Source organism: Dryocola sp. LX212, assembly GCA_041504365.1.
Lineage (GTDB): Bacteria > Pseudomonadota > Gammaproteobacteria > Enterobacterales > Enterobacteriaceae > Dryocola.
Genome location: CP167917.1, coordinates 56291 through 113961, shown reverse-complemented (window position 1 = coordinate 113961; position 57671 = coordinate 56291). Strand labels below are relative to the sequence as shown.

The 57671-nt window shown below is 57.1% G+C and carries 52 protein-coding genes and 2 pseudogenes (2 of these 54 running past the window's edge); 33 read left to right on the top strand and 21 right to left on the bottom strand.

The window, feature by feature from the left end:
* A protein-coding gene (gene hypA / locus ACA108_00580; protein XEX96076.1) for a hydrogenase maturation nickel metallochaperone HypA crosses the window boundary here: on the bottom strand, positions 1–331 show its 5' portion. 29 nt of this gene lie to the left of the window's left edge; only the first 331 of its 360 coding nucleotides appear in the window; it begins with the start codon at positions 329–331; its stop codon lies off the left edge, out of view.
* A 284-nt stretch (positions 332–615) separates the two neighbouring features.
* Here hypA and hycA point away from each other — a divergent pair, with 284 nt between their 5' ends.
* From hycA to ACA108_00515, 13 genes and pseudogenes are all read left to right on the top strand, one after another.
* Positions 616–1071: a formate hydrogenlyase regulator HycA gene (gene hycA / locus ACA108_00575; GenBank protein ID XEX96075.1), complete on the top strand. Its 456-nt coding sequence runs from the start codon at positions 616–618 to the stop codon at positions 1069–1071.
* Positions 1072–1147: 76 nt separating this feature from the next.
* Complete coding sequence (locus ACA108_00570) at positions 1148–1753, top strand: 4Fe-4S dicluster domain-containing protein (GenBank protein XEX96074.1); 606 nt, start codon at positions 1148–1150, stop codon at positions 1751–1753.
* Positions 1750–3558: a formate hydrogenlyase subunit 3 gene (gene hycC, locus ACA108_00565; protein XEX96073.1), complete on the top strand. Its 1809-nt coding sequence runs from the start codon at positions 1750–1752 to the stop codon at positions 3556–3558. Before ACA108_00570 ends, hycC begins: the two co-directional genes overlap by 4 nt.
* Positions 3559–3567: 9 nt before the next feature.
* Positions 3568–4494 carry a respiratory chain complex I subunit 1 family protein gene (locus tag ACA108_00560; GenBank protein XEX96072.1) on the top strand — a complete coding sequence of 309 codons (927 nt, stop codon included), beginning with the start codon at positions 3568–3570 and terminating at the stop codon, positions 4492–4494.
* 15 nt (positions 4495–4509) lie between these two features.
* Positions 4510–6219: an NADH-quinone oxidoreductase subunit C gene (locus tag ACA108_00555; GenBank protein XEX96071.1), complete on the top strand. Its 1710-nt coding sequence runs from the start codon at positions 4510–4512 to the stop codon at positions 6217–6219.
* A 135-nt stretch (positions 6220–6354) separates the two neighbouring features.
* Complete coding sequence (locus ACA108_00550; GenBank protein ID XEX96070.1) at positions 6355–6897, top strand: formate hydrogenlyase complex iron-sulfur subunit; 543 nt, start codon at positions 6355–6357, stop codon at positions 6895–6897.
* A complete protein-coding gene (locus tag ACA108_00545) occupies positions 6897–7661 on the top strand; it encodes an NADH-quinone oxidoreductase subunit B family protein (GenBank protein ID XEX96069.1) in 765 nt (254 codons plus the stop codon). The genes ACA108_00550 and ACA108_00545 overlap by 1 nt, the downstream gene beginning before the upstream one ends.
* Positions 7661–8071 (top strand): formate hydrogenlyase maturation HycH family protein, encoded by a 411-nt coding sequence (locus ACA108_00540; GenBank protein XEX98191.1) that lies wholly within the window; start codon positions 7661–7663, stop codon positions 8069–8071. Before ACA108_00545 ends, ACA108_00540 begins: the two co-directional genes overlap by 1 nt.
* Complete coding sequence (gene hycI / locus ACA108_00535; GenBank protein XEX96068.1) at positions 8064–8537, top strand: hydrogenase maturation peptidase HycI; 474 nt, start codon at positions 8064–8066, stop codon at positions 8535–8537. The genes ACA108_00540 and hycI overlap by 8 nt, the downstream gene beginning before the upstream one ends.
* A gap of 252 nt (positions 8538–8789) precedes the next feature.
* Complete coding sequence (gene hydN, locus ACA108_00530; protein ID XEX96067.1) at positions 8790–9335, top strand: electron transport protein HydN; 546 nt, start codon at positions 8790–8792, stop codon at positions 9333–9335.
* A gap of 101 nt (positions 9336–9436) precedes the next feature.
* Positions 9437–10466, top strand: a pseudogene (locus ACA108_00525) (molybdopterin oxidoreductase family protein).
* 172 nt (positions 10467–10638) lie between these two features.
* Positions 10639–12876: a carbamoyltransferase HypF gene (gene hypF / locus ACA108_00520; GenBank protein XEX96066.1), complete on the top strand. Its 2238-nt coding sequence runs from the start codon at positions 10639–10641 to the stop codon at positions 12874–12876.
* 4 nt (positions 12877–12880) lie between these two features.
* Positions 12881–13903 (top strand): HoxN/HupN/NixA family nickel/cobalt transporter, encoded by a 1023-nt coding sequence (locus ACA108_00515; protein XEX96065.1) that lies wholly within the window; start codon positions 12881–12883, stop codon positions 13901–13903.
* Positions 13904–14006: 103 nt separating this feature from the next.
* Here ACA108_00515 and avtA read toward each other — a convergent pair whose 3' ends face one another.
* Together avtA and ACA108_00505 are read right to left on the bottom strand one after the other, a co-directional pair.
* Positions 14007–15260, bottom strand: a complete 1254-nt coding sequence (gene avtA, locus ACA108_00510; protein XEX96064.1) for a valine--pyruvate transaminase — start codon at positions 15258–15260, stop codon at positions 14007–14009.
* Between the two features lie 234 nt (positions 15261–15494).
* Entirely contained in the window at positions 15495–17513 is a 2019-nt protein-coding gene (locus ACA108_00505) for an alpha-amylase (GenBank protein ID XEX96063.1), read from the bottom strand.
* Positions 17514–17829: 316 nt separating this feature from the next.
* On the opposite strand from ACA108_00505, the gene ACA108_00500 reads away from it, so the two are divergent.
* Positions 17830–18672, top strand: coding sequence for a protein bax (locus ACA108_00500; GenBank protein ID XEX96062.1), 843 nt, complete (start codon positions 17830–17832; stop codon positions 18670–18672).
* A gap of 74 nt (positions 18673–18746) precedes the next feature.
* On the opposite strand, the gene xylR is transcribed toward ACA108_00500, so the two are convergent.
* The 4 genes from xylR to xylF all read right to left on the bottom strand — a co-directional run bounded on the left by xylR (position 18747) and on the right by xylF (position 23769).
* Positions 18747–19925 carry a D-xylose utilization transcriptional activator XylR gene (gene xylR / locus ACA108_00495; protein ID XEX96061.1) on the bottom strand — a complete coding sequence of 393 codons (1179 nt, stop codon included), beginning with the start codon at positions 19923–19925 and terminating at the stop codon, positions 18747–18749.
* Positions 19926–20019: 94 nt separating this feature from the next.
* Positions 20020–21201 carry a xylose ABC transporter permease XylH gene (gene xylH, locus ACA108_00490; GenBank protein XEX96060.1) on the bottom strand — a complete coding sequence of 394 codons (1182 nt, stop codon included), beginning with the start codon at positions 21199–21201 and terminating at the stop codon, positions 20020–20022.
* The gene (locus ACA108_00485) at positions 21179–22720 is read right to left on the bottom strand and encodes a xylose ABC transporter ATP-binding protein (protein ID XEX96059.1); all 1542 of its coding nucleotides are present in this window, start codon (positions 22718–22720) and stop codon (positions 21179–21181) included. Before ACA108_00485 ends, xylH begins: the two co-directional genes overlap by 23 nt.
* Before the next feature lie 56 nt (positions 22721–22776).
* A complete protein-coding gene (xylF, locus tag ACA108_00480; GenBank protein ID XEX96058.1) occupies positions 22777–23769 on the bottom strand; it encodes a D-xylose ABC transporter substrate-binding protein in 993 nt (330 codons plus the stop codon).
* A 374-nt stretch (positions 23770–24143) separates the two neighbouring features.
* Between xylF and xylA the strand changes: the two genes are divergently transcribed.
* The 4 genes from xylA to ACA108_00460 all read left to right on the top strand — a co-directional run bounded on the left by xylA (position 24144) and on the right by ACA108_00460 (position 28708).
* Positions 24144–25466, top strand: coding sequence for a xylose isomerase (gene xylA, locus ACA108_00475; protein XEX96057.1), 1323 nt, complete (start codon positions 24144–24146; stop codon positions 25464–25466).
* A 138-nt stretch (positions 25467–25604) separates the two neighbouring features.
* Entirely contained in the window at positions 25605–27059 is a 1455-nt protein-coding gene (gene xylB / locus ACA108_00470; protein XEX96056.1) for a xylulokinase, read from the top strand.
* 189 nt (positions 27060–27248) lie between these two features.
* Positions 27249–27791 carry an isochorismatase family protein gene (locus ACA108_00465; GenBank protein XEX96055.1) on the top strand — a complete coding sequence of 181 codons (543 nt, stop codon included), beginning with the start codon at positions 27249–27251 and terminating at the stop codon, positions 27789–27791.
* Positions 27788–28708, top strand: coding sequence for a GlxA family transcriptional regulator (locus ACA108_00460; GenBank protein ID XEX96054.1), 921 nt, complete (start codon positions 27788–27790; stop codon positions 28706–28708). Before ACA108_00465 ends, ACA108_00460 begins: the two co-directional genes overlap by 4 nt.
* Here the strand turns inward: ACA108_00460 and ACA108_00455 are convergent.
* Positions 28705–29700 (bottom strand): acyltransferase, encoded by a 996-nt coding sequence (locus tag ACA108_00455; protein ID XEX96053.1) that lies wholly within the window; start codon positions 29698–29700, stop codon positions 28705–28707. The two genes, ACA108_00460 and ACA108_00455, sit on opposite strands and share 4 nt — an antisense overlap.
* 137 nt (positions 29701–29837) lie before the next feature.
* On the opposite strand from ACA108_00455, the gene ACA108_00450 reads away from it, so the two are divergent.
* From ACA108_00450 to glyS, 3 genes are all read left to right on the top strand, one after another.
* Positions 29838–30152 carry a YsaB family lipoprotein gene (locus tag ACA108_00450; GenBank protein ID XEX96052.1) on the top strand — a complete coding sequence of 105 codons (315 nt, stop codon included), beginning with the start codon at positions 29838–29840 and terminating at the stop codon, positions 30150–30152.
* Positions 30153–30270: 118 nt separating this feature from the next.
* Positions 30271–31197 (top strand): glycine--tRNA ligase subunit alpha, encoded by a 927-nt coding sequence (gene glyQ / locus ACA108_00445; GenBank protein XEX96051.1) that lies wholly within the window; start codon positions 30271–30273, stop codon positions 31195–31197.
* Positions 31198–31206: 9 nt separating this feature from the next.
* On the top strand, positions 31207–33276 hold the full coding sequence (glyS, locus tag ACA108_00440) for a glycine--tRNA ligase subunit beta (GenBank protein XEX96050.1): 2070 nt from the start codon (positions 31207–31209) through the stop codon (positions 33274–33276).
* A gap of 220 nt (positions 33277–33496) precedes the next feature.
* On the opposite strand, the gene ACA108_00435 is transcribed toward glyS, so the two are convergent.
* The 9 genes and pseudogenes from ACA108_00435 to ACA108_00395 form a co-directional block, all read right to left on the bottom strand.
* Positions 33497–34270: a hypothetical protein gene (locus ACA108_00435; protein ID XEX96049.1), complete on the bottom strand. Its 774-nt coding sequence runs from the start codon at positions 34268–34270 to the stop codon at positions 33497–33499.
* Positions 34254–36056, bottom strand: a complete 1803-nt coding sequence (locus tag ACA108_00430; protein ID XEX96048.1) for a lipase family protein — start codon at positions 36054–36056, stop codon at positions 34254–34256. Before ACA108_00430 ends, ACA108_00435 begins: the two co-directional genes overlap by 17 nt.
* Entirely contained in the window at positions 36029–36316 is a 288-nt protein-coding gene (locus ACA108_00425) for a hypothetical protein (protein XEX96047.1), read from the bottom strand. The genes ACA108_00430 and ACA108_00425 overlap by 28 nt, the downstream gene beginning before the upstream one ends.
* 91 nt (positions 36317–36407) lie before the next feature.
* Positions 36408–36666, bottom strand: a pseudogene (locus tag ACA108_00420) (recombinase family protein).
* 75 nt (positions 36667–36741) lie between these two features.
* Positions 36742–38016, bottom strand: a complete 1275-nt coding sequence (locus ACA108_00415) for a cytochrome c (GenBank protein XEX96046.1) — start codon at positions 38014–38016, stop codon at positions 36742–36744.
* A gap of 14 nt (positions 38017–38030) precedes the next feature.
* On the bottom strand, positions 38031–39806 hold the full coding sequence (locus ACA108_00410; protein ID XEX96045.1) for a GMC family oxidoreductase: 1776 nt from the start codon (positions 39804–39806) through the stop codon (positions 38031–38033).
* A 2-nt stretch (positions 39807–39808) separates the two neighbouring features.
* Positions 39809–40534: a gluconate 2-dehydrogenase subunit 3 family protein gene (locus tag ACA108_00405; protein ID XEX96044.1), complete on the bottom strand. Its 726-nt coding sequence runs from the start codon at positions 40532–40534 to the stop codon at positions 39809–39811.
* A 375-nt stretch (positions 40535–40909) separates the two neighbouring features.
* The gene (locus ACA108_00400; GenBank protein ID XEX96043.1) at positions 40910–41197 is read right to left on the bottom strand and encodes an HTH-type transcriptional regulator; all 288 of its coding nucleotides are present in this window, start codon (positions 41195–41197) and stop codon (positions 40910–40912) included.
* 260 nt (positions 41198–41457) lie between these two features.
* Positions 41458–42837 carry an MFS transporter gene (locus ACA108_00395; protein ID XEX96042.1) on the bottom strand — a complete coding sequence of 460 codons (1380 nt, stop codon included), beginning with the start codon at positions 42835–42837 and terminating at the stop codon, positions 41458–41460.
* A 400-nt stretch (positions 42838–43237) separates the two neighbouring features.
* Here ACA108_00395 and ACA108_00390 point away from each other — a divergent pair, with 400 nt between their 5' ends.
* From ACA108_00390 to cspA, 4 genes are all read left to right on the top strand, one after another.
* Positions 43238–43948 carry a DUF3053 domain-containing protein gene (locus tag ACA108_00390; protein ID XEX96041.1) on the top strand — a complete coding sequence of 237 codons (711 nt, stop codon included), beginning with the start codon at positions 43238–43240 and terminating at the stop codon, positions 43946–43948.
* A 148-nt stretch (positions 43949–44096) separates the two neighbouring features.
* Positions 44097–44366, top strand: a complete 270-nt coding sequence (locus tag ACA108_00385) for a hypothetical protein (protein XEX96040.1) — start codon at positions 44097–44099, stop codon at positions 44364–44366.
* 14 nt (positions 44367–44380) lie between these two features.
* Positions 44381–44719, top strand: coding sequence for a hypothetical protein (locus ACA108_00380; protein XEX96039.1), 339 nt, complete (start codon positions 44381–44383; stop codon positions 44717–44719).
* A gap of 246 nt (positions 44720–44965) precedes the next feature.
* Entirely contained in the window at positions 44966–45178 is a 213-nt protein-coding gene (gene cspA, locus ACA108_00375; GenBank protein XEX96038.1) for an RNA chaperone/antiterminator CspA, read from the top strand.
* 80 nt (positions 45179–45258) lie between these two features.
* On the opposite strand, the gene yiiM is transcribed toward cspA, so the two are convergent.
* The gene (gene yiiM, locus ACA108_00370) at positions 45259–45933 is read right to left on the bottom strand and encodes a 6-hydroxyaminopurine reductase (protein XEX96037.1); all 675 of its coding nucleotides are present in this window, start codon (positions 45931–45933) and stop codon (positions 45259–45261) included.
* 182 nt (positions 45934–46115) lie between these two features.
* Positions 46116–46736 carry a superoxide dismutase [Mn] gene (sodA, locus tag ACA108_00365; protein ID XEX96036.1) on the bottom strand — a complete coding sequence of 207 codons (621 nt, stop codon included), beginning with the start codon at positions 46734–46736 and terminating at the stop codon, positions 46116–46118.
* Positions 46737–47093: 357 nt separating this feature from the next.
* On the opposite strand from sodA, the gene rhaT reads away from it, so the two are divergent.
* Positions 47094–48128 carry an L-rhamnose/proton symporter RhaT gene (gene rhaT / locus ACA108_00360; GenBank protein XEX96035.1) on the top strand — a complete coding sequence of 345 codons (1035 nt, stop codon included), beginning with the start codon at positions 47094–47096 and terminating at the stop codon, positions 48126–48128.
* Here rhaT and rhaR read toward each other — a convergent pair whose 3' ends face one another.
* Entirely contained in the window at positions 48129–48962 is an 834-nt protein-coding gene (rhaR, locus tag ACA108_00355) for an HTH-type transcriptional activator RhaR (protein XEX96034.1), read from the bottom strand.
* A 74-nt stretch (positions 48963–49036) separates the two neighbouring features.
* Entirely contained in the window at positions 49037–49873 is an 837-nt protein-coding gene (rhaS, locus tag ACA108_00350; protein XEX96033.1) for an HTH-type transcriptional activator RhaS, read from the bottom strand.
* A gap of 303 nt (positions 49874–50176) precedes the next feature.
* Here rhaS (ACA108_00350) and rhaB point away from each other — a divergent pair, with 303 nt between their 5' ends.
* From rhaB to ACA108_00315, 7 genes are all read left to right on the top strand, one after another.
* Entirely contained in the window at positions 50177–51649 is a 1473-nt protein-coding gene (gene rhaB, locus ACA108_00345; GenBank protein ID XEX96032.1) for a rhamnulokinase, read from the top strand.
* The gene (locus tag ACA108_00340; GenBank protein XEX96031.1) at positions 51646–52905 is read left to right on the top strand and encodes an L-rhamnose isomerase; all 1260 of its coding nucleotides are present in this window, start codon (positions 51646–51648) and stop codon (positions 52903–52905) included. The genes rhaB and ACA108_00340 overlap by 4 nt, the downstream gene beginning before the upstream one ends.
* 98 nt (positions 52906–53003) lie before the next feature.
* Positions 53004–53828 (top strand): rhamnulose-1-phosphate aldolase, encoded by an 825-nt coding sequence (gene rhaD, locus ACA108_00335; GenBank protein XEX96030.1) that lies wholly within the window; start codon positions 53004–53006, stop codon positions 53826–53828.
* A 143-nt stretch (positions 53829–53971) separates the two neighbouring features.
* A complete protein-coding gene (rhaS, locus tag ACA108_00330; GenBank protein ID XEX96029.1) occupies positions 53972–54964 on the top strand; it encodes a rhamnose ABC transporter substrate-binding protein in 993 nt (330 codons plus the stop codon).
* Between the two features lie 109 nt (positions 54965–55073).
* Positions 55074–56606, top strand: coding sequence for a sugar ABC transporter ATP-binding protein (locus ACA108_00325; protein XEX96028.1), 1533 nt, complete (start codon positions 55074–55076; stop codon positions 56604–56606).
* Positions 56587–57591, top strand: coding sequence for an ABC transporter permease (locus tag ACA108_00320; protein ID XEX96027.1), 1005 nt, complete (start codon positions 56587–56589; stop codon positions 57589–57591). Before ACA108_00325 ends, ACA108_00320 begins: the two co-directional genes overlap by 20 nt.
* Positions 57588–57671: the beginning of an ABC transporter permease gene (locus ACA108_00315; GenBank protein ID XEX96026.1), read on the top strand. The gene runs 942 nt beyond the window's last position; only the first 84 of its 1026 coding nucleotides appear in the window; its start codon is at positions 57588–57590; its stop codon lies beyond the right edge, outside the window. The genes ACA108_00320 and ACA108_00315 overlap by 4 nt, the downstream gene beginning before the upstream one ends.

Here is a 57671-nt window from a genome sequence, read left to right as displayed (position 1 = left end):
GACGCTTGATCTGCACGCCGTCATCCGCCACTACGCGTAGGTTGCTGCCAGCGCATATCGGGCAGCGCCGCACCAGCGAGGACAAAAGCTGAACGTGCTGCCAGCAGTCATGGCACCAGCATTCGGCTTCCTGCTGGTGAATATGCAGCTCGCAGCCTTCGGCGACCGTTTCGCGGGCCACCAGCTCAAAGCAGAACTCCAGCGCGCTTTGCTCCACGCAGGAGAAAGCACCCACTTCCAGCCAGACGCCGGTGACGCGGGTAACGCCGTGCTGCCGAGCCTGGGCTTCAATGAGTTCTATTGCGCGCTGGCAGAGGGTGATTTCGTGCATGTTGCCTCCGGGGTATCTGGCGGAGGTAATGCAAGGAGGATGCCAACACGAGTAGCCGGTTAGTCGTAGGACGGATAAGCAAAGCGCCATCCGCCGCATTTCACGGGTTGATGGCGCTTTGCTTATCTGTGCCGGGTTCGCTGACGGCGCAGATGGCAAAGATGACGAAATGACATGTCACCGTCGCTTGCATCAACACGATTACACTTTAAAAACATATAGTTATAAAGATGGCATGAAATATGCTCTGTAAGGGGAACAGTAAAAACAGAGTGACTTAAAAAATGAACATTTGGGAACTGAGCGAGAAAGCCGAATACATCGCCGACAGGCACCAGCGCCTGCTTGCGCAGTGGCAGCACTACGGAAACACCCTGATTCAGGGCATCACCCTCTCTAAAGCTAAGCTGCATCACGCCGTGGGCTGCAACCCGGACGACGACGTACGCTTCTTCCTGTTTGACCACTTCGTCATTCACATCCGGCTTGCCGAAGGCTTCAACAGCCACACCATTGAGTACAACATCGAGAAGCGTGACGGCAGCGACAAGATCCTGATTGCAGAGGCCATTCTCGACGACGATGGCCGCGTGGACGGCAGCATCAGCAACCGCAACCGTGAGCTGGTGCTGGAGCATTATCTGGAAAAAATCCGTCCGGTTTACGACAGCCTGTACCGCGCCGTGCATGACGACGCGCCGCTGTCGCTGCTGCCGCTCCAGCAAAAGTCGCTGGCGTGATCTCTGTTGAGTGTCGAAATACTGTCGAAATGGCAGTCGTCGGCACAGTTTCGTCAAAAATGATGAGGAAGAGTGGGTGAATCGTTTTGTCATCGCTGACTCAAAGCTCTGCATCGGCTGCCACACCTGTGAAGCCGCCTGTGCAGAGACGCACCGCCTGCATGGCTTACAGTCCATGCCGCGCCTGAAGGTCATGCGCAACGCTGCCGAATCGGCGCCGCAGATGTGTCATCAGTGCGAAGACGCGCCCTGCGCCGGGGTTTGTCCGGCCAATGCCATTACCCGCGTGGAGGGCGCAGTCCAGCTCAATGAGAGCCTGTGCGTCAGCTGCAAGCTCTGCGGCATCGCCTGTCCGTTTGGCGCCATCGAATTTTCCGGCAGCCGCCCGATTCATATCCCGGCCAACGCCAACAGCCCGAAGGCCCCGCCTGCACCGCCCGCTCCGGCTCGCGTCAGCACGCTGCTCGACTGGGTACCGGGCATCCGCGCCATCGCAGTGAAGTGCGATCTGTGCAGCTTCGACGCCGACGGCCCGGCCTGTGTGCGCACCTGCCCGACCAAAGCCCTGCGCGTGGTGGATAACAACGACATCGCCGCGTCCAGCAAGCGTAAACGCGAGCAGGCATTAGGGGCGTCGCTGGGCGATCTAACTCTGTTAACTCAACCCGGGGCGGAAAAATGAGTGCATTTCTGTTGATTCACTGGGCGCTGCTGGGCTTTGCGGTGAGTGCCATACTGGCCGCTGTGACCAGCTTCCATAAGCCCTTGAGCGGGTTTATCGCCGGGTCCGGCGGCGCGATTAGTTCGGCGCTGACGCTGGCAGCAGGTTGCCAGGCGCTGACCGGCTTTAGCGGCGAGGCGCAAATCTGGCACTGGCAGCTTCAGCTCAACGCCTTTAACGGCATCTGGCTGCTCACCGTTGGCCTGTCCGGCCTGTTTATCTCGCTGTTTAATATCGACTGGCACCGCCACCGGACCGTGCGCGCCAACGGCTTTCTTCTCAACCTGGTGATGGCCGCCGCGGTCGCCGCGCTGGTTGCGGATAACTTCCTAATGCTGGTGGCGATGGCGGAAATCGTCGCCCTGGCCGGCTACTTCCTGACCGGCTGCCGGCAGGCCGGGCAGCTGTGGTTTGCGCTGGGCCGCCTCGGCACCGTGCTGCTGGCCGTTGCCTGCTGGCTGATGTGGAAACAGTACGGCACGCTGGATTTTGGCGAGCTGCGCGATTTGCTGAACGGCACGCAAATCAGCTCCGTCGTCTGGGTGCTCGCCCTGCTGGGCTTTGGCCTGCTGGCGGGCATTATCCCGCTGCACGGCTGGGTGCCGCAGGCGCACGCCAACGCTTCTGCACCTGCCGCCGCACTGTTCTCCGCCGTGGTGCTGAAAATCGGCCTTTACGGCATCATGAGCTTCTCGCTTATCAGCAACACCCTGCCGCTGTGGTGGGGCGTGCTGGTGGTCGTGCTCGGCATGATCACCGCGTTCATTGGCGGCTTGTACGCGCTGATGGAGCACAACATCAACCGCCTGCTGGCTTACCACACGCTGGAAAATATCGGCATTATTCTTCTCGGCCTCGGCTGCGGCCTGATGGGGCTGGCACTGCATAATCCGACGATAGCCGCGCTCGGCTTCATCGGCGGGCTGTACCACCTCATCAACCACAGCCTGTTCAAAACGACGCTGTTCTTGGGCGCGGGCGCGGTCTGGTTCCGCACCGGGCATCTGGATATCGAAAAGCTCGGCGGGATTGGCAGGCGCATGCCGCTGATTTCCATCGCCATGCTGGTTGGCCTGATGGCGATGGCCGCCCTGCCGCCGCTGAACGGCTTTGCCGGTGAGTGGCTGATTTACCAGTCATTCTTCAGGCTGGGCACCCTGCCGCTGTTCATCACCCGCTTTATCGGGCCGCTGCTGGCCGTAGGGCTGGCGATTACCGGCGCGCTGGCGGTGATGTGCATGGCGAAGGTCTATGGCGTCACTTTCCTGGGCGCGCCGCGTACCCCGGAAGCGGAAAAAGCCACCTCCGCGCCGTGGCTGATGAATCTCAGCGTTGCCGCGCTGGCGCTCTGCTGTTTAGCCGGAGGTGTGGCCGCACCGTGGTTTATCCCGCTGCTGCAGCATGCTATTCCGCTGCCTCTGCAAACGGCGAATACCACCGTTTCACAGCCGATAATCACGCTGCTGCTGATTGCCAGCCCGCTGCTGCCGTTCATTCTGATGATGGTGTTCCGTGGTGACCGCCTGCCAAAGCGTTCTCGCGGCACGGCCTGGGTCTGCGGCTACGACCACGAACAGGCAATGGTCATCACCGCCGGCGGTTTTGCACAGCCGGTAAAAGCCGCTTTTGCCCCGCTTATCGGGCTGCGCAAAACGCTGAACCCGGTGAAATGGCTGCCCGGCTGGCAGTGCGACCGCCTCGCCAGAACGTTCCGCAACCTGGCCTTTATCGAGCTGGCCGTGCTGCTGGTTGCGGTTGTCGCTTAAGGAGCTGAGATGAATACCCTTTACTTTCCGTTAATTCAGACGCTGGTGCTGTTTACCATTGCGCCGCTGCTGTCCGGTATCACCCGCGTCGCTCGCGCCCGCATGCATAACCGCCGCGGGCCTGGCGTGCTTCAGGAATACCGCGATCTGTTCAAGCTGTTTGGCCGCCAAAGCGTCGCCCCCTCCGCCTCCGGTTGGGTGTTCCGCCTGATGCCGTTTGTGATGGTGGGCGTGATGCTGACCATCGCCACCGCGCTGCCGGTGGTGACCGTCTGGTCGCCGCTGCCCGCGCTGGGCGATCTCATTACGCTTATCTACCTGTTCACCATCGCCCGCTTCTTCTTCGCCATTGCCGGGCTGGATACCGGCAGCCCGTTCACCGCCATCGGCGCGAGCCGTGAGGCAATGCTGGGCGTGCTGGTCGAGCCGATTCTGTTGCTCAGCCTATGGGTCGCGGCACAGGTGGCTGGCAGCACCCACATCAGCAATATTGCCTCGACGATTTACCACTGGCCCGTCGCGCAAAGCCTGACGCTGGTGCTGGCCTTTGCCGCCTGCGCCTTCGCCACCTTTATCGAAATGGGCAAGCTGCCGTTCGACCTGGCCGAAGCGGAGCAGGAGCTGCAGGAAGGCCCGCTGACCGAATACAGCGGCGCCGGTTTTGCGGTGCTGAAGTGGGGCATCGCCCTCAAGCAGCTCGTGGTGCTGCAAATGTTTGTCGGCGTGTTCCTGCCGTGGGGTCAGATGATCACCTTTAGCTGGACCGGCCTGATTATTGCCCTGCTGCTGGCGGCGCTGAAGCTGTGCGTGGGCGTAATTATTATCGCGCTGTTCGAAAACAGCATGGCGCGCCTGCGCATGCTGGAAACCTCACGCATTACCTGGGCCGGTTTTGGCTTTGCCTTTTTAGCCTTCGTCTCCTTGCTGGCGGCGTGATTAAGAGAATTTCACATGTCTGAAGAAAAGATAGGCCAACATTATCTCGCCGCGCTGCACAAGCAGTTCCCCCATGCGGTTATCGACGAGGCGTGGCAGACCAAAGATCAAATCACCGTTAACGTGAAGCTGAATATGCTGCCGGAAGTGGTGGAATGGCTCTATTACAACCAGGGCGGCTGGCTCTCCGTGCTATTCGGCAACGACGAACGTCAGCTGTGCGGCAGCTACGCGGTTTACTACGTGCTGTCGATGGAATCCGGCGTGAAATGCTGGATCACCGTGCGCGTGGAAGTGGATGCCGATAAGCCGGAGTTCCCGTCCGTAACGCCGCGCGTGCCTGCCGCCGTATGGGGCGAGCGCGAGGTGCGTGATATGTACGGCCTGCAGCCTGTGGGCCTGCCGGACGAGCGCCGTCTGGTGCTGCCGGACGACTGGCCGGACGATCTCTATCCGCTGCGCAAAGACAGCATGGACTACCGCCAGCGCCCGGCCCCGACTACGGACCAGGAAACCTACGAGTTCATCAACGAGCTGGGCAGCAAAAAGAACAACGTGGTGCCGATTGGCCCGCTGCACGTCACTTCTGACGAACCGGGCCACTTCCGCCTGTTCGTCGACGGTGAGAACATTATCGACGCCGACTACCGCCTGTTCTACGTCCACCGCGGCATGGAAAAACTGGCGGAAACCCGCATGGGCTACAACGAAGTCACCTTCCTGTCGGACCGCGTGTGCGGCATCTGCGGCTTCGCCCACAGCACGGCTTACACCACGTCGGTAGAAAACGCGATGGGTATCGTGGTGCCGGAGCGCGCCCAGATGATCCGCGCCATTCTCCTGGAAGTGGAGCGTCTGCACAGCCACCTGCTGAACCTCGGCCTCGCCTGCCACTTCGTCGGTTTTGACTCTGGCTTTATGCAGTTCTTCCGCGTGCGCGAGATGTCGATGAAGATGGCGGAGATCCTCACCGGCGCGCGTAAAACCTACGGCCTGAACCTGATCGGCGGGATTCGCCGCGATCTGCTCAAGGACGACATGATCCAGACCCGCCAGCTCGCCCAGCAGATGCGCCGGGAAGTAAAAGACCTGGTGGATATTCTACTCAGCACGCCAAACATCGAGCAGCGTACCGTAGGCATTGGCCGCCTTGACCCGCAGATTGCCAGAGACTTCAGCAACGTAGGTCCGATGGTGCGCGCCAGCGACCACGCCCGCGACACCCGTGCCGACCACCCGTTTGTGGGCTACGGTCTGCTGCCGATGGAAGTGCACAGCCTGGACGGCTGCGACGTGCTGTCCCGCCTGAAGGTACGCATCAACGAGGTGTACACCGCGCTGAACATGATCGACTTCGGGCTGGATAACCTGCCGGGCGGCCCGCTTGCCGTAGATGGCTTCACGTATATTCCAAATCGCTTTGCGCTGGGCTTCTCCGAGGCGCCGCGCGGCGACGATATCCACTGGAGCATGACCGGCGACAACCAGAAGCTCTACCGCTGGCGCTGCCGTGCGGCAACCTACGCCAACTGGCCGACCCTGCGCTACATGCTGCGCGGCAATACGGTTTCCGATGCGCCGCTGATCATCGGCAGCCTCGACCCTTGCTACTCCTGCACCGACCGCATGACGGTGGTGGACGTGCGCAAGCGCAAAACCCAGGTGGTGCCGTACAAAGAGCTGGAGCGCTACAGCATTGAACGCACCAATTCGCCGCTGAAATGATTTTGCTGCCTTCTTACCCCTTTTTGTCGGGTGACGCGGTGCTTACCCGACCTACAAAACAGCCGGAGCGTAGGTCGAATAAGCGTAGCGCCATCCGAAACGACAAAAGGTGGAAGGCACAACCAAGGAACGTCCATGTTTAAGTTCATCAAAAAAGCCATTAAGGGCGGCGTGGCCACCGAGTCTTACCCGCTGCAGCCGATAGCCGTGGATGCGAATTTTCGCGGCAAGCCGGAGCACAACCCGCAGCAGTGCATCGGCTGCGCGGCGTGCGTTAACGCCTGCCCGTCTAACGCCCTGAGCGTGGAAACCGATCTGGTTAACGGACAGCTGGCCTGGCGCTTCAACCTCGGGCGCTGCATCTTCTGCGCACGCTGCGAAGAGGTCTGCCCTACCGCCGCCATCACCCTTTCCCAGCAGTACGAGCTGGCGGTGTGGAACAAAGCCGATTTCCTGCAGCAGGCGCGCTTCGACATCTGCAACTGCCGGGAATGCGGCAGGCCGTACGCGGTGCAAAAAGAGATCGATTACGCCATCGCGCTGCTTAAGCACAACGGTGACGAACGTGCTGAAGCGCACCGCGCCTCGTTCGAAACCTGTCCGGAGTGCAAGCGCCAGCAAAGCCTGGTGTCGGCAGACCAGATTAACTTTAGCCGCCAGATGAGAGAGGCCAGCTAATGAGCAATTTATTAGGCCCACGCGACCACAATGGCATGCCGGTGCCGATGACGGTGGACGAATCCATCGCCAGCATGAAGGCGTCGCTGCTGAAAAAAATCAAACGCTCTGCGTATGTTTATCGCGTGGACTGCGGCGGCTGCAACGGCTGTGAAATCGAGATTTTCGCCACGCTGATGCCACTTTTCGATGCAGAACGCTTCGGAATCAAAGTCGTTCCGTCACCTCGCCACGCGGATATTCTGCTGTTCACCGGCGCCGTGACCCGCGCCATGCGCTCCCCTGCGCTGCGCGCCTGGGAATCCGCCCCTGACCCGAAAATCTGCATCTCCTACGGGGCCTGCGGCAACAGCGGCGGCATCTTCCACGACCTGTACTGCGTCTGGGGCGGCACCGATAAAATCGTGCCGGTGGACGTTTATATTCCGGGCTGCCCGCCAACGCCTGCCGCAACGCTGTACGGCTTTGCGATGGCGCTTGGCCTGCTGGAGCAGAAAATCCACGCCCGCGACGCCAGCGAGCTCGACGCGCAGCCCGCGCAGATCCTGCATCCGGATATGGTGCAGCCGCTGCGCGTGCGCATCGACCGCGAAGCGCGCCGCCTGGCGGGCTACCGCTATGGTCGCCAGATTGCCGACAGCTACATGAACAACCTCACCGCAGGCGGCGACGCCGTGCAACAGTGGCTGGCAAAAGAGGCCGACCCTCGGCTCAACGAAATTGTCGCTAATCTGGAAAGCCTGGTGCAGCAGGAGCGCGCGTGATGAGCGAATCGGTGGTGTTCTGCCAGCTTAGCCGCAAGTTTGTCGACGAGAACGACAACACCCCGGCCGACGCGCAGCAGGTGGTCTATTACAGCCTGGCCATTGGCCACCATCTGGGCGTAATCGACTGCCTGAAAGAGAACCTGGTCTGCCCTTTTGACGACTACCGGGCGTGGATTGCCACGCTCGAAGAGGGCGGCGAAGCGCGGCGGAAAATGGAAGGCGTGCCGCGCTACGGCGAAATCGTTATCGATCAAAGCCACGTCGTTTTACTTGCCAGAGCTTTAGACGCGGCGAAGCCCACCCAGACCCCGGCGCAGCAGCGCTGGAGCCAGGCGCTGCTCGATATGCTGCAGGCCATTCAACTTGAACCCGCCATCTACCTGATGGTCCGGAGGTGTTATGACTAATGTTTTACTTTGTGTCGGCAACAGCATGATGGGCGACGACGGCGCGGGCCCGCTGCTGGCGGAGCTGTGCAAGGCTACGCCGCAGGGCGACTGGGTGGTTATCGACGGCGGCACCGCGCCGGAAAATGACGTGGTGGCTATTCGAGAACGGCGCCCGGAGCGCCTGCTGATCGTGGACGCCACGGACATGGGGCTGAATCCCGGAGAAATCCGCCTCGTCAACCCGGACGATATCGCCGAGATGTTCATGATGACCACCCATAACATGCCGCTCAACTACCTGGTCGATCAGCTGAAGGATGACATCGGAGAGGTGATTTTTCTGGGCATTCAGCCGGATATCGTCGGCTTCTACTACCCAATGACCGACGCGGTAAAAGAGGCCGTGAACAAGGTCTATCAGCGCCTGGCAAACTGGCAGGGCGAAGGCGGATTCGAAAGACTGGAAGTCACCGTATTCGTTTGATTTTTTGTGGCTAATCGGTGGATGACGCTTCGCTTATCGACCCTATGATTCGCACGAGTTGTGCGTCGGATAAACGAAGCGTCATCCGGCAACCACTCCCTGTCATTTCCGCAAAATGACATCGTCATAAGTGTCGATGTCACTGCCTCCCCACCCCTTCGCAAATAAATAACCTTGCATAACAGCAAATTAAAACCTGGCACGCTTTATGTATAGCAAAGCCCACGATAACTCACCCACCCGGAGGCTTTGATGAACCGCTTCATCATTACGGATTCGAGCAAATGTATTGGCTGCCGCACCTGCGAAGTGGCCTGCGTCGTTTCCCACCAGCAGGATCAGGATTGCGCGACTATAGCGCCACAGGCCTTCCTGCCGCGCATTCACGTCATTAAGGGCGTGAACGTTTCTACCGCCATGATGTGCCGCCAGTGTGAAGACGCGCCCTGCGCCAACGTCTGTCCGAACGGGGCCATCAGCCGCGAGCACGGTTTTGTGAACGTGATGCAGGAACGCTGCATCGGCTGCAAAACCTGCGTGGTCGCCTGCCCCTATGGCGCGATGGAGGTCGTCGTTCGTCCGGTTGTCCGCAACAGCGGCGCGGGCGTGAACGTGATGGCCGAAAAAGCCGAGGCCAACAAGTGCGACCTTTGCCACCACCAGGAAACCGGCCCGGCCTGTATTGCGGCCTGTCCGACCAACGCCATTATCTGCGTTGACCGCAACAAGCTTGAGCAGATGAGCGCTGAAAAGCGTCGTCGCGCCGCGCTTGATGCCAGCACATCCCTGCTTTTCTAAACTCGTGAATTTCAACTTTTAACAGGTCTGTTACTGATGAAAAAAATTACCAACGTCTGCCCGTACTGCGGCGCGGGCGGCAAGCTTCAGCCGGTGAGCGGGGGGGAGGCGCGATGAGCAACGCCATCGGCGATATCGAAAAGTCAAAGTGCTTGCTGGTTTTTGGCTACAACTGCGCCGATTCACACCCGATCGTGGCGCGAAGAGTCATTAAAGCGAAAGAAAACGGCGCTAAAATCATCGTCTGCGATCCGCGTTGTATCGAAACCGCCCGCATCGCCGATCAGCACCTCCAGCTGAAAAACGGCTGCAATATGGCGCTGGTTAACGCCTTTGCCCACGTGCTGCTGGAAGAGAATCTCTACGATAAAGAGTACGTGGCGAAGCATACCGAAGGGCTGGAAGCCTACCGGGAAATCGTTAAAGGCTACGCGCCTGAAGACGTCGAGCATCTGACCGGCGTGCCCGCGCAGCAGGTGCGTCAGGCAATGCGCACCTTCGCCGCCGCGCCTTCCGCCACCATCATGTGGGGCATGGGCGTTACGCAGTTTAGCCAGGCGGTGGACGTGGTAAAAAGGCTGTCCAGCCTCGCGCTGCTGACCGGCAACCTGGGCCGTGAAAACGTCGGCGTTTTTACCTGCGCCGACCGCGGCTTCCAGCGCTTCGAAAAGGCCATCGAGCCGAAGTACAACGTTAAGCGCGACTGGGAAATCATCAGCCTGATCGCCAGCGAAATGGGCTACCCGATACATTACGACAGCAACCAGCAGATCTGGGACGAGATGCGCGAGCTGTGCCCGCTGTTCTACGGCGTCACCTACGAAAAAATGGGCGACATGGGCCACGTGCAGTGGCCGTGCCCGACGCTCGACCATCCCGGCACGCCTTATCTCTACAAAGACAGCAGGCTCGACACCCCAACCAGCAAAGGCCAGCTGTTTGCCGCGTCGCGGCAGGGTAATCAGCCGGGCGGACGTCAGCGAGCGCATTAACAGAGGCTCGGTGTATATGACCTACCAGTGGTGGATCGGCACCTGCAACGAGCTGACGCAGGACAACCTGGATCCGGTATCCAAAACACCGGAAACCAAATACTGCGCGGTAAACGTCAGCGGCATTGCCGACCAGCAGTGGGCCGAAACCTACGCGCAGACGACCTACAGCGAGATGAAGGCGCGGCTGCGGCAGGCGGTGGAAGCCAACGTTTGAAACTGTGGATGACGCTTCGCTTATCCCCCCAACAACCCGTAGGTCGGATAAGCGTCAGCGCCATCCGGCAATTTTTTAATTTGTGAGATAGATTTTGGAATTTAACGGCGTAATCCTGCGTATTCGCGGCAAAGTACAGGGCGTTGGCTTCCGGCCTTTCGTCTGGCAGCTTGCCCAGCGGCTTAGCCTCTGCGGCGACGTCTGTAATGACGGTGCCGGGGTAGTCGTGCGCCTGGCCACGGGTGTTGACGAGTTTATTGCCAGGCTGCACGCCTACTGCCCGCCGCTGGCCCGCATCGACGCCGTCGAACAAAGCGCAATGGTCTGGGATATGCTGCCTGCCGGTTTCACCATCCGCCAGAGCGGCGGCTGCGTGATGGACACGCAGATTGTGCCGGACGCGGCGACCTGCCCGCAATGCCTGCGCGAGCTTAACGATCCGGCGGAGCGCCGCTACCGCTATCCGTTTATCAACTGCACCCACTGCGGCCCGCGCTTCACCATTACCCACGGCATGCCTTATGACCGCCCGAAAACGGTGATGGCAGGCTTCCCGCTCTGTCCCGGGTGCGAAAAAGAGTACCGGGATCCGGCGGACCGCCGCTTCCACGCCCAGCCCGTCGCCTGCCCCGACTGCGGGCCGCAGATTAGCTGGCAGGCCGGTAAGCTGCATCTGGAGCACGAGCCTGCGCTGCTCGCCGCCGTTGTCGCGTTGAAGACCGGGAAAATTGTCGCTATCAAGGGCCTCGGCGGCTTTCATCTGGCGGTAGACGCCCGCAACGATGCCGCCGTGGCACGCCTGCGCGAGCGCAAACGCCGTCCGGGTAAACCGCTGGCGGTGATGGTGCCGCTGGCAACGCCGTTGCCTGACGAAGTCCGCTCGCAGCTCGACACGCCCGTGGCCCCGATTGTCCTGATGGACAAAACCCTGCTGCGCGGCCTGAGCGACGGCATTGCCCCGCACCTCACGGAAACCGGCGTGATGCTGCCGTCCAGTCCGCTACAACACCTGCTGATGCAGGACTTCGGCGCGCCGCTGGTGATGACCTCCGGCAACCTGAACGGCAAGCCTCCTGCTCTGACCAATGAACAGGCGCTCTGCGATCTCGCCGGGATAGCCGACGGCTGGCTGCTGCACAATCGCGATATCGTGCAGCGCATGGATGATTCCGTTATCCGGGCCAATGGGGAGATGCTGCGCCGCGCCCGTGGCTTCGTGCCGGATGCCCTGCCGCTGCCGCCTGGCTTTATTAACCTGCCGCCGATACTGGCGACGGGCACGGACATGAAAAATACCTTCTGCCTGCTGCGCGGGAATCAGGCGGTGCTAAGCCAACATTTGGGAGATTTGTCGGAGGAAGGCGTTGAGGAGCAGTGGCTGCGGGCGCGTAAGCTAATGTGCGAGGCCTACGACTTTACGCCGCAGCATATCGCAACCGACGCCCACCCCGGCTACCGCAGCGCCCTGCTGGGACGAGAAATGGGGCTGCCCGTCAGTGAAGTCCTGCATCATCACGCCCATGCCGCGGCCTGCCTTGCGGAGCACGCATGGCCGCTGGACGGCGGCGAAGTCATTGCCCTGACGCTCGACGGCATCGGCCTTGGTGAGCATAGCGAGCTGTGGGGCGGCGAATGCCTGCGGGTCAGCTATCAGCGCTGTGAACGCCTGGGCGGGCTGCCAGCGGTGGCGCTTCCGGGCGGCGATCTTGCCGCGCATCAGCCGTGGCGTAACCTCCTCGCCCATTGTCTGGCCTATGTGCCGGACTGGCGGCTGCGTTCCGAAACCGCCGCCGTTCGTCAGCAGGCGTGGCAGCCGCTCTCGAGAGCGATTGGACGCAGAATCAACTCGCCGCTGGCCTCTTCGGCGGGACGGCTGTTCGACGCCGCCGCCTGCGCCCTGAACTGTGCGCCGGAGGTGCAAAGTTACGAAGGGGAAGCGGCCTGCCGTTTTGAAGCCCTTGCGGCTCAAAGCCCCTCATGCGCGCATCCGGTCACCCTGCCACTGAAAGACGGCCAACCCGACCTCCGGATTTTCTGGCGGCAGTGGCTGGCCTGGCATGAACCTGCCCCGGCCCGCGCCTGGGCATTCCACGATGCGCTCGCTAAAGGCTTTGCCGATCTGGCGAGGCTGCACGCGGAGCGGCTGCGTATCACGACGATTGTTTTCAGCGGTGGCGTCCTGCATAACAGCCTGATGCGCGAGCGGTTTGCGCACCATCTCGCAGATTTCACTCTGCTTTTCCCGACACGGTTGCCCGCGGGCGACGGTGCCCTTTCTCTGGGGCAGGCTGTTGTTGTGGCCTCCCGTCTGTTGACTGCATCAAAAGGATAAAAAGATGTTTGTACGAGTTTTGCGAGACAATCCACGAGCCGCCGTCCTGCTGGCGGGGCTGGTCGTCGCTAACCTTGCGGCCTGGGCCTGGGCGCTGGTTTCGTTTCATCACAGCACGGCGCTGATGGCGGCAAGCCTGCTTGCCTGGTCCTACGGCCTGCGCCATGCCGTGGACGCCGACCATATAGCGGCGATCGATAACGTAACGCGCAAAATGATGCAGCAGGGAAAACGCCCGTTTGGCATCGGTGCCTGGTTCTCGCTGGGCCACTCGAGCATCGTGATTCTGGCCTCCATCACCATAGCCGCTACCGCTGCGGCGTTCCAGAGCAGGATGGGCTGGTTCCATGACGTGGGCCGCGTGATTGGCACGGCGGTCTCCGCCTGCTTCCTGCTGGCGATGGCGCTGGTGAACCTGGTTATTTTACGCGGCGTCTGGCGCAGCTTCCGCCAGCTGAAAAACGGCGAGCCGCAGGCTGTGGACACGGCGGATTTTAGCGGCGGCGGCGTCATGAGCTGGCTGTTTCGCTCCATTTTCCGCCTGATTGGCAAAAGCTGGCATGTGTATTTTGTCGGCTTCCTGTTTGGCTTAGGCTTTGATACCGCCACGGAAATTGGCGTGCTTGGCATTTCCGCAGCCAGCGCGTCGAGCGGCATGTCCATCTGGTCGATTCTGATCTTCCCGGCGCTGTTTGCCAGCGGCATGGCGCTGGTCGATACGCTCGATAACGTGATTATGGTTGGCGCCTACGGCTGGGCGTTTAACAAACCGCAGCGCAAGCTCTACTACAACATGACCATCACCGGCACTTCGGTGGTCGTCGCGCTGTTTATCGGCACCATGGAGGCGCTGGGGCTGCTGGCGGATAAGTTCGATCTGCATTCAGGTGTCTGGCAATGGGTCATCGCCCTTAACGAAAACCTGGGCAACGCGGGCTTTGTAGTCGTCGGGCTGTTTATGGCCTGCTGGGGAATTTCGATGCTCAACTACCGCTGGAAGGGGTACGACTCTTTGGTGGTTCGCTAAAAGTTTGGTGGATGACGCTATCGCTTATCCACCCTACAAGCCAGACGCGGAGTTTGTAGGTCGGATGAGCGATAGCGTCATCGGGCACCGCTTCGTTTAACTTTTACTTTGCCTCGGCCCAGGCGCGCTCTATCTCTTCGGCCAGAATCTTCACGCCCGCTTCGATTTTCTCCGGCTCCGGCACGTAGTTCATGCGCATACACTGATGCGTGTGCGGCCACGGCTTGTCCAGGCCTGGGAAGAAGTAGTCTCCCGGCACCATCAGTACGCCGCGCTTTTTCAGGCGCTGATACAGGAGTTCGGTAGTGATCGGCAGGTCTTTGAACCATAGCCAGAGAAAAATTGCGCCCTCTGGTTTGTGGATCAGGCAGCGATCTTCTGACAAGTAGCGGCGAATAACCCCGATTGTCTGCTGAACGCGCTCGTAATAGAACGGTTTGATTACCGTTTCAGATAAATGCAGCAGGTCGTTACGCTTGATCATCTCTGCGGCCATGGCTGGCCCAATCCCGCCCGGAGCGAGGCTGATAATGCCGTTCATGTTTTTTATGGCGGAGATGATTTTCTCGTTGGCGATGATAATCCCGCAGCGGCTGCCCGGCAGGCCCAGCTTCGACAGGCTCATGCACAGCACGATGTTGGGATTCCACAGCGGGCGCGCTTCACTAAAGATTATGCCCGGGAACGGCACGCCGTAGGCGTTATCGATAACCAGCGGAATACCGTGCTGGTGCGCCAGAACGTCGAGTTTCATCAGCTCTTCGTCAGTAATGACGTTACCCGTAGGGTTTGTAGGCCGTGAAACGCAAATCATGCCGGTATCTTCGCCGATTTGCAGATGTTCGAAGTCGACATGGTACTTAAACTGGCCGTTCGGCAGCAGCTCAATGTTTGGGCGAGTTGAAACGAACAGATCTTCTTCAAGGCCCGCATCGGCGTAGCCAATGTATTCAGGAGCCAGCGGGAAAAGCACTTTTTTAGTACTGCCATCCGCGTGGCGGCCAGCAAACAGGTTAAACAAGTAGAAAAACGCGCTCTGACTGCCATTTGTCAGTGCAATATTCTGCGGCTCGATATCCCAGCCTAATTCGTTACGCAGCATACCGGCCAGCGCGTTCAGCAGCTCACTTTTCCCCTGCGGACCGTCGTAATTACAGAGCGCATCGGTCATTTTCCCGCTCGCCAGCATTTCTGCCAGCAGATTCTGAAAATAATCGTTCATCGCGGGGATCTGCGCCGGGTTACCGCCGCCGAGCATGATCGCACCGGGCGTCCGTAAACCGTCGTTGAGGTCCTCCATCAGGCGCGTAATGCCTGAATGGCGGGTAAATTTGTCGCCGAAAAGTGAAAACGTCATAACGTGGGTCTGTCGCTTGCTATCAGAAAGAGGCTAACCATAACGCCGCAGATGCCATGGTGCAAACGCATTAAGGATAGCCCGTCCCTGGCAATATGCTGCTCTGATGAGGATGGATAGCATTAAATGCTGAGGTGAAGATCACGCCGGATGACGCTTTGCTTATCCGGCCTACGGTTCTGGTTTGCCGGATGGCGCTTCGCTTATCCGGCCTATAGGTGTGTTTACCGCTGGTTATGGGTTACCTGCCCAGACCACCATTACCCTGTCATCTGCCGTCCGGCGGCTGAATCCGTAACCTTCCTTCATGCTCAGCGTCGTCTGCGTGCCCGCACCTACCGCCGGGTGGCGCGCGCGGAACTGGCTGATTTTCTGCCAGTGCGCCAGGGTGGCGGCGTTTTTACCCCAGTTCATCCCGGAGCGCGTTCCCTGCAGCGGGTCGGAGCCGGTCGGGCCGAACGGGCGCTCCGTCTCATCACCGTAGAAGATCTGCACAGCGCCCGGGGCCAGCAAGAGTAGTTCAGCGGCGCGCTGGCCGCTTTCGCGAAACAGGCGGGTGTCGTGCGAGGACAGGTAGCTCATCACGTTAAAGCTCTGCAACTTCTCCGCCATCTGCTGCCAGGTCAGATCCATGTTCGCCAGGCAGTCCGTCGCTTTCGCTGCCTGCTCCTGGTAGTCAAAATTGATCATCGCGTCGAAGCCGCTGCTGTAATAGTCGCTCTTCATGACGCCGTGGCCCCAGGCCTCCCCCGTCATCCAGAATGGCGTATCGTCCATTTTCTTGTCAGGGTTAGCCTTCTTCCACGCCGCCAGCGCTTCCACGGACTGTGCTTTCAGCTGCTTCCATGCCGCCTTCTCCACATGCTTAGCCGTATCGACACGGAAACCATCGATACCGTAATCCCGCACCCACTGGCTTAACCAGTAGGTCATATAATCGCGCACCGTATACCCGGCTATCTCTTTCGCGTTGGTATCCGGCTTGTGGCGGTAAAATACCGGCAGCCCGGCTACCCCGGTAGATTCAGTTTTTAGGTCGGGCAGGAACGCCAGCGACAGGGTGAGATCGTCAAAGCCGGGATTGTCGTAGTCGCCGATATCGGTGCGGATCCAGTTTTTGCCCCACCAGCTATCCCACGCGGCTTTGTCGCTGAAGTTGATGTAATCGTTAAAAGTGTGCCAGCTCTGCCCCGGGCCGGGCTTCCAGTCTGTCCACCGCTTGCCGAGCGCTTTGGTCACCTCGTCGCCATTCAGGTACAGCGCGCCAAATTGATATTCCTGCATATCCGCGAGCGTCGCGTAGCCGGTATGGTTCATGACGATATCGAAAATGATGCGAATGCCGCGCTTGTGCGCCTCGTCCACCAGCCTGCGCAGATCGTCCTCGCTGCCCATGTTGGCGTCGAGCTTTGTCCAGTCCATGGTGTAGTAGCCGTGATAGGCGTAGTGGGGGAAGTCCCCTTTGGTGCCGCCGCCCACCCAGCCATGGATCTGCTCCAGCGGCGAGCTTATCCACAGCGCGTTAACACCGAGGTTTTGCAGATAGTCCAGTTTGCTGGTCAGGCCCATAAGGTCGCCTCCGTGGAAGGTGGCAATCTCTTGCATACCGTCTTTATGTCTGCCATAGCTGTTGTCGTTGGCGGGATCGCCATTCTCGAAGCGATCGGTCAGCACAAAATAGACCGTTGCATTATGCCAGCTGAATGCGGCAGTTTTCTGCGTGATGGCGTTTTCCAGCAGCAGCAGGCCGTTGCTGTTAGCCGCAGGCATCAGCGTAATTTGCCCATCTTTGACCGTTGCGGTCTGCCCGCTGTAGAAATCCCGCACTTCGCTGGCTTCCGGGAAGGTTTTGCTCACGTCCACCGTTAGCGGTTTGCCGTCCCATTTCGGGCACTGGCGGATGATATCAGCTGGCGTGACGCTGGCTGCGCTTTTGACGCTAAGCATCAGCGTAGGCGTGCCGCTGCGGGTGTCGATTTGCACCTGATACTCACCGTCGCGGAACAATTTCCACTCCGGCGGCGCACCTACGCAAGGCTTCAGCGACAGCATCTGGTTGAGTTTGATTGTTTCGGCAGGCTGCCAGCACGTCTGGTCAAGTTTCAGATTTAAAGGCAGCGTACCCTTCTCAAGCTTTGACTGACTGACAAACAGACCGGGGCTTTGTTCATCAAACGCCGAAAGGCCCGTTGCCGACCAGTTTGCCAGCGCCAGACCAGGGAACAGTAAAAGTAACAGAGGAGTTTTGTTCATTATTTTTTTTACCCTTGAGCGTCTTTTAAACAGTCTGACATTGTTTTTAAAAAGGATATTCATCCTTTAGCCGGGATGAGAGGGAGGAGAACGCCGGTTGAGTGATGGCGATAGCATTCCGCTAAAATATGCGATAACTCATGCAAATAACGCTACTTTACGCCGTCATAAGGAGTTCGTACGTGACATCGTTTCGGATTCGTACTATTTCTTTTGATGCCCTGGCAGGTTATTTTTGCTAACATTCGCGTTTAATTTGTTCGAATCCTTTGACAATTAAGGCACCAGACACGCAGCGATCCGCCCAGGAGATCTAATGATATCAACCCCAATCCGACGATTTGGGGCTGCGATACTCATGCTACTCACCTTCAGTTTTTCAACTGGGGTTATAGCAAGTAGCCATGAGCCAAAATCGCATAAAGCCCATTTAGCAAAGAGTAGCAAAGCAGTAAGCAGCAAGACTGAAAGTAATAAGTTGGCAAGTAGTAAGAAAGAGTATTCTCGCAATAGTGAACTGGCATCTCTCCCTGATTTGCGAAAATACCCTTCCGGAACACCCAGGAAAAAGGCGTTTCTCCGGACGATCATGCCATACATTACCAGTCAAAATGCAGCGATCGCTGCTGACCGTAATTGGCTGGTTTCCAAGCAGTACGAGCAGCGCTGGTCGCCATCTGAGCGCACACGCCTGAAAGGCATCACCAAACGCTATAAAATCGCGTGGAACGGCAACACCAACCGTGTGCCGTGGAATACGCTGATGGAAAAAGTCGACATCATTCCTACCAAGATGGTGGCGACTATGGCGGCGGCAGAAAGCGGCTGGGGTACCTCTAAGCTTGCCCGTAACAACAACAACCTTTTCGGCATGAAGTGCAGCAAACACCACTGCAACAGCGGTTCTGGCAAGGTGAAAGGCTATCAGCACTTCGACTCGTTGAAAGAAGGTGTTAATGCCTACGCGGTCAACCTGAACACGCACCCAGCCTACAAGTCATTCCGTAAATCGCGCGCGCAGTTGCGCAAAGCGGATCAGGAAGTAACGGCCAGCAATATGATCCATAAGCTGAAAGGGTATTCCACACGCGGCAGCAGCTATAATAATTTCCTGTTTGCGATGTATCAGAGCAACCAGCGTTTAATGGTCGCCAACTAAATTGTTAATTCATCGTTAACTAAGTGTATTTAATTAAACGCCTTCTACGGAAGGCGTTTTTTATGTTTAGAAACTCAAACTAAAATTTCGCTAAAACGTTCCCGATGCTCTTTTGGCGTCGCGTCATACTCTTTTTTAAAGACCGAATAAAAATATTGCAGCGACGGATAGCCACACATCTGTGAAATTTCGTTTATCGACAAGGAAGTAGAGATCAGTAAACTGCGCGCCTTATCTAATTTCTCTGCGTGAATCACTGCATGAATCGTTTCCCCCACCTCCTCCTTGAAGCGCTTTTCCAGATTTGATCGTGAGATACCCACCGCATCCAGCACCTGCTCAACCTTAATGCCTTTACAGGCGTGATTGCGGATGTAGTGCATCGCCTGAATGACCGCGGGGTCGTGCAGAGAGCGGTAGTCGGTCGAGCGGCGTTCCACCACGCGCACCGGCGGCACCAGCACGCGCTGAAGCTGGAGTTCTTCGTTATCCAGCAGGCGATGCAGCAGTTTGGCAGCCTGATAGCCCATCTGCCTGGTCCCCTGCGCCACGGATGACAAAGCGACCCTGGAGAGATAGCGCGTCAGCTCTTCGTTATCAATGCCAATCACGCAGAGCTTTTCCGGCACAGGGATATGCAGATGTTCACAGACCTGGAGCAGATGGCGAGCACGGGCGTCCGTCACGGCGATAATCCCCGTTTGCGGCGGCAGGGTCTGCACCCAATCTGCCAGGCGGTTCTGCGCGTGCTGCCAGTTCTCCGGCGCGGTTTCTATGCCCTGATAGACCACGCCACGGTATTTCTCTTCCGCCACCAGTTGGCGAAACGCATGCTCCCGCTCAACCGCCCAGCGCTTGTTGCTGGAGCCGGGTAGCCCGTAGAACGCAAAGCGGTTCACGCCCTTCTCTTTCAGGTGCAAAAAGGCGCTCTGCACCAGCGCGAAGTTGTCGGTAGCAATGTAGTGCACCGGAGGATAGTTTTCCGCCAGGTAATAGGAGCCGCCGACGCCCACAATCGGCACGCCCGCCCCGTGCAGTAAGCTTTCGATCTCCTCGTCGTCAAAATCCGCAATTACGCCGTCGCCTAAACACTCCCTGATGTTGTCGATACGCGCGCGGAAATCCTCTTCGATAAAGATGTCCCATTCTGATTGAGACGCCTGCAAATATTCACCCACGCCCTCTACCACCTGACGGTCGTAGGCTTTGTTGGCATTGAATAACAACGTAATGCGATGACGCTTCTCAAACATGCTAAAGATTCCTGAAATTACCCGGTATTTGAATACCATAGCAAAGGACAAAACCGGGGTTTCGTTCCCCGGCATTGTGATCGCCTGCACATTCTCACGCCCGGCGCTTGGTGGCGGAATCCATCCACACCGCCAGCAGTAAAATGGCCCCCTTAACGATGTACTGCCAGAAAGTCGGTACGTCCATCATACTCATACCGTTATCCAGCGAAGCCATAATAAAGGCGCCCATGACAGCCCCGGCGACGCTGCCGATGCCCCCTGCAAGGCTGGTGCCGCCGATGACGCAGGCGGCGATGGCATCCAGTTCGGCAATATTCCCCGCAGAAGGCGAACCGGCCCCCAGTCGCGAGCTGAGGATCAGTCCGGCAATGGCCACCATCAGGCCGTTGATAGCGAAGACCGCCAGCTTGGTGCGTTCGACGTTAATCCCGGAAAGCCGCGCCGCTTCGATGTTGCCGCCAATGGCATAGATTCGACGGCCAAAGGCGGTGCGGGTAGCCATAAACATCCCCGCCAGCAGCAGCAGGGTTAAAATGAGCACCGGCGTGGGGACGCCACGATAGTCGTTGAGCAGCCATATCGCCCCGAGCACAATCACAGCCGTGATGGCCTGCCGCCCCACGATGCCGGTGGAGGCTGGCGTGACCAGCCCCAGCGCCTGACGGCGCATGCGCAGCCGCCATTGCCAGCCGACAAAGGCCACCAGCGCCAGCACGCCTGCGCCAAAGCCGATGCCATCCGGCAGGTAGCTCTGGCCGATTTGCGACATGGCCGCGCTCGTCGGCGAAACCGTGGTGCCGTTGGTAATGCCGATTAATACGCCGCGAAACGCCAGCATGCCCGCAAGAGTGACGATAAACGACGGCACCTTGCGATAGGCAACCCACCAGCCGTTCCATGCCCCCAGCACCAGGCCGAGCGCGAGCGTGACCACAATGGTTAACGGCAGCGGCCAGCCCAGCCAGACGTCAAAGATTGCCGCCACGCCGCCCAACAGCCCCATCATCGAGCCGACGGAGAGATCGATTTCCGCCGAGATAATCACGAACACCATGCCCACCGCCAGAATCCCGGTAATGGCCGTCTGGCGCAGCAGGTTAGAGACGTTACGCGCGCTCAGATAGGCGCCGTCGGTGGTCCAGGTAAAGAACAGCACGATGGCCACAATCGCGGCAATCATCACAAACACCTGCAGGTTCATCGCCTTCAGGCCGGCAAACGGGGTCGCCAGCGGGGCCGCCAGTTTGATTTCAGACGGGTTGCTTTTCGACATGGTGGTCACTCCTCAGTGCGGCTTCCATAACCTGTTCCTGGGTCAGGTTGTTGTTGATCAAATCGGCTTTGATACGCCCCTCGTGCATCACCAGCACCCGGTCGCTCAGCCCCAGCACTTCGGGCAGCTCAGAGGAGATGACAATCACCGCTATGCCCTGCTGCACCAGCTGATTTATCAGCTTGTAGATTTCGTATTTGGCCCCGATATCAATGCCGCGTGTAGGCTCGTCGAGAATGAGAATGCGTGGATTGAGCAGCAGGCAGCGGGCGAGAATGGCCTTTTGCTGGTTGCCGCCGGAGAGGCGACCGATGGCCAGCTCCGGCGAGGAGGTTTTCACCTTTAGCCGCTGAATGGACTGCAGGATGCAGTTTTGTTCGGCGGCGTCGTCCAGGCTTGATAACACGCCGGAAAACTGCCCCAGCGAAGCCAGCGTAATGTTCTGCCCCACCGCCATCACCGGCACGATGCCGTCTCGTTTGCGGTCTTCCGGCACCATGGCGATGCCGTGTGCTATAGCCTGCTGGCAGCGGCTGATTTTTACCGGCCTGTTGTCGATATAGATCTGCCCCTCCGACCTGCCCGGCCAGACGCCGAACAGGCACTGGACCGCCTCGGTACGCCCTGCCCCTACCAGCCCGGCAATCCCCAAAATTTCTCCTTTACGCAGGGAAAAAGACACGTCGTTTACCCGCTTGATCTGCCGGTTAATCGGGTGCCAGGCGGTGAGATGCTCAACGCGGAGAATCTCCTCGCCGGTCTGGTGTGGCTCGCTGGGATAGAGCGCCGTCAGTTCGCGGCCCACCATCATGGTAATAATGTCATCCTCGCTCATTTGGGCCGCATCCCGAGTGCCGATGGGCTGCCCGTCGCGGATCACGCAAATGGTGTCGGAGATCGCTTTTACCTCGTTGAGCTTGTGGGAGATGTAGATGCAGGCGATGTCGTGATCCTGCAGATCGCGAATAATCCTCAGTAAAATGGCCGTTTCCTGTTCGGTGAGCGAGGCCGTGGGCTCATCCAGAATCAGCAGCCGCACCTGTTTATTCAGCGCCTTGGCGATTTCCACCAGCTGCTGCTGCCCGAGCCCCAGTTCGCCCACTCGCGTATCCGGAGAAATATTCAGGCTGACCTGCGCAAGCAGCTTCTGGCAGCGCAGGGTCATGCTTTCGTAGTCCAGCACGCCAAAGCGGGTGATTTCAGCGCCGAGAAAGATGTTTTCCAGGATGGTGAGATGCTTCACCAGCGCCAGCTCCTGGTGGATGATGGCGATACCCTTGCGTTCGGTATCGCGAATGTGGGCGGCCTGTAACTTTTCCCCGGCAAACCAGATTTCACCCTCGTAGCTGCCGTAGGGGTAGATGCCGCACAGCACTTTCATCAGCGTGGATTTCCCGGAGCCGTTCTCCCCGCACAGAGACATCACTTCCCCGGCGTTGAGCGACAGGCTGACGTTATCCACTGCCTTCACCACGCCAAAAGCTTTGGTGATCTGTTTCATTTCCAGCAAGTAAGGCATAACCCTTCTCCCATCTGGCTAAAGGTTGCCGCCCGCAGGTGCTGCGGGCGAAAAGGTTACAGCTCGCTCTTCTTGTGGAAACCGTCCGCCACCACGGTGCTGTCGATATTGGCCTTATCGACTTCAATTGGCGTTAACAGACGGGAAGGGACATCTTTCAGGCCGTTATTGAGTTTGGCATCCGAAGCCGGCGTTTTACCTTCGCCCAGCTCCACGGCAATTTCCGCTGCGGTATTCGCCAGTTTGGTGATCGGCTTATAAACCGTCATAGTTTGCGTACCCGCCATAATGCGCTTCACCCCCGCCAGATCCGCATCCTGACCGGAAATAGCCACTTTCCCCGCCAGCCCTTGCGCGCTAAGAGCCTGAATAGCCCCGCCTGCGGTAGCATCGTTTGAGGCGACGACGGCATCAATTTTGTTGTTGTTCGCCGTCAGGGCGTTTTCCATAATTTTCAGCGCGTTTTCCGGCAGCCAGCCGTCCGCCCACTGATCGCCCACGACTTTTATTTTCCCGCTATCAATATAGGGTTTTAAGACTTTCATCTGCCCGGCACGGAAAAGCTTGGCGTTATTATCAACCGGCGAGCCGCCCATTAAGAAATAATTACCGGAAGGCACTTTAGCAACAATGCTTTGCGCCTGAAGTTCGCCGACTTTCTCATTGTCGAACGAGATGTAATAGTCAATATCCGCATTATTAATCATGCGATCGTAAGCGAGTACTTTAATGCCTTCACGTTTCGCCTCGGCGACGACGTTACTTAAAACCTGTCCGTTGTAAGGAATAATGACCAGCACATCCACGCCGCGGTTGATCATGTTTTCAATTTGCGACATCTGGGTCTCTTCGTTGCCGTTGGCGGACTGGACAAACACCTTCGCCCCCAGCGATTCTGCTTTCTTCACAAAGATATCGCGGTCTTTCTGCCAGCGCTCAAGGCGCAGGTCATCAATGGCCATACCGATTTTGACTTCTTTGGCGATGCCGCTCACGCTGGTGAGTACCAGCGATGCACATAATGTCAGTAAGAGGTTCTTAATCTTCATATTATTGTTACCTGTAGGGTGGTGATTATTTGGAGTAGAGAAGAATGAACAGGTGCAGACGCAGGGAATTGTTGACGTTGTTTGAATAATCATCAATTACAGATTTTTATTTTCCCATTACGCTTTTTGGTTTAATTGTCAAATCATGATGGGGATCTTCTTTTAAATTAGCACACTCATTGTTTCTCATAATTTATGGAATAGGCCTCGAATGATTTTGCTGATTATTTTTCAGCGTTTTTTGCGAGGTGGCGCACGTTTGGGTATTCTCTAAAGCGCAGAGTGAAATAACGTAATTGAGCATCTGCTGCGGAAAATTCAGGATAAACGGACATTCCTTTCGCCCGCTCGTTTTCCTGATTACGGAGTTCATTATGCAAGCCTATTTCGACCAGTTAGACAAAGTTCGCTTTGAAGGCCCTAAATCCACCAATCCGCTGGCGTTCCGCCACTACAACCCTGATGAGCTGGTGCTGGGCAAACGCATGGAAGAGCATCTGCGCTTCGCCGCCTGCTACTGGCACACCTTCTGCTGGAACGGGGCAGACATGTTCGGCGTTGGCGCGTTCGAGCGCCCGTGGCAGCAGGCCGGTGACGCGCTGGCGCTGGCAAAACGTAAAGCCGACGTCGCCTTCGAATTTTTCCACAAGCTGAATGTGCCCTATTACTGCTTCCACGATGTCGACGTCTCGCCGGAAGGGGCTTCTTTAAAAGAGTATCTGAACAACTTCGCGCAGATGACTGAACTGCTGGCGCAAAAGCAGCAGGAGACAGGCGTTAAGCTGCTGTGGGGCACCGCAAACTGCTTCACCAACCCGCGCTACGGCGCAGGGGCAGCCACCAACCCGGACCCGGAAGTCTTCTCCTGGGCGGCCTCCCAGGTTGTGGCAGCCATGAACGCAACGCATCAGCTGGGCGGCGAAAACTACGTGCTCTGGGGCGGTCGTGAAGGCTACGAATCCCTGCTGAACACCGACCTGCGCCAGGAGCGTGAGCAAATCGGCCGCTTCATGCAGATGGTGGTTGAGCACAAACATAAAATTGGCTTCCGCGGCACGCTGCTCATCGAGCCAAAACCGCAGGAGCCGACCAAGCACCAGTACGACTACGACGTCGCCACGGTCTACGGCTTCCTGAAGCAGTTCGGCCTGGAAAAAGAGATTAAGGTAAACATCGAAGCTAACCACGCCACGCTTGCGGGCCACTCTTTCCACCATGAAATCGCCAGTGCCATCGCTCTGGGCATCTTCGGATCCGTGGATGCCAACCGCGGCGACCCACAGCTGGGCTGGGATACCGACCAGTTCCCGAACAGCGTGGAAGAAAATGCTTTGGTGATGTACGAAATCCTCAAAGCGGGCGGCTTTGCGACCGGCGGGCTGAACTTCGACGCCAAGGTTCGTCGTCAGAGCACCGACAAATACGATCTGTTCTACGGTCATATCGGTGCCATGGACGTGATGGCCCTGTCCCTGAAAATCGCGGCCCGCATGATTGAAGACGGCGAGCTGGATAAGCGTGTAGCGAAACGCTACGCGGGATGGAATGGTGAACTGGGCCAGCAAATTCTGAAGGGCCAGATGTCGCTGGCGCAGATTGCGCAGTACGCTGAACAGCACAACCTGGCGCCACAGCACCAGAGCGGTCATCAGGAGCTGCTGGAAAACCTGGTTAACCACTATCTGTTCGATAAGTAATTTCTGACCGCTGTTTTTACAGGGCGGAAACACCCTGCGTCATCCATTCATGCAAAAGTGATGGATGACGCTTCCACTTATTCCCCCTGCAAATTCGCCGTCGGCCTTTGCAATAAACGGTTATAAGGAACTGCCACTATGTACATTGGAATCGACCTTGGTACCTCGGGCGTAAAAGCGATTCTGCTCAGCGAGCACGGCGAAGTGCTGGCATCCCGCACGGAGCCTTTGAGCGTCTCACGGCCGCATCCTCTGTGGTCCGAACAGGATCCTGAGTCCTGGTGGCAGGCAACTGATCGGGCAATGAAAGCGCTCGGCGAACAGCATCCTTTGCAGGGCGTAAAAGCCATGGGCCTTGCCGGACAGATGCACGGCGCCACGCTGCTGGACAGCAAACAGCAGGTGTTACGCCCCGCAATTTTATGGAACGACGGCCGCAGCGGCGAAGAGTGCGCGCTGCTTGAAGCCAACGTCGAAGGCTCCCGCGAGATTACCGGCAACCTGATGATGCCTGGCTTCACCGCGCCAAAACTGCTGTGGGTGGAACGTCACGAGCCGGAGATTTTCTCGCAAATTAGTAAGGTCCTGCTGCCGAAGGATTATCTGCGCCTGCGTATGACGGGCGAGTTCGCAAGCGACCTGTCCGACGCGGCGGGCACAATGTGGCTGGACGTGGCAAAGCGTGACTGGAGTGACACGATGCTCGATGCCTGCCGCCTGAGCCGCCAGCATATGCCACAGCTTTTCGAAGGCAGCGAAATCGCCGGCGTATTAAAAGCAGACGTTGCCAGGGCCTGGAAGATGCCGGCCGTACCGGTAGTGGCGGGCGGCGGCGATAATGCGGCGGGTGCTGTCGGCGTGGGCATGGTCGATGCGGGCCAGGCCATGCTGTCGCTGGGGACTTCTGGCGTTTACTTTGCGGTCAGTGACGGCTTCCGCAGCAAACCGGAAAGCGCGGTCCACAGTTTCTGCCACGCCTTGCCAAACCGCTGGCACTTAATGTCGGTCATGCTCAGTGCGGCCTCCTGCCTGGACTGGGCTGCCAGATTAACCGGACTGGGCAGCGTACCCGCTTTGCTTGCAGCGGCGGAACAGGCCAGTGAAGATGCTGGCGTGGTGTGGTTCCTGCCTTACCTCTCCGGGGAACGCACCCCGCACAATAACCCGCAGGCGAAGGGCGTGTTCTTTGGCCTGAGCCATCAGCACGGCCCGGCGGAGTTGGCCCGCGCAGTGCTTGAGGGCGTGGGCTACGCGCTGGCAGACGGTATGGACGTGGTGCACTCCTGCGGAATTACGCCCAAAAGCGTAACGCTTATCGGCGGCGGCGCACGCAGCCCTTACTGGCGGCAAATGCTGGCGGATATCAGCGGGCAAACGCTGGATTACCGCACCGGCGGCGACGTCGGCCCGGCGCTTGGCGCGGCGCGGCTGGCACAAATAGCGATGTCACCGGGGCAGCCTCTGCAATCGTTGCTGCCTCAGCTTCCCCTTGAGCAGCAGCATCAGCCGGATATGGCGCGTCACCAGAAATATGCCGGGCGTCGCCAGGTGTTTAACCAGATTTATCAGCAACTTCTGCCGCTGATGTCCTGAGTTATTTTTTAGCGGTGGATGGCGCTTGCGCTTATCCACCCGTTTGTAACTCGGATAAGCGCAGCGTTATCCGACATGAATCCGACAAATACACGTCCCAAACCACCCTTATCCTGTCCGTTTTTGGTATTAGCAGCAGCCACCTCCCTTGCCACAATGGCGTTATACCTACCGATGAGGAGTCCGAAAATGTCCCGTTCCGCTTTGATCAACATTGATACCCAGCAGTCCTTTTTTCATCGCGACTACTGGCATGAAGAGGACGTTCCCGACTTTCAGCAGGCGATAACCCAGCTGATTGCGGGCTGCCAGGACCTGGGCGTGCCGGTGGTGGATATCTTTCACGTTGATGACCAGGGGCCTTTCTCACTGACTTCTGGCCACGTTCAGGCAATGCCCTTTTTACGCCATTCGGCAGACGTGACTTTCCACAAGCACGTGCATAACGCCTTCACCGATACCGGCCTGGACCTCTGGCTGCGCACAAGGGATATCAATCACCTGATCATCTGCGGCATTCGCACCGAGCAGTGCTGCGAAACCACCACCCGTGTTGCGTCAGATCTTGGCTATCGGGTTTCTTTTGTCAGCGAGGCGATGCTCACCTTTCCGATGCGCTGGAAAGGGGTTACGCTGGATGCCGCGACCCTGCGCCACCGCACCGAAACGGTGCTGGCGGGGCGCTTTGCCGAAGTTCAAACTGTTGCCGAGTGCCTGGAGTCTTTATCGTGAGTGTTGGGGTCTGGTTCGTGGTGCTGCCCGGTGTTTTATCGCTGGATCTGACCGGCCCGGCAGAGACGCTGGTGCTGGCGGGGGATGCGTTTCACCTGCGCTTCATTGGCCCGGACCCGCAGGTCGCCACCTCTATCGGCCTTAACTTCGGCGGCATTGAACCGCTGCCGGAGAGCCTGCCCCCCGGCAGCCTGCTGGTGTTACCGGGCGTCAGCGATTCGAATCATTTCTTCGATACTCCACAGGCGGAAACGGTGCGCCGCTGGCTCACCCGCCTGCAGCCGCAGATCCACAGCCAGCAGATCAACCTGATGTGCGTCTGCTCCGGGTCGCTGCTCGCCGCCAGGGCCGGGCTGCTCACCGGCATACAGTGCACCACCCATCATGACGTGCTGGCAAGACTGCGCGCTGCAGCGCCTGCCGCTCAGATTAAGGACAACCGGATTTTCATTGAGGACAGGGGCATCTGGACGAGCGCCGGGATCACCTCCGGCATCGACCTGTCGCTGCATCTGATTAACCGTTACTGTGGGCCAAAAGCCGCGCTCGACGTCGCCCGCGAGATGGTGGTCTGGTTCCGCCGTTCAGGCGATGACCCGCAGCTGTCACCGTGGCTGCGCTACCGTAACCATATTCATCCGGCGGTGCATCGCGCTCAGGATTTGCTGTCGGCCTCGCCGGAGACAGCCTGGGATGTGGAGGAGATTGCCGGGCGGGTTCACGTCAGTTCGCGACATTTATCGCGGCTTTTCCAGCAGCATCTGGGAATATCGGTGCGGGACTATCTGGAACAGCTGCGGCTGGCGGTTGCCGAACAGCGTTTGTTACAGGGACAGCGTCTGGAGCAGGCGGCGGTGGCGGCAGGGTTTTCTTCCCCCCGCCAGCTGCACCGTGCCCGCGCGCGCAACATCGTTTAGCTCACCAGCCTTCTCGTGTCGATACGCTGTAAGCCCATAGACAGCAGCAGGCTGCCCGCGAGCGTGGCCCCGAAGATCCACAGAATATCCAGCACCGGCCAGGCCGTAACCTGGTAGCCGTGGGTGCGCAGGAAGTGGATGATCAGCGCGTGGAAGCCGTATATCCCCAGCGAATAGCGTGATATCAGCGCGAGTCCGGGCACGGCTCCGGCATTGAGACAGTTTTTAACCACCACGAACAGGCTGACCGCCGCGATAAACACCAGCGGGCCGCAGTAGACGTAGAAGGTGTCGGCGAAATTGCCGTTTATTTCCAGCTGCTTATGTGTCCCCAGTGAAATGGACACCACGCACAGCGCGAATAATCCCGCTGCCAGCCCGCTAATCCAACTCTTCTGTGTGTCGAGCATGCCGACCGCCCGCCCCAGCAGGCCGTAGAGCACGTAATAAAACGTATCGCCGCGAATATAGAGATTAATGGGCAGCCATTTCACGTTGCCAAGCGTCTGCGGCACCGTGTTCGGGTTGGCGATAACGCCCAATAAAACCATCAGCCCCAGCACCACCATCGCGCTGGTCTTTTTCACCTGGATTAGCGGTGAAAGCAGGTAAATAACGATTATCGCGAAGAAGAACCACAGGTGGTAGAAGACCGGTTTCTGGAACAGGTAGCGTAGCGAAAGCCCGACGCTGATCGGCGTGAAGAGCTTTATGTAGATGAGCGCAATCACGCTGTAAAACAGCAGGCACAGGCCAATACGCACAAAGTGTCGCCGCTGCGCGCTGCGCTCACCGAAAAACAGGTAGCCGGAAATCATAAAGAACAGCGGCACGCTGACGCGCGAGGCGGAGTTCAGCACGTTCGATAAATCCCAACTAAATGGAGTGACCACGTTCGCATTAGTGATGTACCAGGTCGTGGTATGAATCATCACCACCATCATGCAGGCGATGCCGCGAAGATTATCAATCCAGTTAATTTTTTGCTGCATTCGTTCCTCTGTACCATCATTAAATGGTTTTTTCTGAGTTTTGTCTCGCTGCCTTGCCAACTGCTGGCCAGGTTTGCAGAATGCAAGCTGGCAATAAATAGTCAATAACAACAATAATTTTAACGTACTGATAGTGAATGATAATGCCTGAAAATAAAAATAGCTGCCGTGCAGCTGCTCTCATGGTGCTGCTGCTCAGCGCCTGTAGCACGAAAGAAAGCCATCAATATGCTCAGAAAGCCCATCAGCCCGTTGCGCAAAGCAGCGCGATGGTGGAAACCTGCAGGCAGGAAGCAGCGTACCGCTATAACACCCGCGAGCAGCGGATCAGCCTGCGGAATATCAGGCAGTATCAGGGAAGTTATGAGATAAAAGGCAGTACCGTCCGTCAGGAAGGTTTCACCTGCTCCTTTGACCAAAGTGGTCAATTCTTACACCTTTCGACGGCGTAAAGCCGCAACCGTTGGCAAACAGCCCCGATTTGCGCGCGTATTCAGGCTGTATATCTTGCGGTCAACGGGTATACTGGCCGCTTCACTTTAAACCCACTCGAACGCGTGCGAAATCAACATGCAAAAGTTTGATACCAAGACCTTTCAAGGCCTGATCCTGACCTTACAGGATTACTGGGCCCGCCAGGGCTGCACCATTGTTCAACCTTTGGACATGGAAGTCGGCGCCGGCACCTCTCACCCAATGACCTGCCTGCGGGCTTTAGGTCCGGAGCCGATGGCGACTGCTTATGTGCAGCCATCACGTCGTCCAACCGACGGCCGCTACGGTGAGAACCCGAACCGCTTACAGCACTATTATCAGTTCCAGGTGGTGATTAAGCCGTCTCCGGACAATATTCAGGAGCTGTACCTCGGTTCTCTTAAAGAGCTGGGTATGGACCCAACCATCCATGATATTCGCTTTGTTGAAGACAACTGGGAAAACCCGACGCTGGGTGCCTGGGGTCTGGGCTGGGAAGTGTGGCTCAACGGCATGGAAGTGACGCAGTTCACCTACTTCCAGCAGGTTGGCGGCCTGGAGTGTAAGCCGGTGACCGGTGAAATCACCTACGGCTTAGAGCGTCTGGCGATGTACATTCAGGGCGTAGACAGCGTGTACGATCTGGTGTGGAGCGACGGCCCGCTGGGTAAAACCACATACGGCGACGTGTTCCACCAGAACGAAGTTGAGCAATCAACCTATAACTTCGAACACGCCGACGTGGATTTCCTGTTCTCCTGCTTCGAGCAGTATGAGAAAGAAGCCCAGCACCTGCTGGCGCTGGAAAACCCGCTGCCGCTGCCTGCTTACGAACGCATTCTGAAAGCCGCTCACAGCTTTAACCTGCTGGATGCGCGTAAAGCCATCTCGGTAACCGAGCGTCAGCGCTACATTCTGCGTATTCGTACGCTGACCAAAGCCGTGGCCGAAGCCTACTACGCTTCCCGTGAAGCGCTTGGCTTCCCGATGTGCAATAAGAAGCTAAATTTAGAAAACGAATAAGAGGCTGCCATGTCTGAAAAAACTTTTCTGGTGGAGATCGGCACTGAAGAGCTGCCACCAAAAGCCTTGCGCAGCCTGGCGGAATCCTTTGCTGCGAACGTAACGGCGGAGCTGGATGCGGCTAACATCGCCCACGGCGAAGTGAAATGGTTTGCGGCTCCGCGTCGCCTGGCGCTGAAAATCGCTAACCTGGCTGCTTCCCAGCCGGATCGCGAAGTTGAAAAGCGTGGCCCGGCCATTTCCGCTGCGTTTGATGCCGAAGGCAAGCCGAGCAAGGCCGCTGAAGGCTGGGCTCGCGGCTGCGGCATCACCGTCGATCAGGCCGAGCGTCTGGCAACGGACAAAGGCGAATGGCTGATGTACCGCGCGCACGTCAAAGGTGAAAGCGCTCAGGCGCTGCTGCCGACAATGATTACCACCGCGCTGAGCAAGCTGCCCATTCCAAAACTGATGCGCTGGGGTGATAAAAACACCCAGTTCGTGCGTCCTGTTCACACCGTGACCCTGCTGCTGGGCGAAGAAGTTATCCCAACCACCATCCTCGGCATCGCATCCGATCGCGTAATTCGCGGCCACCGCTTTATGGGCGAGCCTGAATTCACCATCGATAACGCTGACCAGTATCCGCAGATCCTGCTGGAGCGCGGCAAAGTCATCGCCGACTACGAACAGCGTAAAGCGGTCATTAAACAAGGCGCTGAAGAAGCGGCACGTAAAATCGGCGGCAATGCCGATCTGAGCGAAAGCCTGCTGGAAGAAGTGACCTCGCTGGTCGAGTGGCCCGTTGTACTGACGGCAAAATTCGAAGAGAAATTCCTCGCCGTGCCTGCGGAAGCGCTGGTTCACACCATGAAGGGTGACCAGAAGTACTTCCCGGTATACGCCAACGACGGCAAGCTGCTGCCAAACTTCATCTTCGTGGCCAACATCGAGTCGAAAGACCCGGTGCAAATTATCTCTGGTAACGAGAAGGTTGTGCGACCACGTCTGGCGGATGCGGAATTCTTCTTTAACTCCGACCGTAAAAAGCGTCTGGAAGACAATCTGCCACGTCTGGAAACCGTTCTGTTCCAGAAAGAACTCGGTACGCTGCGCGACAAGACCAACCGCATCGAAGCCCTTTCTGGCTGGATTGCCGGACAGATTGGCGCAGACGTTAACCACGCAACCCGCGCGGGCCTGCTGTCCAAGTGCGACCTGATGACCAACATGGTCTTCGAGTTCACCGACACCCAGGGCGTGATGGGCATGCACTATGCGCGCCACGACGGCGAAGCCGAAGACGTAGCCGTTGCGCTGAACGAACAGTATCAGCCGCGTTTCGCGGGTGACGAGCTGCCGTCAAACCTGGTTGCCTGCGCCGTGGCTATCGCCGATAAGATGGATACCCTGGCGGGTATCTTCGGCATCGGCCAGCACCCGAAAGGCGACAAAGACCCGTTTGCTCTGCGTCGTGCCGCCCTCGGGGTGCTGCGTATCATCGTTGAGAAGAACCTGCCGCTGGATCTGCAGACCCTCACCGAAGAGGCCGTGCGCCTGTACGGCAGCAAACTGACCAACGAGAAGGTGGTGGATGAGGTTATCGACTTTATGCTGGGCCGTTTCCGCGCCTGGTATCAGGAAGAAGGCCACAGCGTAGACACCATCCAGGCCGTGCTGGCCCGTCGTCCAACCAAGCCAGCAGATTTCGATGCCCGCATGAAGGCCGTCTCCCACTTCCGTACCCTGGAAGCGGCTGCGGCCCTGGCAGCCGCCAACAAGCGTGTATCCAATATTCTCGCGAAGTCTGACGAGCAGCTTAACGACACGGTTCACGCCTCCGTGCTGAAAGAAGCCGAAGAGATCCGCCTGGCAACCAATCTGGTCGTACTGCGCGATAAGCTGCAGCCGTTCTTCACGGAAGGCCGTTACCAGGAAGCCCTGGAAGAGTTAGCTAATCTGCGCGAGCCGGTAGATGAGTTCTTCGACAAGGTCATGGTTAATGCAGAAGATAAAGACCTGCGTATCAACCGCCTGACGCTGCTTTCCAAACTGCGTGAGCTGTTCCTGCAGGTAGCCGATATTTCCCTGCTGCAATAAGCAAGCCTTAGAAAAAAAACCGGTCCAGTACCGGGTTAATGAGATGGTCACCCCACCCTGTGAGCGGTACGCTGACAGGGTGTTTTATTTTCTTCGCTCCAGCCTCAATAAAAGGGGTCTGATGCTTAGTAAAATGAAAACTCATGTTAAGGGATTTTGGTAATGCGATTACAAAAGACTACGCGCCAACAATAGGATCTCAAGAAGATGCTTTCGCTGATTATTTCAAAAACAATAATCTTTGATAATCGGGATTAACCTTCCGGACATGCTCTTCATCTCCTCCTGGATATATAATAACCATCCCGTACCCTCGTTTTTTATCAGCCTCAATTGACACGCTTTTTTGGGCATGAAACATTGGAGCTATTGTTATAAATTCCGTATTTTTGAGTTGATAACGTCGACTCCACTTTTCGGAGTCCGTATCCCCACCAAAAAGTTTCAGCGTAGTCTTGTTAAGCATGTGACTAATATATGTCATAGGGAAAAAGTCTGTCTTAAGTTCCAGTCTCTCCCCGCTGAATGCTTTAGCCTGCCCAGTTCCGTAACCGTCACTGAGGCCGTAATCCCCGAAATCGAATATATAACTGGTATCGATAACCTCTTTTCCCTTCACCAGAGGAATATCGTCCGCAACTCTGAAGCTCACCATCAGCGAGTTCAGCTGCCACTGGCACGGGCCGCCGCCATCTACTGCAACCCGTAAACGCCGGATATTGTCGCCATCTGGCACGCCAAATGGCCGCTCAGTATCGTTATACCCCGGTATATCATGCGGTTCATTGCTTGAGTTATAGCGGACAGATTTGCACTGCGCCGAACGGTACAACAGCTCGGCAGGCTGCAGTCTAATACCCTCAGGGACACGGAAAGTGACGTCCACCCACTTTGCACCCTTCGGAGGAGAAAGTGTCTTGTCAGGACGGTTATCACACCCGGAAAGCAGCGTCACAGCGAATGCAATAAAGGTGGTTTTACTGAGAGAGTTCAACTTCTTCCTCCGTTACCGCCGCAAAGCGCAGCAGGGCATTTTTCCCGGTTTCCTTTGCCTGTGTCAGCCTCAGCGCGACCGCCAGCATGTCCTGAAGGGCCAGAAACTCGCGGTTACGTTCAACCTCTTCCGGGTTACTGTTGGCCGCGCCTTTCTCAACCTCCTCCCGGAACATAACCCGCATCTCTTTCCTGTTCAGATCCCTGCCGGGATCGGCCAGCTCCAGCACCTGATTGTGAATATAGGGCAGGTACCGGTGTGCCATTGAATGGCTGCGGGGATCGGTCCCGATGCCGTTCAGCGTCGGGTTAGTATTCTGCGGAAAGGTCTTTGCCAGACTGGCCGGATTAAGACACTGGATAAACGCCGCCTGATGCTCACCGGTGGATTTCAGACACTCCTCATTCAGGGACGGCACCACGTACAGCTTGGTGGCCACAAAATGCCGGGCGTAGGCATGCCCGTCGACCAGGCTTTTCTGGTACGGGCTGACTGCCCGCATCGCGCACTGCTGCGCCCGGAAAAATACCACCGTACTGCCGTGATGCCAGTACGGATCTTTTTTCTCCGCAAGCCCTGTCGACTGGAACGTCAGATCCCTTACCGCCACACTGAGTCCGGCTGCTGTTGTCAGTGACCAGTCAAATCCCAGCTTGTCGCCCAGCGGCCCCCATTTCTCGTAGAACACATTATCGAGATCGGCAGCCGGCGGGATCTGCGTGATCGTGTCATTGTCATTGACGTGCCTGTAATGCGTGATGCTACCCAGAGACGTGATCGCCGCGCAGGTGAAGGTCCGAGGCATCCCGTAGGTATACAGCACGGGGTTAAAGGTTTTCATTTCGGCGGAATAAAGCAATGCCAGCGCCCCGCCCAAACTGTGGCCGCAGACAAATAGTTTTTTCGCGCCGCCACTTTCTTCCAAAGATTTATTAACTGCATCCAGCTTATCCCCAAATTTCCACTTTGCCAGCTGATAGGCTTCCAGAAAACCGCCGTGAACGCTTCCCGCCCCGGCCAGCTCCGGCAGGCACCGCTTCGGAGCAAAGGACAAATCAGTCAGGACATTCAGCAGACTATCTGTTCCGCACCAGGCGACCAGCACGTGAGAGGCACATTCCACCGCAAAAAGGCGGGTATCACCTTCTCCCGTGTCCCCCTCCCCGGTGTTCATGTAGACAGGTGGCCGGTAGCGGTCGCGGAACGGCACGTCCTCTGCCAGCGTGTGAAAATAATTCGGGTATTCCGCAAGTTGCGGGAGGCAGGACAGATCCTGACACTTTTGCCGGAAAAAATAATCGATGGTCGGATTATTCGCCTCGGCGGCATACACCAGATCGGCCATGATGCCGAGGTTCAGCGCGTTTGCCAGGTCATAGTCCTTCGTGTCGTGCAGGGGCAGCACCCACGCCCGGAACGGACAGATTTCTATAACGTGCCGCTGCTCCAGCGCATCCCGGGTGATTTCCGTCCCTTTCAGCGCCTTTCCCGGCGGAAAATGAAACACCGGCGGTTCAGGTGAGTCCCATTCAGGCATATCAGGCAGCCGATCGCACAGCTCCCCGATAGTCACATAGTGATGCCGGTAACCGGCGGCTTCCGCCTTCTCCTGCACGTCCGTGCGCCAGTTTTTGTCCCGCGTCTCCCGGCGAAAGGCGTTTCCGCTCACCGGCTGGCTGTTCGGGTTACGCCGTATGCCCAGCGGACGCTGCTCCATGATGTCGGCCAGCTGCTGCCCGTCCGTTTTTACGTCTACCGCTATCCAGTACAGGTCGTCGAACCGCACCAGTCCCTGGCTGTCGGTGACGCCAGCGGCGGCGTGGGGTCAAACCGGGTGTGGCCGCCCCTGGCCCACAGCGCCAGCTCCGCCGCCGTGGCCAGCGGATGGTATTCCAGCTGAACCTTCAGGTCGGATACCGGATTGTTGTCCTCGTCTACAAACTGCAGCTCCAGCCAGTGTTTCAGCTGTTTACCACAGGCGACTTCTTTGTATTTCATTTTGTGACTCAGAGAGGTCACGGTGGTGTTGTCTGCCGCGGCGGTCATGCGCTCAAATCCCTCTGTTTGCTATGGTTAATTACCTATAGTAACCAGATGGCATCATTTAACCAAAATTTAAGGGTGACTACCTGATGCTCTAAGCGGACTTCCCGTCCTCAAGAATTTTATACACGGTGGAACGGGCAATGCCGAGCTATCGCCGTGGCCCCCGTTCCACCGTGATGAAGCACCAACACGTTGTTTCTGTCGATAGTGCGCCTGCGGCCAAACTGGATGCCTTTCAGCTTCGCTTCCTGCCGACCTTCATTGGTCCGTTCCAAAATTCTACTTCGCTCAGCCTGAGCGACAGCGGACAGAATAGTGACCACCATTTTGCCCATATCTCCATCGTTCCACTGAGCGTCAGACAGCTAAAAGAGCCAACGAGTTTTCGTTGGCTCTTTAGATTGCTGACATGGTCGGCCTATTTCTTATTGCTGTTTATTCTCAACCTTCGGTAAATTTTTTCGAATGTCTTTGACCTGATCGGCGGTGACCGACGGCGCATTGTTTCCCCAGCCGCTGCGCACGAAAGTCAGCAGATTCGCCATCTGTTTGTCGTCCAGACGCCATGCGAAATCAGGCATTGCCAGACCCGTTGTCGCGTCTTTGGTGACCGGCGTAGTGCCGCCACGCAGCACTATGCTTATCAGCGAAGACGGATCGTCACTCAGCACCGCGGAGTTATGCGCCAGCGCAGGGTAGGTTTTGGCATAGCCCTGGCCGTCGATACGGTGGCAGGCGGCGCAGTTATCCATATATTCCTGCGCACCGGGCCTGCTCATATCCCCTTTCGTCAGGGTAGCTGCAGTCTCGGTGTCTGCCTTCGGCGCGACGGCTTTCGGATCCGATGACTTAAGCGACTTGAGATAAACCGCTATCGCTTTAAGATCCCCTTCGCTCAGATGCTGGGTGCTGTCCACCACCACGTCGCTCATCGACCCAAAGGCCGCGCTGTTGTCGGTATGCCCGGTTTTCAGAAACTGAACGATCTCCTGTTCGGACCACTTGCCCAACCCTTCCCGGGCGTTGCCGGTCAGATCCGGCGCGTGCCAGTCCTCCAGCGTGCCGCTCGTCAGCCAGGCGTCATCACGCTGATCGAGCGCTTTTTCCTGGAAGCCGATACCGCGAGGGGTGTGGCAGGAGCCGCAGTGCCCCAGCCCCTGCACCAGATAAGCCCCGCGGTTCCACTGTTCGCTCTGTCCCTTGTCGGGCTGGAATACGTTGTCATCGTGAAACACCCTATTCCACATCGACAGCGGCCAGCGCATGCTCAGCGGCCAGGGGATATCCGTGTCTTTATTCGCCTGGTTTACCGGCTTCACCTGATGCATGAAATAGTCATACAGCGAATGCATATCCACATCGGAAATTTTAGAGAAAGAGGTGTAAGGCATTGCCGGATAGAGATTATGGCCGTCTTTTGCCACGCCGCCGCGCACCGCTTTCACAAAATCATCGTAGCTGTATTCGCCGATGCCGGTCTGTTTGTCCGGGGTGATATTCGTCGAGTAAACGGCCCCTACCGGGGTAGACATTTTCAGTCCGCCAGCAAAAGGTTTCCCGCCGGCCGCCGTGTGGCAGGCGATACAGTCCCCGGCCGCCGCCAGCTCTTGCCCACTGGTTGTCGGTTCGCTGTGCACCGCGGCGCTGCAAAACGTGGCAAGCGCAAGCAGGGAGAGCCGTGTTTTCCATTGAAGTTTCATCTGCATCCTCCCTGTCAGGCCTGAACCAGCGGTCCAGGATTAGCTAAATACTGCGTGCGAATCGCGTTAGCGGCAAACAGCGCGGTGGCACCAACAATCCCCGTTGGGTTGTAGGCCAGGTTTTGCGGGAAGCAGCAGGCGCCCAGAACAAATACGTTCGGCACGTCCCAGCTCTGCAAATATTTGTTCACCACGCTGGTTTTTGGGTTATCGCCCATCACCGCACCGCCGGTAGTGTGCGTGGACTGATAAGGCCGGACGTCGTAGTGCGCGTCCTTGCCCATAAAGCCCATCCTGTAGTGAGGCGGATTTATTTGTTTAACTATCTCTTCCGCTTTGGTGCCGGTGAAATGGGTCATTTTCAGCTCGTTCGGCTGCCAGTCGAAGGTCATGCGCAGCAGAGGCTGACCGTGCAGGTCTTGATAAGTAGGATCGAGGTCAAGGTAGCACTGCTTGTACGGCATGACGGAGCCAGAAGCGCCCACGCTCATGGTGTGCAGGTAACTGTCCTTGATAGCTTTTTTCCATCCGGAACCCCATTGCGGCGCCTCTTTCGGGATATTCATCTGCTGAATCGGGCGTCCGCCCGTCGTGGTCGCGGAAATGGTTGAGCCGCCGATAAAGCCAGGCTGCGAATGATCGAAGTTTTCCGCGTTGAACTCGTCGATAAACATGCCAGTGGTGCCGGTGGCAGCAAACGGGTTGAAGTAGGTCTCTTTATCGAAATAGAGCGAGATACCGCCGTTCATCTGGTAGGCATAGTTGCGCCCCACCACGCCTTCACCGCTGACCGGATTGTAAGGCTTCCCGATTTTAGACAGCAGCAGCAGGCGCACGTTATGAAGCTGGAAGGCGCTCAGCACGACCAGGCCTGCAGGTTGTTCGACTTCCTGCCCGTTGGCGTCGATATAGGTCACGCCAGTGGCTTTGGTGCCCGTGGAGTCGGTGTTAACGCGCAGTACATGCGACTGCGTGCGCAACTCGAAATTATCGTGTCGCTTAAGAGCGGGAATGACACAGGACTGCGGTGACGCTTTAGAAGCGTTAAAGCAGCCAAAGCGTTCGCAGAAACCGCAGTAATTACACACCCCCAGCTGCACGCCGTAAGGGTTGGTCCAGGGTTCGCTACAGTTAGCGGCAGGCACCGGAAACGGGTGATAACCCAGCTCTTTCGCCGCCTTGCTAAACAGCATACCGGCATATTGCTGCTTCAGCGCTTTGGTGGGATAGGGATTTTGCCGCTCGGCTTCAAAGGGATTTCCCCCCTCAAGCTTTTTGCCCTGTACGTTGCCCGCCTGGCCCGCGGTACCGCAGATTTTCTCGAACTTATCGAAGTAAGGCTCCATCTCTTCGTAGCTGAACGGATAATCCTGTACCGTCATGTCCGCCGGAATAAAGTCCGCGCCGTATTTTTCGATTACCGTGCTGCGCATTTTGAGATCGGCCTCCAGCGGACGCCATAGCATGCCGTTCCAGTGCACGCCAGCACCGCCCACGCCGTTGCCGGGCAGGAACGAGCCAAAGCGACGATACGGCAGCGCGGTTTGCGACTGGGTATGACGAACGGTGACCGTCTCTTTGGAGGCGTCCTGGAACAGCTTCAGGCGGATGCCGTAGGTCAGCTCATCGGCTATACGAGGATAGGCAAAATCAGGGTAAGTATCGCGGGCTTCGCCGCGCTCCAGCGCAAGGATTTTCAGGCCGGTGTCGGCAAGCTCCATCGCCATCAGCGATCCGGTCCAGCCGAAACCAACGATCACAACATCAACGGGGTCTTTTTTAATCGCCACGGTTATACGCTCCTCTTCCCTGAAATACTGACCGGCCCAAGCGGATACGGTTTGTCAGGGTTATCCATGATCTGCTGGTAATCGGCGCGAGCGCCAGGGAAACCAATCATTTTCCACGATGCCAGCGTCTGGTTGCCGCCGTGCATTGGGTCGGCAAGATAGCCCTCTTTGGTGTTCTCCAGCATCTGGGTGAAGAACAGGCCGCCCGGCACCTCGTCAAAGCTGAGCTTGTCGCCGTCGAGCTGATGCAGGATGTCGTCCTGCTGCTGATGGCTAAGTTCGGCGAAGCTTTTCTGGAACGTTTTTTGGCACCAGGCGTTGACCGCCCTGATGCCGCGCCGCCACGTTTCCCGTGGGACCAGGCTCGACTGATAGCCAAGCTCAGGTTCAGCGCTGGCAAACGGCCCGTGCATGTACCACAGGTGACCGTAGCCATAGGGGAGTTCCATCTGTTTATCGATATAGACCGGCACGCCTTCGCTCACCGCGCCGGGACCGTTTTCATCTTCCGGAATCAGACGGTCGGTCGCGGCGAGGACGAAGGCCCACTCTTCGTTATTAAAGAAAGTGGGAACGTAGTGAACGCTCACGCCTTCGCTCTTCGCGGCAGCGGCAACGCTGCTCGGCGATACCAGACTGCTACCGACCGCCGCCAGCGGGATTAGGGAGAGGGTTTGTTGTAAAAAACGACGTCTGGAGGGGAGTTCCTCGTTGTCATGCTTGCTCATAAAACTTTCCTGTCGGCTGGTACCAAATGGGCAACGCTGATTAATTACCCGGCTAATAATTATCTTGTTATACAAGAGAAATTAGCCTTTTTTGAGATGAAAGCAATGCAGATAAAGTGCGGGTTTAAAAGGGGGGGGCGAAAGTTATCGGTAACACTCAGGCAACAAAACGAGGCTAACAATATGATTCGTATATGATATATTGCAAAGGCAAAGTGTAAATATATGTTGTTATTTTGTAAATTAAATGCAGCTAAAATTGATCTGGATCAGGGCAGGAAGGGGCTTACGGGGAGCAAAAACGACAAACCCCGCATCTCTTAGCGGGGTTTCGGGTAAGGCAAGCCGGGTAAAAATCAGGTACAAAATACAAACTTATTCCATCAATTGCTTGCTGAGCGTTGGGTTTGCCTGAATAAGGCGCATCAACTTCAGTTCGGTACTGGAGGGTCTGATTCGTTTTGATTCCCACTCCTGCACCATCGTCACGCTGACACCCATCACGCGAGCAAAATCGTCTATTTTAAGACCGGTACTCTTTCGCAGCTGCTCGAATTCAGAAAAAGCGCTGGGCTTCTGTCTGGCGGAAATCATTGGATCGTTTTTAAAGACTATCTGCTCAAGGCTGCTGAGCAGTTCATACATTGGATCTTTATATTCCATTGACAACTCCTCATAAATCACACATTGACCTCGTGAAGGGTAAGAAGCCTTTTAAGAGTAGCCTGAAAAAAAGCGTGCTGATGATACAGGAGGAAACTATTTTTACGCGAGGCGCTGCTTATGCGTTTCAGCTGCAAGATTAAGCGGCGTAAGAGATTGAAAAGCAGGCCCACTCCGGGCCTAAGTATAAATTTGTAAATGGTTATGCATTTCGCGTTCCGCGTCGGACTTAAGCCAGACGCGGAACGCGGTATCAGCCGTTATGCTTTTTGCGTGATGTCATTCAATTCGCGACCGTCGTCCTCTCGCACGCTCGGGATACGCGAACCAGCCCATGATTTTACCAGCAGCGCGGCGGCTGACAGCACTGCCGGGATAGCCAGCAGCATAAAGATGGCCTTAAACGACAGCTCTGCCTGCATCAAAAAAGCCCCGCTGAAGGCACCGAGAATCCCGCCGAAGCGTCCAAGTCCCAGCATCCAGGCTACGCCCGTTGCGCGCCCCTGCGTTGGATAAAAGCCGGCCGCCAGCGCAGGCATCGAAGATTGCGCGCCGTTCATGATGGTCCCGGCGATAAACACCATCACGCCCATCAGCATCAGGCTGGATGTCGAGAAGCCCACCAGGCAGACAAATAGCCCTGTAAGCAGATAGCCCACCGCCACAACCTTGTTCGGATTCAGCCTATCCATCAGCGCGCCGATAATCAGTACCCCAATCCCACCGCCCAGCGGGAACAACGCGGTAATGATCGACGCCTGGCTAAGGGTCGCGCCCGTTTCGCGGATCAGCAGTGGCAGCCAGCTGGTCAGGAGATAGAAAATCAGCAGGCCCATGAAGTAGGTCAGGCACAGCATCAGCGTCCCCACCAGATAACGCGGCGAGAAAATGACCCCCAACGCGGTTTTATCTTTAATATGCCCCCCCACTTCGTTAAGCACAAAATGGGTACTGTCACCCGCCGGAAGGGGCGCAATGCGTTTGAGAATAGCGGCGATGTCATGCTGCGGTTTCTTTTTCACTACCATGTATCGCGCGGACTCTGGCAGCCAGAAAATCAGCACCACGGAGAGGATAAGCGGCATCACGCCGCCCAGGATCAGCACGCTTTGCCAGCCCAGGTGCGGGATCATCCATGCGGAGATAAAGCCTCCCATGGAAGAGCCAATCGGGAAGCCGACAAACATCAGGTTAACGAGCAGCGCCCGCTTACGCTCAGGAGCATATTCGGACATTAACGTTGCCGCGTTGGGCATTGCCGCCCCCAGGCCCAGGCCGGTGAGAAAACGCAGCAGCGCAAGCATCGTCAGATTAGTGGCGAAAGCGGTCAGCAGGCTGAAGCCGCCGAAAACCACGATCGACAGCACCAGTACCTTTTTACGTCCGATGCGGTCGGCCATCGGCCCGGCTGTCAGCGCCCCAACGGCCAGCCCGACCAGCGCAGCGCTCATTACCGGACCAAGATCGGACTTTTGCACCCCCCACTCCTGGACCAGATCGGAGGCAATAAAGCCAATAATCGCGGTATCGAAGCCGTCCAGCGCCACGGTAATAAAGCACAGTACAAGAATCAGCCACTGGTATTTAGAGAAGCGGCTTTGGTTGATAAACGTCTGAATATCAGTATTTGAATTTGTCATAAGTCATGCCCTGGCGGATAACAGAGATGTTCGATTATCGAACAATAATTCGTTAATCGTTCGTTAAATCAAACCATCAAGCTGGCCTGCCGACAACCGGCCCCCGGGTCTTAGTGTGCGATTATCGTCCGGCATACCTACCCGCTAAGTCACTGATTAAAATTAACTCTTAAATATTAATAGGCTGTGATGAATCGTCCGATGACGGGCGTGCGTGGAATTTGTGAGGCGGTTAACAACTGAGCAACATATATATTAGGAATTTCTCATTGTAAGCAGAGATTATGTCTGAAGAGATTGTTGTGAAAGGGTATCTTGCGGACACGGCATGGACTATCCTTAGCACCATTATCGGGTACGCAATTGCGCATTTGTATTGTTTGGGTGAAGGAGTAGAAATATGGCGACAGGTAAATCCTGCTCTCGCTGGATTGCGTCGTTCGCGGCGTTAGTGATGGTGTTCAGCCTCAGCGGTTGCTTTGATAAAGGAGGCGATCAGCGTAAGGCATTTATTGATTTTCTGCAGAATACGGCCATGCGCAGCGGTGAACGCCTGCCGACGCTGACTGCCGATCAGAAAAAACAGTTTGGTCCACTGGTCTCTGACTACGCCATTCTGTACGGCTTCTCACAGCAGATTAGCCAGGCAATGGACGAGGGCATGAAGCCGGTCGTTGACAGCGTGAACAGCATTCGCGTGCCGCAGGACTACATGACCCAGCGTGACGCACTGCGCCAGGCTAACGGTTCCCTGAACGTGCTCGGTCAGCAGGTGCAGAACGCGAAAATGCAGGCGGATGGTGCTCACTCGGCGCTGAAACAACCTGATGAACTGAAAAGCGTTTATGACCAGCTTTATCAAAAGATTGTCACCACACCGGCAAACGCCATGGCTCCGCTGATCCCGGCAGCCCAGACCTTTACCCAGCAGCTGGTTCAGGTCGGTGATTTCATTCAGCAGCAGGGCACTCAGGTTGGCTTCACCTCCGGTGGCATCCAGTTCCCAACCTCCCAGCAGGCTAGCCAGTACAACTCGCTGATCGGCCCGTTGGCGTCTCAGCATCAGGCATTTATGCAGGCTTATTCAAGCGCGCAAAACAGCATGCAGTGATGTAATTTCCCCGCCTTCGGGCGGGGTGTTATCTTTCTCGACATTAGAACCCCCTCATCTTTCTACGTGTATAAATTTGCCCTAAATTTGACACCCCCTCCTGCTGTTCATAAACTCTCCAGTACCACGCATTAATGAGACGGCCATCATGTCAAACACCATGTCGCAAAAAGCGGCTCGGGAAGGATTAGGCAACCCTGAACTTTTTGAGGGCGGCGTTTATGTCACCAAAAATGGTGTCGCGGAGCTGTTCGTTCAGACAGCCCGGGAGCGCCAGGTTGAGGAAGCCGAGCGGTCGCGTGAACGCCAGAATAACGCTTTGCTGAAACTCATTATGAAAGCTAAGCAGGAAGCGGAAGAAGGCAAGACTATGTCCCCTGAAGAGGCTTTACAGCGGCTTCGCGCTGCCAGAAAGTGAAAGGAGAAAATGACGTGAAGGATCATGCCATTACGCTAACGGACACGGCGTTCAAAAGCCTGCAGGACATCGAATTCTTTAAATCACAGTTTATTGGCCCTGACGCCGCTGCGATTTTTATCGATTCCCTTCTCAGTCGTTCAATCTCTGCAATTTCGGACGATCCACAGCGGTACAGATTTAACGGTTTTCTGGCAGATAAAGGCATTCGAATTCGCGAATGGCTGGACGTAGATAAAGAATACCGATGCTTTTATCATCACAGCAAACCCAATAAAATCAGTATATTACTTTATGCGAGTATGAAAGAAGATTTCGAATCTGCTTTGTATCGCCATAACGTGATTTACTAAGGCAAAATCAACCCCGCTTAGCCCTTCCGCCCTTCAGCCCTGTGGATGGCTAAAATAGTACTTGTCAGTGACTGGTTAAATGTGCGTTAATGCCTTCATCGGTTTGACGTACAGACCTTTCAAGCAAAGCAGTCCTCCAGAAGTTATCGTAGATACCTTTCAAAGTGAGTTTCTCCTTACCGCTTCAAAAATCTGTAAAGCATACCAATACGCCGTAAGGCAAACTCTATTTAAAAGGTAATATCAATGTCTGCTAAAATGACTGGTCTGGTTAAGTGGTTCAACTCTGACAAAGGCTTCGGCTTCATCACTCCTGACGATGGCTCTAAAGATGTGTTCGTACACTTCTCTGCTATCCAGAACGATGGCTACAAGTCCCTGGACGAAGGCCAGAAAGTATCTTTCACCATCGAAAGTGGTGCTAAAGGTCCAGCAGCTGGTAACGTAACCAGCCTGTAATTGCTACTTAAGCAATAAAAATTCTAAAACCCGCCTTCTGGCGGGTTTTTTCGTTTCTGTCGTCTGGATTTGCAAATCCGTTATTTGCCCACCAACCGCCGCGAGTTATCCTCAATCTTGCCTGAAATACGCCGCTTCTGCATGGTGCGCGTCCAGCTTGTGGAAAGCCCGGCCGCCGACAGCAGACGATGAAACTGTTCGTCATCAAAAGGCATGTGCCAGGCGATAGCAATGGCCTCGGCAACGCTCACTTCGCTTACGCGGGAAACCAACTCAAGCGGAGAGTCAGTGGATGTCCCGCCTGCCATCACCACCCGATACAGCCAGCCGCAATGACCTGAAGCCTGCATCCGCGATGCCATATCGCCGACGCCAAAATGATAATTCAGCTTAAAGCAGGGCGAGCGTGGCTGCGTCACCTGAATCAGCGCGTCTCCCCAGCGGTAAATATCCCCGATAAAAACGTCCTGCTCCGTCATTCCAAGGGTTGAGAAGTTTTCGCCAAATGCCGGTGCCGTAAACAGCTCGGCCTGCTCGGGGAACGCCTGCGCCCAGTGGGTATAATGCTCGCGGGGATAATGGCACAGCGCGCGGTCAGGGCCGCCGTGAATGACTTTTTCAGCCTGCTGATCGCCCTCCAGCCCCATTTCGGTCAGTTTTAACTCGCCATCGACCTGATATTTGCCAATAGCGCTCGGTCTGCTGCCTTCATATTCACGAATTTTGCCGATATAAACTTGTAGCGGATAGTGCATCTGCTCCTCCTTGATTGCCGATAGCGGTCATAGCAGCTCGTTGATCAGATAAGCCGCAGCGTCATCCGTCACAACAAGTGTTAACGGTGGATGATGCTGACGCTTACCCACCCTTCAAAACTACCACAGACATAAAAAAAGCGAGCCTTCAGGCTCGCTTTTTTGTGCAGGTTTACTGCCGCCTATTTTTTAGCTGCGAAACGCGCTGCTGCTTCGTCCCAGTTCACCACGTTCCAGAACGCTTTGATGTAGTCAGGACGTTTGTTCTGATACTTCAGGTAGTAAGCGTGTTCCCACACATCCAGGCCCACGATTGGGAAGCCGGATGCGCCGGAAACAGCTTCGCCCATCAGCGGGCTATCCTGGTTTGCGGTAGACACCACGGCCAGCTTGTCACCTTTCAGTACCAGCCACGCCCAGCCGGAACCGAAACGGGTTGCAGCCGCTTTTTCAAACTCTTCTTTGAATTTGTCTACGCTGCCGAAATCGCGCTCGATTGCCGCTTTCAGGTCGCCCTGCAGGGTGGTACCGGTTTTCAGGCCTTTCCAGAAGAAGCTGTGGTTAGCGTGGCCACCCGCGTTGTTGCGCAGCGGGGTTTTCTTGTCGGCAGGCAGCTGGTCCAGCTTAGCGATCAGCTCTTCAACCGGCAGGCTTGCGAATTCTGGCAGGGACTCCAGCGCTGCGTTAGCGTTGTTCACGTACGCCTGGTGGTGTTTGCTGTGATGGATTTCCATCGTTTCTTTGTCGAAGTGTGGTTCCAGGGCGTCGTAAGCGTAAGGCAGGGATGGCAGTGTATAACTCATGTTCATCTTCTCCACTAGTGTTTGGCGGCGCAGATGCTGTTAACGCCGCGTAATCAGTTGGTTCATTATAGTTAATTAAATGATATTGAAAATGTTTATCAATGCCGTAGTTTTAATAAGGTTATAACTTATCATTATGATGGGAAAAACAGAGGGTTGTCAGGGTGATAGCTTTCATCGCTTCCTCTGTCCCTAAAAACTGTGATCCTCATTCCCCTCACCCCCTGAATTTTGCCAGGTTTGCTCCCTGTACGGCAGCCTTTAGAAGGTTAGCCTGGCGCTCACTCTTTAGACTGAATGCCACTGGGGTAGCAAGCGGTAGCCCCTGCGTTTTCCAGTTAAAACAGAGGGATAATAATGAGTAACGCGATCGCAATGGGGATACTTTGGCATCTGGTCGGCGCGGCAAGCGCGGCCTGCTTTTATGCTCCTTTCAAAAAAGTACAGCGCTGGTCATGGGAGACCATGTGGGCGGTGGGCGGCTTCGTATCGTGGATTGTTTTACCCTGGGCCGTCAGCGCAACCCTGCTGCCGGACTTCTGGTCTTACTATGGCGCCTTCGGGGCTTCTACACTGTTGCCGGTGTTCCTGTTTGGTGCAATGTGGGGCATTGGCAATATCAATTACGGTCTGACGATGCGCTACCTGGGGATGTCAATGGGCATTGGCATTGCAATTGGCATTACGCTTATCGTCGGTACCCTGATGACGCCAATTATTGCCGGAAAATTCGACGTGCTGATTGGCACACCGGGTGGACGTATGACGCTGCTGGGCGTGCTGGTTGCGGTTATCGGCGTGGCGATTGTTACCCGCGCAGGCCAGCTAAAAGAGCGCCAGATGGGTATTAGAGCCGAAGAATTTAACCTCAAAAAAGGGCTGGTGCTGGCCGTCATGTGCGGCATTTTCTCCGCGGGCATGTCCTTTGCGATGGACGCCGCAAAACCGATGCATGAAGCCGCCGCCGCGCTGGGCGTTGACCCGCTTTACGTTGCGCTGCCGAGTTATGTGGTAATTATGGGTGGCGGAGCGGTTATCAACCTGGGCTTCTGCTTCATACGTCTGGCAAAAATGAAACATCTGTCGATAAAAGCCGACTTCTCTGTCGCCAAACCGCTGATTATCGCCAACGTGCTGTTTGCCGCCCTCGGTGGGCTGATGTGGTACCTGCAGTTCTTTTTCTACGCCTGGGGACACGCCAAAATCCCGGCGCAGTATGACTATATGAGCTGGATGCTACACATGAGCTTCTACGTGCTGTGCGGCGGGCTGGTTGGTCTGATTATGAAAGAGTGGAAATCCGCTGGCCGCCGTCCGGTTGGCGTGCTGAGCGTAGGCTGCGTAGTGATTATCCTCGCCGCCAACATCGTTGGCCTGGGCATGGCAAACTGATCATACAGCTGCGGCATATCGCTGGCGCCACATCCGTGGCGTCAATCCTGTCTCTTTGGTGAACACCACCGAAAAATAGTTACTGTCCTCAAAGCCGCAGCGCGTGGCGATATCGCCAATCAGCATCTCGCTGTGGCGCAGTAAATCCTGCGCCTGGCAGATCCGTAGCTGACGCAAATACTGGCTGACCGACATGCCAGTTTGCTGGCGAAAAAGCTGCCGCAGATTGCGCTCCGTCACCTGCTGCTGCTGGCAAAAGTGCTGTAAATCGAACGGGGTTTCCAGGCTTTTTCCCAGCACGCCCATCAGCAGATCCAGCGTCTCGCCTCTTTCCAGCCCCGTCGCATCCTGCGGCTGATAGCGATGCCTGCGCAGCATGATGCAAAGCTGTAAAAACAAGCTTTCCGTCAGGCAAAGGGACAGCGCATCCGGTTTCGGGCTTTCATGCTCCAGCTGTGCGATAAGCTGCCGGGCCTGGGCCATGCCGTGGCTGCTGAGCCGCCAGCGCACGTCGTTGCTGTGTAGCAGATCCCCCCAGTCAACGTTAAGCTTCAGGCGTTCTGGGCAGAAGATAATGTTATGCAGAACCAGATCGTTGACCGATTCGTAGCTGTGGCGGTCCTCGGCGCGGATATAAAACAGGTCACCGCAGGTGATGCGATAAGAACGGTCATTGAGGATATGCAGCCCGTTGCCGCGCCACACCAGCACCAGCTCGCAAAAATCGTGGGTATGCTCCGCGAAAACGTTTTGCGGATAGCGGTCCGCCACCGCCACGGGCTGGGTGGCGGATGCAAAAAAATCCGCTTTCTTAAGCATTAAATGACCAGCCACAGCTCGCCCTCAAAACCAGAACAATCAGAAATTATTGGCTTTTTTTGGACAAAAAACGGTGATTGCCTTCGCGATTACTGAAGTTGAGTATCCCGTCCCTGGCGAATTTCGCGTGGGGACCAGGCGAACTCCCGTTTGAACAGGGTCGAGAAATGGTTGCTGTCGCCGAAGCCGCACTGGAATGCGATATCCGTGACGCTCTCTTCCCCATGGCGCAGCAGGTGACGCGCTTTCATCAGGCGTAAACGGTTCAGGTAGCGCTGCGGCGTCATGCCGGTTTGCTGCTTCAACTGGCGATGCAGCGTGCGCAGCGAAAGGGTGAACTGTGAGGCGAGCTGTTCCCAGCAAACATCTTCGGCAAAATGCTCTTCCAGCCACGCCATCAGCTGGTTGAGTCGGCCTTCGGAGTTTGTCGCGCCTTCCGCCATGCTGCCCTTTCGCAGCAGCACCAGCAGCTGCATAAAGAGGATCTCCCGGTTGGCGACGGCATGCGTATCGGGACTTTCCCCTACATTTTCAAACTGTTCGATAAGCCCACGAACCTGCTGCAGCACGGGCTGATTCACGCGCCAGTGGGACGGATAGATACCATCCTGTTCCTGCGGCAGCAGCTTATCCAGCCCGGAGAGGAAGCAAAACGCATCCGGCGCGCGGTAAAGAATGTTGGTCAGGCAGAGGTTTTCCGTGTGTTCGTAAAGATGGCGGTCGTGATCGCGCACAAAGCAGACCGACCCGCCGCTCAGCGTGTAGGGCTGGCCGTTGAAGACGTGCGTCCCGGTGCCGTGCTCCACAATCACAATTTCGCAGAAGTCGTGGTGGTGTTCCGGAAACGCCGCCTGCGGCAAACGCGGCTCAATCGCCACCGACGCAGCACCGGAAGGGAAGAAGTCAAAGCCATGCAGTATTGTCATTCTCACGCCCACCATGCTGATTAACCGATGCCTGATAGTAGATAACCATTCTCATCTGCACCTTAAATTTTCGACACAAAATTCGCTAAAAGCTGCACGTTTTTTAAGAAACGACGGGAAAGATCGGGAAGTGTGGATAGCGTCACAGGCCGCATAAGACCGGTGCAAGCGCGATTCTGTGACCTCACTCACGTTCATCTTTGCATCTTTGCCAGCGGGCCATTCGCGCTGTCAGTAATGAGAAGGTGGGCGCGGACGTTCCTTTCTAAAGTGGGGGCAATTCTTTTGTAAGGACCCCCGACCATGACTGTACGCCATAGCGTTGCGGTTGACCTGGGCGCTTCAAGCGGCCGCGTCATGCTGGCCCGCTTCGAAAGCGGCACCCGCCACATCTGCCTGCGAGAAATTCACCGTTTCAGCAACTGCCTGAAACAGGTAGAGGAAACCACCGCCTGGGATCTGGACGCGCTGGAAAGCGAGATCCGCATCGGCCTGCAAAAGGCCTGCGACGAAGGCATTCGCATCGACAGCATCGGCATCGACACCTGGGGCGTGGATTTCGTGCTGATTGACCGCGACGGCAACCGCGTCGGCCTGCCCGTCTCTTACCGCGACAGCCGCACCGACGGCGTGATGGACAGGGCGCTGGGCGAATTAGGCCGCGAAGAGATCTATCGCCGCACCGGCATCCAGTTTCTGCCCTTCAATACCCTTTACCAGCTGCGCGCCCTGAGCGAACAGCAGCCGGAGCTGCTCGATAAGGTCGAACACGCGCTGCTGATCCCCGACTACTTTTGCTACCGCCTGACCGGCGCGCTGAACTGGGAGTACACCAACGCCACCACCACCCAGCTGGTGAACATCAACAGCGACAGCTGGGATGAAACCCTGCTCGCCTGGGCCGGCGTTCCGCAAAAATGGTTCGGCACCCCGACCCATCCCGGCAACGTTATCGGCCAGTGGGTTTGCCGCGAAGGCAATAAAATCCCGGTTGTCTCCGTTGCCACGCACGACACCGCCAGCGCGGTCATCGGCGCGCCGCTGAAAGACAAAGACGCGGCCTATCTGTCGTCCGGTACCTGGTCGCTGATGGGGATAGAGAACAAAACGCCGTACGCCACGCCGAAGTCGCTGGCCGCCAATATCACCAACGAAGGCGGGGCGGAGGGCCGCTACCGCGTGTTGAAAAATATCATGGGGCTGTGGTTGCTCCAGCGCGTGACCCGCGAGCTGGGAATTACCGATTTATCTGACCTGATTGCCCGCACCCAGCTTATCCCGGCATGTAAGTTCGTGATTAACCCGAACGATGACCGCTTCATCAACCCGGAAAGCATGAGCCACGAAATCCAGACTGCCTGCCGGGAAAGCCACCAGCCGGTGCCGCTGACCGACAGCGAGCTGGCGCGCTGCATTTTCGACAGCCTGGCGCTGCTGTACGCGCAAATTCTCAAAGAGCTCGCCGACCTGCGCGGCCGCCCGGTGAGCTGCCTGCACATCGTCGGCGGCGGCAGCCAGAACGCCCTGCTCAACCAGCTCTGCGCCGACGCCTGCGGCGTGCCGGTGCTCGCCGGGCCGGTAGAGGCCTCGACCCTCGGCAACGTCGGCTGTCAGCTGATGGCGCTGGACGAAATCACCGACGTCGATGACTTCCGCAAAGTCGTCGCCGCCAACTACGAACTCACCCCCTTTTCCCCTCAAACAGACAGCGAAATTGCCCGCTACGTGGCGCAGTTTCAGCACAACCGTCAAACCTGTAAGGAGTTTTGCGCATGACCACCACTATCGATCGGGCCTGGGAACTGGCTAAGCAGCGCTTTGCCGCCGTGGGCGTAGATGTTGAAGCCGCGCTGCATCAGCTCGACCGCCTGCCGGTTTCAATGCACTGCTGGCAGGGCGACGACGTTGCCGGATTTGAAAACCCTGAGGGCACGCTGAGCGGCGGTATCCAGGCCACCGGTAACTATCCGGGTAAGGCTCGCAACGCGGCGGAACTGCGTGCCGATCTGGAGCAGGCGCTGAGCCTGATCCCGGGGCCAAAGCGCCTGAACCTGCATGCGATCTACCTTGAATCCGACACCCCTGTGTCCCGCGATAAAATCAAACCAGAACACTTTAAAAACTGGGTGGAATGGGCAAAAGCCAACAAGCTGGGGCTGGATTTCAACCCCTCCTGCTTCTCCCACCCGCTGAGCGCGGACGGCTTCACCCTCTCCCACGCCGACGACAAAATCCGCCAGTTCTGGATTGACCATGTGAAGGCCAGCCGCAAAGTCTCCGCTTACTTTGGCGAACAGCTCGGCACGCCGTCGGTGATGAACATCTGGATCCCGGACGGCATGAAAGACATCACCGTTGACCGCCTGGCCCCGCGCCAGCGCCTGCTGGAAGCCCTTGATGAGGTCATCAGTGAGAAGCTGAACCCGGCGCACCACATCGACGCAGTAGAGAGCAAATTGTTCGGCATCGGTGCGGAAAGCTACACCGTCGGCTCCAACGAGTTCTACTTCGGCTACGCCACCAGCCGCCAGACCGCGCTGTGCCTGGACGCGGGCCACTTCCACCCGACCGAGGTTATCTCCGACAAGATCTCCAGCGCCATGCTCTACGTGCCGCGCCTGCTGCTGCACGTCAGCCGTCCGGTACGCTGGGACAGCGACCACGTGGTGCTGCTGGATGACGAAACTCAGGCCATCGCCAGCGAAATCATCCGTCACGACCTGTTCGACCGCGTGCATATCGGCCTCGACTTCTTCGACGCGTCCATCAACCGCATCGCGGCGTGGGTTATCGGCACCCGCAATATGAAGAAGGCCCTGCTGCGCGCGCTGCTGGAGCCAACGGAAACTCTGCGCCAGCTTGAGAAAGAGGGCGACTACACCGCGCGTCTGGCGCTGCTGGAAGAGCAGAAGTGCCTGCCGTGGCAGGCGGTCTGGGAGATGTACTGCCAGCGCAACGACACGCCAGCGGACGCGCAGTGGCTGAACACCGTTCGCCATTACGAAAAAGAGACGCTGAGCAAACGCGCTTAATACAGTCGGTGGATGGGCTGCGCTTATCCACCTTAGAACTAATTATCGTAGGGCGGATAAGCGTAAGCGTCATCCGCCAGTTCAAACAGGAAAACACAATGCAGAACATCCTTAACGCCTGGTTTGTTGAAGGCATGATCAAAGCGACCAGCGACGCCTGGCTGAAGGGCTGGGACGAGCGCAACGGCGGCAACATCACCCTGCGTCTTGACGAGGCGGATATCGCGCCGTACTCCGACGATTTCCACACCGCACCGCGCTATATCAAGCTGAGCCAGCAGATGCCGGACCTCGCCAACACGCCGTTTATCGTCACCGGCTCCGGCAAGTTCTTCCGCAACGTGCAGCTCGACCCGGCGGCAAATATCGGCGTGGTAAAAGTGGACAACAAGGGCACCGGCTACCACATTTTGTGGGGGCTGGAAAACGAAGCGGTGCCGACCTCGGAGCTGGCATCGCATTTCCAGTCGCACTGTGTGCGCAAGAAGGTTACCGACGGAAAAGATCGCGTGATCATGCACTGCCACGCCACCAACCTGATTGCCCTGACCTACGTGCTGGGAAACGACACCGATGTCATCACCCGCAAACTGTGGGAAGGCAGCACTGAATGTCTGGTGGTCTTCCCGGACGGCGTGGGCATTCTGCCGTGGATGGTGCCGGGCACCGACGAGATCGGCGACGCCACCGCGGGCCAGATGCAGAAACACTCGCTGGTGCTGTGGCCGTTCCACGGCGTTTTCGGCAGCGGCCCGACGTTCGACGAGGCCTTTGGGCTGATCGACACCGCCGAGAAGTCAGCCGAGGTGCTGGTGAAGGTAATTTCGATGGGCGGCATGAAACAGACCATCTCTCGCGATGAGCTTATCGCGTTAGGTAAACGTTTTGGCGTCACGCCGCTGGCCAGTGCTTTAGAGCTTTAAATCTGTAAACGGTGGATGACGCTGCGCTTATTCACCCTGCGTTTCCTTTGTAGGTCGGATAAGCGCAGCGTCATCCGACAAAAAGTACCGTTAATAAAAATAAAAAACACCTGCAAACTGTCCCTACCCGTGGAGTATAAGCTATGAAAATTAAAGCAATAGTAGGCTGTACACTCACCGTTGCCGCACTGGCGTTGTCCGGTTCTGCCCTTGCCGAAGTGAAGATCGCGCTGGTGGCGAAATCCCTCGGCAACGGTTTCTTTGAAGCTGCGAACGTGGGGGCGCAGGAGGCCGCCAAAGAGCTGGGGGATGTGAAAGTCATTTACACCGGCCCGACGACCACTACCGCAGAAGCACAGATTGAAGTGCTCAACGGCCTGATCGCTCAGGGCGTTGATGCCATCGCCATTTCCGCTAACGATCCGGATGCCCTTGTCCCGGTGCTGAAAAAGGCCATGCAGCGCGGCATTAAAGTCGTCTCCTGGGATTCTGGCGTGGCAAAAGAGGGCCGTCAGATCCACCTTAATCCCTCCAATAACGCGCTGATTGGCGAAACCAACGTTAAGCTTGCCGCCGACGCGCTGAAGGCGATGAACGTCGAGAAAGGCGACGTGGCGGTATTAAGCGCGACGCCGACCTCAACCAACCAGAACATCTGGATTGCAGAGATGAAAAAGGTGCTGCCGAAGTACCCTTCCGTCAACCTGGTGACCGTGGCCTACGGCGACGACCTGTCTGACAAGAGCTACCGCGAAACCGTCGGCCTGCTGAAATCTTACCCTGATCTAAAAGTCATCGTTTCCCCCTCCTCGGTGGGCATCGTTGCCGCCGCGCAGGCGGTGAAGGACCAGGGAAAAATCGGTAAGGTTTACGTGACCGGCCTCGGCCTGCCGTCTGAAATGGCGGGCGCGGTGAAATCCGGCGCGTCAAAAAGCTTCGCCATCTGGAACCCTATCGACCTGGGCTACGCGGCAACCTACCTGGCGGATGACTTAGTCAAAGGCAGCGCCACCAAAACCGAAGCCAGCATGGGCAAGCTGGGCAAAGTTAAGCTCGACGCCGACGGCAGCGGCGCGATGGCCGAACCGTTTGTTTACGACGCCAGCAACATCGATAAATTCTCCAAAATTTTCTGATTGTGTTCGGCGGGTAGCCCTTCGCTTACCCGCCCTGCGCGGCTCAATGTAGGGTGGATAAGCGCCAGCGCCATCCACCATTTTGTGCATTCTGGATGGGGAATTTACGATGACAGTTACCACACCGCTGCTGTCACTCAGGGGGATAACCAAACTGTTCCCCGGCGTGCGCGCCCTTGAAAACATTCACCTCGACCTGTGGCCGGGCAAGGTCACCGCGCTTATCGGTGAGAACGGCGCGGGCAAATCAACGCTGGTCAAAGTGATGACCGGAATTTACCAGCCCGAAGAGGGCGAGCTGCTCTATAAAGCGATCCCGATAACGCTGCCCAACCCGGAGTCGGCGCACAAGGTCGGCATCACGGCGATTCATCAGGAAACCGTGCTCTTCGACGAGCTGACGGTCACCGAAAACATTTTTGTTGGTCACTATCTGTATCGCGGCCTGTTTAAGAAACTCGACTGGCCCGCCATGCACCAGCAGACACGGGATCTTCTCGCCCGCCTCGAAGTGCAAATAGACCCCCGCGCCACGCTGAAAACCCTGAGCATCGCCCAGCGCCATATGGTGGCGATTGCCCGCGCGCTGTCGTTCGACGCCCAGGTAGTGATTCTGGATGAGCCAACCGCCGCCCTTTCGCAGCATGAAATCGTCGAGTTCTACCAGATCGTCGGGCGCCTGAAGCGCGAAGGCAAAGCCATCCTGTTTATCTCGCACAAGTTCGACGAAATTTTTGCGATTGCCGACCACTACACGATACTGCGCGACGGCGTATATATCGGCTCCGGGCAAATCAGCGACATCAGCGAAGAGCGCATGGTGACGATGATGGTCGGGCGCGAGATCAGCCACGCGTACCCGAAAACGTCCTGCGAGCCGGGCGAAACGGTGCTGGAGGTGAAAGATCTCTGTCACCCAACGGAGTTCGCGCACATCAATTTCACCCTGCGCAAAGGCGAAATCCTCGGTTTCTACGGCCTGGTCGGCGCCGGGCGTACGGAGCTGATGCAGGCGCTGTCCGGCGTGTCACGCCCGAGCCACGGCGAAATCCGCCTCAACGGGCAGCCGGTGCAGTTCAGCCAGCCCGCGGACGCCATCAGGGCCGGGATTGTCTGCGTGCCGGAAGAGCGCCAGAAGCAGGGGGCAATTATCGCGCTGCCCATCAGCCAGAACATCAGCCTGCCGCAGCTTTCCCGCCTCAACCCGAACGGCGTGCTGAACGACGCCCGGGAATGGGCGCTGGCGGATAAATATGCGAAGCGGCTCCAGGTCAAAGCCTCAAGCTGGCGTCAGCCGGTCGAAACCCTTTCCGGCGGCAACCAGCAGAAGGTCGTCATCGGCAAATGGCTGGCGACAAAACCTGCCGTCATTATTCTGGACGAGCCAACAAAGGGCATTGATATCGGCTCTAAGGCGGCGGTGCATCAGTTTATGTCCGAGCTGGTCGGCCAGGGGCTGGCGGTGATCATGGTGTCGTCGGAGCTGCCGGAGGTGATGGGCATGGCCGACCGGATTATCGTCATGCATGAAGGGCTGATGGTGGCGGAATATAAGGCCGGCGAAGCGAGCGCAGAGACTATCGTCAGCGCCGCCAGCGGCGTTGGCGAGGAGGCGGCATATCATGTGGCAGACCCTGCTTAAACATCGTGAGGCCCTGCTCGCCGGGGTCATTGTGCTGATGGTGCTGGCGATTGGTAGCCGTGCGCCGTCGTTCCTCGCGCCGTCCAACCTGGTGGAGATGTTCAACGACACATCCATTCTGATTATTCTCGCGCTCGGCCAGATGATGGTGCTGCTCACCAGGGGCATCGACCTGTCGATGGCGGCCAACCTGGCGCTGACAGGCATGTGCGTAGCTCTGCTCAACTTCCATCATCCCGAGATCCCTGTCGCCGTACTGCTGGTTATCGCCACCCTGCTCGGCCTGCTAATGGGCATTATCAACGGGCTGCTGGTCTGGAAGCTCGGCATCCCGGCGATTGTCGTAACGCTCGGCACCATGAGCATCTTCCGGGGGATTATCTTCCTGCTGACCAACGGCGGCTGGATCAATGCTCACCAGATGAGCGCTGGCTTCCTGGCACTGCCGCGCACCGCCGTGCTGGGGATGCCGCTTTTGAGCTGGTGTGCCGTGGCAGCCCTGCTGCTGATCGGTTACTTCCTGCGCTACAGCCGCACCGGGCGCGCCATGTATACCGCCGGAGGCAACGCCACCGCCGCGTACTACACGGGCATCAACGCCGGGAAAATGCAGTTCGTCAGCTTCAGCCTGAGCGGCGCGCTGGCAGGGTTCTGCGGCTACCTGTGGATTTCGCGCTTTGCCGTTGCGTATGTTGACGTGGCTAACGGTTTTGAACTGCAAATCGTAGCAGCCTGTGTCATAGGCGGCATAAGCACCATGGGCGGCATTGGTCGCGTGCTGGGCTGCCTTTTCGGCGCGCTGTTCCTCGGCGTTATCAATAACGCACTGCCGGTGATCGGCGTCTCGCCGTTCTGGCAGATGGCGATTTCCGGGGCGGTGATTGTGATTGCGGTGCTGCTCAACGAGCGCGGCAACAAGCGTAAAGGCAGGCTGATTCTGCGCGACGTCGCGCTCTCCCGACAAAAAGAGGCGGTGAAACCATGAATAAAACGCTGATCTCTGAGCAGGCGGCCCCCGTCGCCCGTCCCCACTCGCGCCTGAAAAAGCTGCTGTGCTGGGAAACG

Bases quoted from the DNA above. Each gene is read 5' to 3' on its own strand.
- xylR (XEX96061.1), bottom strand. From the start codon at position 19,925: ATGTTTGAGAAGCGTCATCGCATTACGTTGTTATTCAATGCCAACAAA.
- xylB (XEX96056.1), top strand. From the start codon at position 25,605: ATGTACATTGGAATCGACCTTGGTACCTCGGGCGTAAAAGCGATTCTG.
- rhaB (XEX96032.1), top strand. From the start codon at position 50,177: ATGACTGTACGCCATAGCGTTGCGGTTGACCTGGGCGCTTCAAGCGGC.
- ACA108_00455 (XEX96053.1), bottom strand. From the start codon at position 29,700: ATGCAGCAAAAAATTAACTGGATTGATAATCTTCGCGGCATCGCCTGC.
- sodA (XEX96036.1), bottom strand. From the start codon at position 46,736: ATGAGTTATACACTGCCATCCCTGCCTTACGCTTACGACGCCCTGGAA.
- ACA108_00560 (XEX96072.1), top strand. From the start codon at position 3,568: ATGAATACCCTTTACTTTCCGTTAATTCAGACGCTGGTGCTGTTTACC.
- yiiM (XEX96037.1), bottom strand. From the start codon at position 45,933: ATGCACTATCCGCTACAAGTTTATATCGGCAAAATTCGTGAATATGAA.
- ACA108_00465 (XEX96055.1), top strand. From the start codon at position 27,249: ATGTCCCGTTCCGCTTTGATCAACATTGATACCCAGCAGTCCTTTTTT.
- ACA108_00450 (XEX96052.1), top strand. From the start codon at position 29,838: ATGATAATGCCTGAAAATAAAAATAGCTGCCGTGCAGCTGCTCTCATG.
- rhaT (XEX96035.1), top strand. From the start codon at position 47,094: ATGAGTAACGCGATCGCAATGGGGATACTTTGGCATCTGGTCGGCGCG.
- xylF (XEX96058.1), bottom strand. From the start codon at position 23,769: ATGAAGATTAAGAACCTCTTACTGACATTATGTGCATCGCTGGTACTC.
- rhaS (XEX96029.1), top strand. From the start codon at position 53,972: ATGAAAATTAAAGCAATAGTAGGCTGTACACTCACCGTTGCCGCACTG.
- ACA108_00325 (XEX96028.1), top strand. From the start codon at position 55,074: ATGACAGTTACCACACCGCTGCTGTCACTCAGGGGGATAACCAAACTG.
- avtA (XEX96064.1), bottom strand. From the start codon at position 15,260: ATGACGTTTTCACTTTTCGGCGACAAATTTACCCGCCATTCAGGCATT.
- xylH (XEX96060.1), bottom strand. From the start codon at position 21,201: ATGTCGAAAAGCAACCCGTCTGAAATCAAACTGGCGGCCCCGCTGGCG.
- glyS (XEX96050.1), top strand. From the start codon at position 31,207: ATGTCTGAAAAAACTTTTCTGGTGGAGATCGGCACTGAAGAGCTGCCA.
- xylA (XEX96057.1), top strand. From the start codon at position 24,144: ATGCAAGCCTATTTCGACCAGTTAGACAAAGTTCGCTTTGAAGGCCCT.
- hycC (XEX96073.1), top strand. From the start codon at position 1,750: ATGAGTGCATTTCTGTTGATTCACTGGGCGCTGCTGGGCTTTGCGGTG.
- ACA108_00540 (XEX98191.1), top strand. From the start codon at position 7,661: ATGAGCGAATCGGTGGTGTTCTGCCAGCTTAGCCGCAAGTTTGTCGAC.
- hydN (XEX96067.1), top strand. From the start codon at position 8,790: ATGAACCGCTTCATCATTACGGATTCGAGCAAATGTATTGGCTGCCGC.
- ACA108_00545 (XEX96069.1), top strand. From the start codon at position 6,897: ATGAGCAATTTATTAGGCCCACGCGACCACAATGGCATGCCGGTGCCG.
- ACA108_00505 (XEX96063.1), bottom strand. From the start codon at position 17,513: ATGAACAAAACTCCTCTGTTACTTTTACTGTTCCCTGGTCTGGCGCTG.
- ACA108_00385 (XEX96040.1), top strand. From the start codon at position 44,097: ATGTCAAACACCATGTCGCAAAAAGCGGCTCGGGAAGGATTAGGCAAC.
- ACA108_00515 (XEX96065.1), top strand. From the start codon at position 12,881: ATGTTTGTACGAGTTTTGCGAGACAATCCACGAGCCGCCGTCCTGCTG.
- ACA108_00395 (XEX96042.1), bottom strand. From the start codon at position 42,837: ATGACAAATTCAAATACTGATATTCAGACGTTTATCAACCAAAGCCGC.
- glyQ (XEX96051.1), top strand. From the start codon at position 30,271: ATGCAAAAGTTTGATACCAAGACCTTTCAAGGCCTGATCCTGACCTTA.
- ACA108_00415 (XEX96046.1), bottom strand. From the start codon at position 38,016: ATGAAACTTCAATGGAAAACACGGCTCTCCCTGCTTGCGCTTGCCACG.
- cspA (XEX96038.1), top strand. From the start codon at position 44,966: ATGTCTGCTAAAATGACTGGTCTGGTTAAGTGGTTCAACTCTGACAAA.
- ACA108_00405 (XEX96044.1), bottom strand. From the start codon at position 40,534: ATGAGCAAGCATGACAACGAGGAACTCCCCTCCAGACGTCGTTTTTTA.
- rhaS (XEX96033.1), bottom strand. From the start codon at position 49,873: ATGACAATACTGCATGGCTTTGACTTCTTCCCTTCCGGTGCTGCGTCG.
- ACA108_00485 (XEX96059.1), bottom strand. From the start codon at position 22,720: ATGCCTTACTTGCTGGAAATGAAACAGATCACCAAAGCTTTTGGCGTG.
- ACA108_00555 (XEX96071.1), top strand. From the start codon at position 4,510: ATGTCTGAAGAAAAGATAGGCCAACATTATCTCGCCGCGCTGCACAAG.
- ACA108_00390 (XEX96041.1), top strand. From the start codon at position 43,238: ATGGCGACAGGTAAATCCTGCTCTCGCTGGATTGCGTCGTTCGCGGCG.
- ACA108_00320 (XEX96027.1), top strand. From the start codon at position 56,587: ATGTGGCAGACCCTGCTTAAACATCGTGAGGCCCTGCTCGCCGGGGTC.
- hycA (XEX96075.1), top strand. From the start codon at position 616: ATGAACATTTGGGAACTGAGCGAGAAAGCCGAATACATCGCCGACAGG.
- ACA108_00425 (XEX96047.1), bottom strand. From the start codon at position 36,316: ATGACCGCCGCGGCAGACAACACCACCGTGACCTCTCTGAGTCACAAA.
- ACA108_00340 (XEX96031.1), top strand. From the start codon at position 51,646: ATGACCACCACTATCGATCGGGCCTGGGAACTGGCTAAGCAGCGCTTT.
- ACA108_00400 (XEX96043.1), bottom strand. From the start codon at position 41,197: ATGGAATATAAAGATCCAATGTATGAACTGCTCAGCAGCCTTGAGCAG.
- ACA108_00550 (XEX96070.1), top strand. From the start codon at position 6,355: ATGTTTAAGTTCATCAAAAAAGCCATTAAGGGCGGCGTGGCCACCGAG.
- rhaD (XEX96030.1), top strand. From the start codon at position 53,004: ATGCAGAACATCCTTAACGCCTGGTTTGTTGAAGGCATGATCAAAGCG.
- ACA108_00500 (XEX96062.1), top strand. From the start codon at position 17,830: ATGATATCAACCCCAATCCGACGATTTGGGGCTGCGATACTCATGCTA.
- hycI (XEX96068.1), top strand. From the start codon at position 8,064: ATGACTAATGTTTTACTTTGTGTCGGCAACAGCATGATGGGCGACGAC.